The 54306-nt window shown below is 69.2% G+C and carries 54 protein-coding genes and 3 tRNA genes (2 of these 57 only partly in view); 29 read left to right on the top strand and 28 right to left on the bottom strand.

Annotation, left to right across the window (positions count from 1 at the left end; genetic code table 11):
• A protein-coding gene (locus AC07PU_RS33800; protein WP_495322599.1) for a sensor histidine kinase crosses the window boundary here: on the top strand, positions 1-1692 show its 3' portion. 99 nt of this gene lie to the left of the window's left edge; 1692 of the gene's 1791 nt are visible here — the last part of the coding sequence; its start codon lies off the left edge, out of view; its stop codon occupies positions 1690-1692.
• Positions 1693-1707: 15 nt separating this feature from the next.
• Here the strand turns inward: AC07PU_RS33800 and ftsY are convergent, their stop codons facing one another.
• Positions 1708-2988, bottom strand: a complete 1281-nt coding sequence (ftsY, locus tag AC07PU_RS33795; RefSeq protein ID WP_495322598.1) for a signal recognition particle-docking protein FtsY — start codon at positions 2986-2988, stop codon at positions 1708-1710.
• A gap of 29 nt (positions 2989-3017) precedes the next feature.
• On the opposite strand from ftsY, the gene AC07PU_RS33790 reads away from it, so the two are divergent.
• Positions 3018-4460 carry a M16 family metallopeptidase gene (locus AC07PU_RS33790; protein ID WP_495322597.1) on the top strand — a complete coding sequence of 481 codons (1443 nt, stop codon included), beginning with the start codon at positions 3018-3020 and terminating at the stop codon, positions 4458-4460.
• Between the two features lie 95 nt (positions 4461-4555).
• A complete protein-coding gene (locus tag AC07PU_RS33785; protein ID WP_495322688.1) occupies positions 4556-5881 on the top strand; it encodes a M16 family metallopeptidase in 1326 nt (441 codons plus the stop codon).
• Between the two features lie 6 nt (positions 5882-5887).
• Here the strand turns inward: AC07PU_RS33785 and AC07PU_RS33780 are convergent, their stop codons facing one another.
• Positions 5888-6790: a LysR family transcriptional regulator ArgP gene (locus tag AC07PU_RS33780; protein WP_495322596.1), complete on the bottom strand. Its 903-nt coding sequence runs from the start codon at positions 6788-6790 to the stop codon at positions 5888-5890.
• 75 nt (positions 6791-6865) lie between these two features.
• Between AC07PU_RS33780 and AC07PU_RS33775 the strand changes: the two genes are divergently transcribed.
• Genes AC07PU_RS33775 through pxpA form a run of 6 tightly spaced genes read left to right on the top strand, consistent with a single transcriptional unit; the run spans position 6866 to position 11191 of the window.
• Positions 6866-7501: a LysE/ArgO family amino acid transporter gene (locus AC07PU_RS33775; protein WP_093347394.1), complete on the top strand. Its 636-nt coding sequence runs from the start codon at positions 6866-6868 to the stop codon at positions 7499-7501.
• Positions 7502-7529: 28 nt separating this feature from the next.
• Positions 7530-8186 (top strand): RsmD family RNA methyltransferase, encoded by a 657-nt coding sequence (locus tag AC07PU_RS33770; RefSeq protein ID WP_495322595.1) that lies wholly within the window; start codon positions 7530-7532, stop codon positions 8184-8186.
• 44 nt (positions 8187-8230) lie between these two features.
• The gene (gene coaD / locus AC07PU_RS33765; RefSeq protein WP_057596071.1) at positions 8231-8734 is read left to right on the top strand and encodes a pantetheine-phosphate adenylyltransferase; all 504 of its coding nucleotides are present in this window, start codon (positions 8231-8233) and stop codon (positions 8732-8734) included.
• A 9-nt stretch (positions 8735-8743) separates the two neighbouring features.
• Positions 8744-9406 carry a 5-oxoprolinase subunit PxpB gene (gene pxpB / locus AC07PU_RS33760; RefSeq protein WP_093347389.1) on the top strand — a complete coding sequence of 221 codons (663 nt, stop codon included), beginning with the start codon at positions 8744-8746 and terminating at the stop codon, positions 9404-9406.
• The gene (locus tag AC07PU_RS33755) at positions 9406-10410 is read left to right on the top strand and encodes a 5-oxoprolinase subunit C family protein (RefSeq protein WP_495322687.1); all 1005 of its coding nucleotides are present in this window, start codon (positions 9406-9408) and stop codon (positions 10408-10410) included. The genes pxpB and AC07PU_RS33755 overlap by 1 nt, the downstream gene beginning before the upstream one ends.
• A gap of 43 nt (positions 10411-10453) precedes the next feature.
• Entirely contained in the window at positions 10454-11191 is a 738-nt protein-coding gene (pxpA, locus tag AC07PU_RS33750) for a 5-oxoprolinase subunit PxpA (RefSeq protein WP_398497831.1), read from the top strand.
• Between the two features lie 28 nt (positions 11192-11219).
• On the opposite strand, the gene AC07PU_RS33745 is transcribed toward pxpA, so the two are convergent.
• On the bottom strand, positions 11220-12164 hold the full coding sequence (locus AC07PU_RS33745) for a LysR family transcriptional regulator (RefSeq protein ID WP_093347381.1): 945 nt from the start codon (positions 12162-12164) through the stop codon (positions 11220-11222).
• Between the two features lie 234 nt (positions 12165-12398).
• On the opposite strand from AC07PU_RS33745, the gene AC07PU_RS33740 reads away from it, so the two are divergent.
• From AC07PU_RS33740 to pcp, 3 genes are read left to right on the top strand one after another with little or no spacing between them, the layout of a single operon-like run.
• A complete protein-coding gene (locus AC07PU_RS33740) occupies positions 12399-13919 on the top strand; it encodes a PA0049 C-terminal domain-containing protein (RefSeq protein WP_495322594.1) in 1521 nt (506 codons plus the stop codon).
• Positions 13920-13938: 19 nt separating this feature from the next.
• On the top strand, positions 13939-14199 hold the full coding sequence (locus AC07PU_RS33735; protein ID WP_495322593.1) for a hypothetical protein: 261 nt from the start codon (positions 13939-13941) through the stop codon (positions 14197-14199).
• 35 nt (positions 14200-14234) lie between these two features.
• Positions 14235-14927, top strand: coding sequence for a pyroglutamyl-peptidase I (gene pcp / locus AC07PU_RS33730; RefSeq protein WP_495322592.1), 693 nt, complete (start codon positions 14235-14237; stop codon positions 14925-14927).
• 33 nt (positions 14928-14960) lie between these two features.
• Here the strand turns inward: pcp and AC07PU_RS33725 are convergent, their stop codons facing one another.
• Positions 14961-15671, bottom strand: a complete 711-nt coding sequence (locus AC07PU_RS33725; protein WP_495322591.1) for an alpha/beta fold hydrolase — start codon at positions 15669-15671, stop codon at positions 14961-14963.
• 122 nt (positions 15672-15793) lie between these two features.
• Between AC07PU_RS33725 and AC07PU_RS33720 the strand changes: the two genes are divergently transcribed.
• Positions 15794-16402, top strand: coding sequence for a Yip1 family protein (locus AC07PU_RS33720; protein WP_495322590.1), 609 nt, complete (start codon positions 15794-15796; stop codon positions 16400-16402).
• A 44-nt stretch (positions 16403-16446) separates the two neighbouring features.
• The gene (locus AC07PU_RS33715; protein ID WP_093347366.1) at positions 16447-17145 is read left to right on the top strand and encodes a histidine phosphatase family protein; all 699 of its coding nucleotides are present in this window, start codon (positions 16447-16449) and stop codon (positions 17143-17145) included.
• A 6-nt stretch (positions 17146-17151) separates the two neighbouring features.
• Here AC07PU_RS33715 and AC07PU_RS33710 read toward each other — a convergent pair whose 3' ends face one another.
• The 3 genes from AC07PU_RS33710 to AC07PU_RS33700 all read right to left on the bottom strand — a co-directional run bounded on the left by AC07PU_RS33710 (position 17152) and on the right by AC07PU_RS33700 (position 20653).
• The gene (locus AC07PU_RS33710; RefSeq protein ID WP_495322589.1) at positions 17152-18741 is read right to left on the bottom strand and encodes an N-acyl-D-amino-acid deacylase family protein; all 1590 of its coding nucleotides are present in this window, start codon (positions 18739-18741) and stop codon (positions 17152-17154) included.
• A 93-nt stretch (positions 18742-18834) separates the two neighbouring features.
• Positions 18835-20211 carry a tetratricopeptide repeat protein gene (locus tag AC07PU_RS33705; protein ID WP_495322588.1) on the bottom strand — a complete coding sequence of 459 codons (1377 nt, stop codon included), beginning with the start codon at positions 20209-20211 and terminating at the stop codon, positions 18835-18837.
• A gap of 43 nt (positions 20212-20254) precedes the next feature.
• On the bottom strand, positions 20255-20653 hold the full coding sequence (locus tag AC07PU_RS33700; RefSeq protein WP_495322587.1) for a tautomerase family protein: 399 nt from the start codon (positions 20651-20653) through the stop codon (positions 20255-20257).
• Positions 20654-20764: 111 nt separating this feature from the next.
• Here AC07PU_RS33700 and AC07PU_RS33695 point away from each other — a divergent pair, with 111 nt between their 5' ends.
• A complete protein-coding gene (locus AC07PU_RS33695; protein WP_495322585.1) occupies positions 20765-21628 on the top strand; it encodes a LysR substrate-binding domain-containing protein in 864 nt (287 codons plus the stop codon).
• Positions 21629-21810: 182 nt separating this feature from the next.
• Here AC07PU_RS33695 and AC07PU_RS33690 read toward each other — a convergent pair whose 3' ends face one another.
• From AC07PU_RS33690 to AC07PU_RS33665, 6 genes are all read right to left on the bottom strand, one after another.
• Entirely contained in the window at positions 21811-23298 is a 1488-nt protein-coding gene (locus AC07PU_RS33690) for an ABC transporter substrate-binding protein (protein ID WP_479670774.1), read from the bottom strand.
• Positions 23299-23537: 239 nt separating this feature from the next.
• Positions 23538-25034, bottom strand: a complete 1497-nt coding sequence (locus AC07PU_RS33685) for an ABC transporter substrate-binding protein (RefSeq protein WP_495322584.1) — start codon at positions 25032-25034, stop codon at positions 23538-23540.
• A gap of 120 nt (positions 25035-25154) precedes the next feature.
• Positions 25155-25967, bottom strand: coding sequence for an ATP-binding cassette domain-containing protein (locus tag AC07PU_RS33680; RefSeq protein ID WP_495322583.1), 813 nt, complete (start codon positions 25965-25967; stop codon positions 25155-25157).
• Positions 25964-26947, bottom strand: coding sequence for an ABC transporter ATP-binding protein (locus tag AC07PU_RS33675; protein ID WP_479671714.1), 984 nt, complete (start codon positions 26945-26947; stop codon positions 25964-25966). The genes AC07PU_RS33680 and AC07PU_RS33675 overlap by 4 nt, the downstream gene beginning before the upstream one ends.
• Before the next feature lie 23 nt (positions 26948-26970).
• Entirely contained in the window at positions 26971-27858 is an 888-nt protein-coding gene (locus AC07PU_RS33670) for an ABC transporter permease (RefSeq protein ID WP_413764433.1), read from the bottom strand.
• The gene (locus AC07PU_RS33665; protein ID WP_057596054.1) at positions 27855-28805 is read right to left on the bottom strand and encodes an ABC transporter permease; all 951 of its coding nucleotides are present in this window, start codon (positions 28803-28805) and stop codon (positions 27855-27857) included. The genes AC07PU_RS33670 and AC07PU_RS33665 overlap by 4 nt, the downstream gene beginning before the upstream one ends.
• Positions 28806-28922: 117 nt before the next feature.
• Between AC07PU_RS33665 and AC07PU_RS33660 the strand changes: the two genes are divergently transcribed.
• Entirely contained in the window at positions 28923-29216 is a 294-nt protein-coding gene (locus AC07PU_RS33660) for a YfhL family 4Fe-4S dicluster ferredoxin (protein WP_495322582.1), read from the top strand.
• Here AC07PU_RS33660 and AC07PU_RS33655 read toward each other — a convergent pair.
• On the bottom strand, positions 29202-29633 hold the full coding sequence (locus tag AC07PU_RS33655; protein ID WP_490878641.1) for a hypothetical protein: 432 nt from the start codon (positions 29631-29633) through the stop codon (positions 29202-29204). The genes AC07PU_RS33660 and AC07PU_RS33655 overlap by 15 nt on opposite strands.
• Positions 29634-29777: 144 nt before the next feature.
• Positions 29778-30410: an aminoacyl-tRNA hydrolase gene (pth, locus tag AC07PU_RS33650; protein WP_057595144.1), complete on the bottom strand. Its 633-nt coding sequence runs from the start codon at positions 30408-30410 to the stop codon at positions 29778-29780.
• Positions 30411-30552: 142 nt separating this feature from the next.
• Here pth and AC07PU_RS33645 point away from each other — a divergent pair, with 142 nt between their 5' ends.
• A complete protein-coding gene (locus AC07PU_RS33645) occupies positions 30553-31179 on the top strand; it encodes a hypothetical protein (RefSeq protein WP_495322581.1) in 627 nt (208 codons plus the stop codon).
• A gap of 19 nt (positions 31180-31198) precedes the next feature.
• On the top strand, positions 31199-31789 hold the full coding sequence (locus AC07PU_RS33640) for a hypothetical protein (protein ID WP_495322580.1): 591 nt from the start codon (positions 31199-31201) through the stop codon (positions 31787-31789).
• 53 nt (positions 31790-31842) lie between these two features.
• Here AC07PU_RS33640 and AC07PU_RS33635 read toward each other — a convergent pair whose 3' ends face one another.
• The 6 genes from AC07PU_RS33635 to AC07PU_RS33610 form a co-directional block, all read right to left on the bottom strand.
• Positions 31843-32487, bottom strand: a complete 645-nt coding sequence (locus AC07PU_RS33635; RefSeq protein WP_296785289.1) for a 50S ribosomal protein L25/general stress protein Ctc — start codon at positions 32485-32487, stop codon at positions 31843-31845.
• A gap of 135 nt (positions 32488-32622) precedes the next feature.
• Positions 32623-33597 (bottom strand): ribose-phosphate pyrophosphokinase, encoded by a 975-nt coding sequence (locus tag AC07PU_RS33630; RefSeq protein WP_093341162.1) that lies wholly within the window; start codon positions 33595-33597, stop codon positions 32623-32625.
• A 174-nt stretch (positions 33598-33771) separates the two neighbouring features.
• Positions 33772-33848: transfer RNA gene (locus AC07PU_RS33625), tRNA-Gln, on the bottom strand.
• 72 nt (positions 33849-33920) lie between these two features.
• Complete coding sequence (gene ispE / locus AC07PU_RS33620) at positions 33921-34811, bottom strand: 4-(cytidine 5'-diphospho)-2-C-methyl-D-erythritol kinase (RefSeq protein WP_495322579.1); 891 nt, start codon at positions 34809-34811, stop codon at positions 33921-33923.
• Positions 34808-35350 carry a lipoprotein insertase outer membrane protein LolB gene (locus AC07PU_RS33615; RefSeq protein ID WP_093341159.1) on the bottom strand — a complete coding sequence of 181 codons (543 nt, stop codon included), beginning with the start codon at positions 35348-35350 and terminating at the stop codon, positions 34808-34810. The genes ispE and AC07PU_RS33615 overlap by 4 nt, the downstream gene beginning before the upstream one ends.
• 1 nt (position 35351) lies before the next feature.
• Entirely contained in the window at positions 35352-37253 is a 1902-nt protein-coding gene (locus AC07PU_RS33610) for a tetratricopeptide repeat protein (RefSeq protein WP_431510334.1), read from the bottom strand.
• 71 nt (positions 37254-37324) lie between these two features.
• On the opposite strand from AC07PU_RS33610, the gene mutM reads away from it, so the two are divergent.
• The 3 genes from mutM to mutY all read left to right on the top strand — a co-directional run bounded on the left by mutM (position 37325) and on the right by mutY (position 41322).
• Positions 37325-38134 carry a bifunctional DNA-formamidopyrimidine glycosylase/DNA-(apurinic or apyrimidinic site) lyase gene (gene mutM / locus AC07PU_RS33605; RefSeq protein WP_093341156.1) on the top strand — a complete coding sequence of 270 codons (810 nt, stop codon included), beginning with the start codon at positions 37325-37327 and terminating at the stop codon, positions 38132-38134.
• 109 nt (positions 38135-38243) lie between these two features.
• Positions 38244-40211 carry a dynamin family protein gene (locus AC07PU_RS33600; RefSeq protein ID WP_495322578.1) on the top strand — a complete coding sequence of 656 codons (1968 nt, stop codon included), beginning with the start codon at positions 38244-38246 and terminating at the stop codon, positions 40209-40211.
• Positions 40212-40287: 76 nt separating this feature from the next.
• On the top strand, positions 40288-41322 hold the full coding sequence (gene mutY / locus AC07PU_RS33595) for an A/G-specific adenine glycosylase (protein WP_495322685.1): 1035 nt from the start codon (positions 40288-40290) through the stop codon (positions 41320-41322).
• 28 nt (positions 41323-41350) lie between these two features.
• Here the strand turns inward: mutY and rapZ are convergent, their stop codons facing one another.
• The 3 genes from rapZ to AC07PU_RS33580 are packed head-to-tail and all read right to left on the bottom strand — an operon-like array spanning position 41351 to position 44853.
• The gene (gene rapZ, locus AC07PU_RS33590) at positions 41351-42226 is read right to left on the bottom strand and encodes an RNase adapter RapZ (protein WP_057595151.1); all 876 of its coding nucleotides are present in this window, start codon (positions 42224-42226) and stop codon (positions 41351-41353) included.
• Positions 42227-42257: 31 nt separating this feature from the next.
• Positions 42258-43943 (bottom strand): DNA repair protein RecN, encoded by a 1686-nt coding sequence (gene recN, locus AC07PU_RS33585; protein WP_495322577.1) that lies wholly within the window; start codon positions 43941-43943, stop codon positions 42258-42260.
• Between the two features lies 1 nt (position 43944).
• A complete protein-coding gene (locus AC07PU_RS33580) occupies positions 43945-44853 on the bottom strand; it encodes an NAD kinase (protein WP_093341151.1) in 909 nt (302 codons plus the stop codon).
• Positions 44854-44883: 30 nt separating this feature from the next.
• Between AC07PU_RS33580 and hrcA the strand changes: the two genes are divergently transcribed.
• The 4 genes from hrcA (at position 44884) to greB (ending at position 46837) form a co-directional block, all read left to right on the top strand.
• A complete protein-coding gene (gene hrcA, locus AC07PU_RS33575; RefSeq protein WP_093341149.1) occupies positions 44884-45891 on the top strand; it encodes a heat-inducible transcriptional repressor HrcA in 1008 nt (335 codons plus the stop codon).
• 39 nt (positions 45892-45930) lie between these two features.
• Positions 45931-46007: transfer RNA gene (locus AC07PU_RS33570), tRNA-Ile, on the top strand.
• A 71-nt stretch (positions 46008-46078) separates the two neighbouring features.
• Positions 46079-46155 (top strand) — tRNA-Arg (locus tag AC07PU_RS33565).
• 106 nt (positions 46156-46261) lie between these two features.
• The gene (gene greB / locus AC07PU_RS33560) at positions 46262-46837 is read left to right on the top strand and encodes a transcription elongation factor GreB (RefSeq protein ID WP_495322575.1); all 576 of its coding nucleotides are present in this window, start codon (positions 46262-46264) and stop codon (positions 46835-46837) included.
• Between the two features lie 27 nt (positions 46838-46864).
• Here the strand turns inward: greB and AC07PU_RS33555 are convergent, their stop codons facing one another.
• The 4 genes from AC07PU_RS33555 to AC07PU_RS33540 all read right to left on the bottom strand — a co-directional run bounded on the left by AC07PU_RS33555 (position 46865) and on the right by AC07PU_RS33540 (position 51014).
• Complete coding sequence (locus tag AC07PU_RS33555; protein ID WP_495322574.1) at positions 46865-49120, bottom strand: RelA/SpoT family protein; 2256 nt, start codon at positions 49118-49120, stop codon at positions 46865-46867.
• Between the two features lie 95 nt (positions 49121-49215).
• Positions 49216-49419 carry a DNA-directed RNA polymerase subunit omega gene (gene rpoZ / locus AC07PU_RS33550; RefSeq protein WP_057595157.1) on the bottom strand — a complete coding sequence of 68 codons (204 nt, stop codon included), beginning with the start codon at positions 49417-49419 and terminating at the stop codon, positions 49216-49218.
• Between the two features lie 30 nt (positions 49420-49449).
• On the bottom strand, positions 49450-50070 hold the full coding sequence (gene gmk / locus AC07PU_RS33545) for a guanylate kinase (RefSeq protein ID WP_057595158.1): 621 nt from the start codon (positions 50068-50070) through the stop codon (positions 49450-49452).
• A 20-nt stretch (positions 50071-50090) separates the two neighbouring features.
• Positions 50091-51014: a YicC/YloC family endoribonuclease gene (locus AC07PU_RS33540; RefSeq protein WP_093341143.1), complete on the bottom strand. Its 924-nt coding sequence runs from the start codon at positions 51012-51014 to the stop codon at positions 50091-50093.
• 91 nt (positions 51015-51105) lie between these two features.
• Between AC07PU_RS33540 and AC07PU_RS33535 the strand changes: the two genes are divergently transcribed.
• The 4 genes from AC07PU_RS33535 to rdgB form a co-directional block, all read left to right on the top strand.
• Positions 51106-52113 (top strand): serine/threonine protein kinase, encoded by a 1008-nt coding sequence (locus AC07PU_RS33535; protein WP_495322573.1) that lies wholly within the window; start codon positions 51106-51108, stop codon positions 52111-52113.
• Between the two features lie 49 nt (positions 52114-52162).
• Positions 52163-53074: a PP2C family protein-serine/threonine phosphatase gene (locus AC07PU_RS33530; RefSeq protein ID WP_093341139.1), complete on the top strand. Its 912-nt coding sequence runs from the start codon at positions 52163-52165 to the stop codon at positions 53072-53074.
• A gap of 66 nt (positions 53075-53140) precedes the next feature.
• Positions 53141-53872, top strand: coding sequence for a ribonuclease PH (rph, locus tag AC07PU_RS33525; RefSeq protein ID WP_057595162.1), 732 nt, complete (start codon positions 53141-53143; stop codon positions 53870-53872).
• Between the two features lie 52 nt (positions 53873-53924).
• Positions 53925-54306, top strand: the 5' portion of a protein-coding gene (rdgB, locus tag AC07PU_RS33520; RefSeq protein ID WP_495322572.1) for an RdgB/HAM1 family non-canonical purine NTP pyrophosphatase. Its footprint extends 218 nt past the window's final position; the window shows 382 of its 600 coding nt (coding positions 1-382); the start codon lies at positions 53925-53927; its stop codon lies beyond the right edge, outside the window.

The raw sequence follows: 54306 nt of genomic DNA, 5'->3' as shown, positions 1-54306 counted from the left end.
CACCTCTGCTTCGTGGCGGTGTTCGGCGCCATCCTCTACGCGCAGCTGCACGACCCGCGGCTGCTGTTCTGGATGGCCGGCATGGTGCTGGCCGACATCTACGTCTTCTTCACGCCGCGCTGGTACCCGGCGCGGCCGGCCGTCGAGAGCCCGTACTGGGCGCGCAAGATTTCGCGCCTGGTCACGCTGGTCAGCATGGTCACGGCCGTCGTGCCCTGGCTGGTCGTGCCGGCCGGCAACCTGCCGATGACCTCGCTGCTGATGGCGGTCATCGTCGGCAGCTGCGCGCGTGCCTCGCAGTCGCTGTGGCCGCTGAAGCCGGCGCTGTTCGGCTACACGCTGCCGATGTCGCTGGGCATGATCACCGCGCTGGCCTGGCAGGGCGACGGGCTGCACCTGTTCCTGGCCGCGGCGGGCGCGGCCTACCTGATGCTGACCCTGCACGCGGGCATCCGCCAGCACAGGTTGCTCACCGATTCGCTCATGCTGCGCTTCGAGAACGAGGCGCTGGCCGCGCGCCTGGGCGAGCAGATCGCAGCCACCGAGCGCGCCAGCCTCGAGAAGACCCGCTTCCTCGGCACCGCCAGCCACGACCTGCGCCAGCCGCTGCATGCCATCGCGCTGTTCGGCGCGGCGCTCGAGAACGAACTGCGCAACCGCCCCGAAGGCCGCAATGCCGAACGGCTGATGCGCGCCGTGAACGCACTCGGCGCCTCGCTCGACACCATGCTCGACGTCTCGCGGCTCGACGCCGGCGTGGTCGTGCCCGAGGTGCAGGCGGTGCAGCTCGATGCGCTGTTCCTGCCGCTCAACCACACCTTCTCGGCGCGCGCCGAGCAGAAGTCGCTGCAACTGCGCGTGCGCGCCAGCGGCCTGTGGGTGCGCAGCGATCCGCAACTGCTGCACCGCATGCTGTCGAACCTGATGGACAACGCGCTCAAGTACACCGCCAGCGGCGGCGTGACGGTGATGGCGCGCGACCGCGGCGAGACGGTCTGGATCGAGGTGCGCGACACCGGCATCGGCATCGCGCCCGAGCAGTCGGGCCGGATCTTCGAGGAGTTCTACCAGGTCGACAACCCGGGCCGCGACCGCTCGCACGGGCTGGGCATCGGGCTGTCGATCGTGCAGCGTCTCTCGCGCCTGCTCGGCCATCCGGTGCAGATGCATTCGCGCCTGGGCCGCGGCACGCATTTCCGGCTGGTGGTGCAGGCCGCGAACGCGCAGGCCAGCGCGCTGGCCGGGCCGTTTCCGCCGCAGGCCGCGGCGGCCGATGCCGAGGAACAGCGCCGCCGCGGCGCGGCGCGGCTGCCCGCGCGCGTGCTGCTGCTCGACGACGAGCAGGAGATCCGCGAGGCCATGACCGGCCTGCTGCGCTCGCATGCGGTCGAGGCGCAGGCCGTGGGCGACGAGGCGTCGGCCGCGCGGGCGCTGGCGCAGGCGCGCGGCGAGGGCCGTCCCTTTGAGCTGCTGCTGTGCGACTACCGGCTGGCCGATGGCGCCGACGGCCTCGATGCCGGCCTGCGCCTGAGCCGGGCCGGCGACGTCGCCACGCCGCTCTTGCTGATCACCGGCGAGACCTCGCCCGACCGGCTGCTGCGCGTGCGCGAGTCGCGCGTGCCGGTGCTGTTCAAGCCGGTGGTGGCGAACCGGCTGCTCGAGGCGATGAGCGAGGCGGTGCTCGCTCGTTGAGGGAGCGGGCGCCCCTCAGTTCCCCAGCAGCGCCTGCGCGAACTCGCGCGCGTCGAAGGTCTCGAGGTCCTCGAGCTTCTCGCCCACGCCGATGAAATAGACCGGGATCGGCCGCTCGCGCGCGATCGCGCACAGCACGCCGCCCTTGGCCGTGCCGTCGAGCTTGGTCACGACCAGCCCGGTCAGGCCCAGCGTCTCGTCGAAGGCCTTGACCTGCGCCAGCGCGTTCTGGCCGGTGTTACCGTCGATCACCAGCAGCACCTCGTGCGGCGCGGTGGCGTCGGCCTTGTTGACCACGCGCTTGATCTTCTTGAGCTCGTCCATCAGGTGCAGCTGGGTCGGCAGCCGGCCCGCGGTGTCGACCAGCACCACGTCCTTGCCGCGAGCCTTGCCGGCGTTCACCGCGTCGAAGCTCACGGCGGAAGGGTCGCCGCCTTCCTGGCTCACGATCTCGACCGTGTTGCGGTCGGCCCAGACCAGCAGCTGCTCGCGCGCCGCGGCACGGAAGGTGTCGGCCGCGGCCAGCAGCACCGAGGCGCCTTCGTTGGCCAGGTGCTTGGTGAGCTTGCCGATGGAGGTGGTCTTGCCCGCGCCGTTCACGCCCGCGACCATGATCACGGTGGGCGTGTGGCGGCCGATCTCCAGCGGCTTCTCGAGCGGGCGCAGCAGGTCGGCGATGGCCTCGGCCAGCAGGCGCTTGACCTGCGATGCATCGGTGGCCATCTGGCTCTTCACGCGGCGGCGCAGGTCGTCGAGCAGGTATTCGGTGGCCTTCACGCCGGCATCGGCCATCAGCAGCGCGGATTCGAGCTCTTCGTAGAGCGCGTCGTCGATCTGGGCATTGACGAACACCGCCTGGATGCCGGTGCCGGTCTTGCGCAGGCCGGTCTTGAGCTTGTCGAGCCAGCCCCGGCGCTCGGGCGCGGGCGGCGGAGCGACCTCGAGCACCGGTGCCGGCACGGGCGCGGGGGCCGGCGCGAGGATCGGGAGGTCGACGGCGGGCGGCGGCGGTGCGACAGGTGGCGGTGCGACGGGCGCCGGCGCCGCGGGCTGGACCGTGGGCACGGCGGGCGCAGCGACCGGTGCCGGCGTGGCCGCGGGTGGCGCCACCGGTGCCGCAGCCGGCACTTCCTTCGCCGCCGGTTTCGCGCCGAACCAGCTCGAGGGCGAGAACACCGAGCGTGAGGGCGCGCTCTCCGCGGCGGGGGCAGGTTCGGCCGGCGGGATCGCTGGCGCCTGCGGGGCCGGTGCTTCGGGCGTTTCCGCGGGTGGTTTTTTCTTGAAGAAACTGAACATCGGGCGCTTTTTAGAATCGGAGCCATTCTATGAAACACCCCTCGCCACGCCGCGCTGCGTCTGGTGCGGTGCTGGCCCTGGCGTTCGCGGCGCCCTGGGGCTTGCCCGCGCAGGCGCAACAGCCATCGCCCCCGGCCACCGCAGTCACTGCCTCCGCCCCCGGTCCCCAGCAGTTCACCCTCTCCAACGGCATGACCCTGATCGTGCAGCCCGACCGGCGTTCGCCGACCGCGGTGCAGATGGTCTGGGTGCGCGTGGGCTCGATCGACGAAGTCGACGGCACCTCGGGCGTGGCCCATGCGCTCGAGCACATGATGTTCAAGGGCACCAAGTCGATCAAGCCCGGCGAGTTCTCGCGCCGCGTGGCGGCGCTGGGCGGGCAGGAGAACGCCTTCACCACGCGCGACTACACCGGCTACTACCAGCAGATCCCGGTCGGCAGCCTCGAGCAGGTGATGAAGCTCGAATCCGACCGTTTCGCCAACAACCAGTGGCCCGACGACGAGTTCAAGCGCGAGATCGAGGTGGTCAAGGAAGAGCGCCGCATGCGCACCGAGGACCAGCCGCGCGCCCTGCTCGGCGAGCAGCAGAGCGCGGCCGTCTTCATCGCCTCGCCCTATCACCGGCCGGTGGTGGGCTGGATGAGCGACCTCGACGCGATGACGCCCGAGGACGTGCGCGAGTTCCATCGCCGCTGGTACGTGCCCGCCAATGCCGCGATCGTGATCGCCGGCGATGTCGACGTCGACAAGGTGCGCGCGCTGGCCGAGAAGTACTACGGCGGCATCCCCGCGCGCGCGGTGCCGGTGCGCAAGCCGCGCATCGAGCCGCCGCAGCGCGGCATCCGCCGCATCGAGTTCAAGGCGCCGGCCGAGCAGGCCTACGTCTCGCTGGCCTTCCGCATCCCGCAGCTCGAGAGCATCGATGCCGAGAGCGACGCCTGGGCGCTCGAGGTGCTGTCGGCCGTGCTCGACGGCTACACCGGCTCGCGGCTCGACCGCGCGCTCACGCAGGGACCGGAGCGCGTGGCCGATTCGGCCGGTGCCTATTCGGGGCTGATGGGACGCGGTCCGCAGCTGTTCGGCCTGGCGGGCGTGCCCGCGGCCGGCAAGACCGCCGCGCAGGTCGAGGCCGCGCTGCGCGCGCAGGTCGCGCGCATCGCCAAGGAAGGCGTGGGCGAGGCCGAGCTCGCGCGCGTCAAGACGCAGTGGGTGGCGAGCGAGACCTACAAGCGCGATTCGGTGATGGCGCAGGCGCGCGAACTCGGCAGCAACTGGGTGCAGGGCCTGCCGCTCGATGCCGACCCGCGCATGATCGCGAAGCTGCAGGCCGTGACCGCCGCGCAGGTGCAGGCGGTGGCCGCCAAGTACTTCGGCGACGATCAGCTCACCGTGGCCACCTTGGTCCCGCTGCCGCCCGATGCACGGCCCCGTGCCCGCGGCTTCGCCGCTCCCGCGGGAGAACTGCGTTGAACGCCGCCGCATCGCTCGAAGGTCAGATCCCCATGTCCCTCTCCCATTCCAAGCCGGCCATCGCCGGCCGCCTGCTGCGCACCGGCGTGCTGGCCATGCTCGGCTTCGCCGGCCTGGCCGCGCAGGCCGCGTTGCCGATCGAACACTGGACGCTCGCCAACGGCGCCAAGATCTACCTCGTGTCCTCGCAGGCGCTGCCGATCGTCGATGTCGAGGTCGACTTCGATGCCGGCAGCCGGCGCGATCCCGCCGACCAGGCCGGCCTCGCGAGCGTGAGCTCGACCATGGTCGAGAAGGGCGTGCGCGCCGGCCGCGACGGCGAGCCCGCGCTCGACCAGAACGCGCTGGGCGAGGCCTGGGCCGATCTGGGCGCCGAGTTCGACGTCAGCGCCAGCAACGACCGCACCAGCTACACGCTGCGCAGCCTCGCCGACCCCAAGCTGCTCGACAAGGCGGTGGCGCTGGCCGCGCGCGTGATCGGCGAACCCACTTTCCCCGACGACATCTGGCAGCGCGAACGCGAGCGCCTTTCCGCCTCGATCCGCGAGGGCAACACCAAGCCCGCGACCGTCGCGGCGCGTGCCTTCTCGACCGCGGTCTACAGCGGCCATCCCTACGGCCAGCAGACCACCGAGGCCACGCTCGCGCGCATCGACACCGCGGCCATGCGCCAGCGCTACCAGCAACTGATCGTGCCGTGCCGCGCCAAGCTCAGCATCGTGGGCGCGGTGACGCGCGCGCAGGCCGAGGACATCGCCAACGCGATGCTGTCGCGGCTGCCCGGCCCCGAGGCCTGCACGCCGCTGCCCGCGATCGCACCGGTGCCGGCGTTGGCCGAATCGAAGGAGGTGCGCATTCCCTTCGAGTCGGCGCAGACCCATGTCTACATCGGCCAGCCCGGCTATCCGCGCAAGGACCCCGACCACTTCGCGCTCAACCTCGGCAACTACATCCTCGGCGGCGGCGGCTTCGTCTCGCGCCTGACCGACGAGGTGCGCGAGAAGCGCGGCCTGACCTACAGCGTCTACAGCGGCTTCGCGCCGGGGCTCGACGCGGGCGCGTTCCGCGTCGGCTTCCAGACCCGGCCCGACCAGGCGGCCGAGGCGGTGAAGGTGGCGCGCGAGGTGCTCGCGAAGTTCGTCGCCGAAGGACCCACGCAGAACGAGCTCAAGGCCGCGAAGGACAACCTGATCGGCGGCTTCCCGCTGCTGCTCGACAGCAACCGCAAGCTGATCGGCAACGTCGCCAACATCGCCTGGAACGATCTGCCGCTCGACTACCTCGACACCTGGACCGCGCGCATGAATGCCGTGACCGCCGCCGACATCAAGGCCGCGTTCGCGCGCAAGCTGCAGCCCGATCGCATGGTGACGGTGGTGGTGGGCAGCGACCCGCAGGCCAAGCCGCAGGACAGCAAGTAGGCCGCTTCAGGCCAGCGCGTGCGGCCCCGTGCGCGAGGCGGCGCGCACGCAGTCGCCGAGCCGTGCGAGCAGCCGCGGCGCCGCGCGCGCCTGCTGCCAGTACAGCGGCACCGGCAGCCGCGAGCCCGCCACCAGCTCCACCAGCGAGCCGTCGCGCAAGGCCTGCGCCACCATGCTCAGCGGATGCATGCCCCAGCCCATGCCCGCGCGCGCGGCCTCGACGAAGGCCTGCGGCGAGGGCAGCCAGTGGCGCGGCGTCTCGACCTCGCGATGGCAGATGCGCCGCACCCAGCGCGCCTGCAGCGCGTCCTTGCGGTCGAACACCAGGCTCGGCGCCTGCGCCAGCGTGCGCGCGCCCACGCCCTTGGCGAAGTGCGACCGTACGAAGGCCGGGCTGGCGGCCGCCACGTAGTGCATGGTGCCCAGCGCCTCGCTGTTGCAGCCGGCCACAGGCTGCGCCAGCGCGGTGACCGCCGCCAGCACCGCGCCGCTGCGCAGGCGCTCGGCCGTGTGGTCCTGGTCGTCGACCGTGAGGTCGAGCAGCGCGCCGTGCTGCTGCGAGAAGGCGGCGGCCGCGCCGACGAACCAGGTCGCGAGGCTGTCGGCATTGACCGCCACCCGCACCGTGACCCGCTCGCCGGCCTCGCCGGCGCCCAGCACCGGCAGCGCATCGCGCAGCTCGTGCTCGAGCATGCCCACGCGCTCGACGTGCCGGCACAGCTGCAGCCCGGCCTCGGTCGCCACGCAGGGCTGGCCGCGCACCAGCAGCGCGCCGCCGATGCGCTCCTCGAGCAGCTTCACGCGCTGCGACACCGCCGAGGGCGTGACGTTGAGCGCGCGGGCCGCGCGCTCGAAGCTGCCTTCGCGCACCACGGTGGCCAAGGCGTTGAGGGCGGCGTAGTCGAGCATGTGGATGAAGCAAAGCTGAATTGGATTAAGAAAGTTTAGTTTGAGTTAATTCGTGCGCCACGGCAAGCTCGCACCATGTCTGCCGAACTCGTCACCACCGCCTTCCTCAACGGGCTCTTCATGAGCCTGGTGCTCATCGTCGCCATCGGCGCGCAGAACGCCTACGTGTTGCGCCAGGGCTTGCGCCGCGAGCACGTGAGCGCGGTCGTGCTGTTCTGCGCCGTGAGCGACGCGGTGCTGATCTCGGCCGGCGTGGCCGGCATGGCGCAGGCGCTCCAGGGCCGGCCGATGCTGGCCACCGCGCTCGCCGGCTTCGGCGCGCTGTTCCTCGCCGGCTACGGGCTGCGCGCGCTGTGGCGTTCGCGCGCGGCCGGTGCGCTGCGCACGGTCACGCAGGGCAGTTCGCTGTCGCGCACCGCGGTGCTGGCCCAGGCCGCGGGCTTCACGCTGCTCAACCCGCACGTCTACCTCGACACCGTGCTGCTCGTGGGCAGCACCGGCGCGCAGTACGCGGGCTCGCTCAAGGGATGGTTCGTGGCCGGCTCGGCGCTCGCGAGCGCGCTGTGGTTCTCGGCCCTCGGCTATGGCGCGCGGCTGCTGGCGCCGGTGTTCGCGCGGCCGCGCGCCTGGCAGATGCTCGATGCATTGATCGGCGGCACGATGCTGGTGCTGGCGGCGCTGCTCGCGCGGCGTGCCATCGCGGGCTTCTGAGCCCCGGCGGGCGCGTTAAGCTCGCCGCATGCCCCGCAAGCCCGCCGCCGCGCCCTCGCGCACCCCAACGACTTCTTCCCCCGCGCGTCCGGCGCGCGCGCACGAGGTGCGCATCATCGGCGGCCAGTGGAAACGCACCCGCCTCGCCGTCGCCGACAAGCCCGGCCTGCGCCCCACGCCCGACCGCGTGCGCGAGACGCTGTTCAACTGGCTCGCGAGCCTGGCCGGCGCCGGTGGCGGCGAGCTGCCGGGCTGGCAGTGCATCGATGCCTTCGCGGGCACCGGCGCGCTCGGCCTCGAGGCCGCGTCGCGCGGCGCAGCCGGCGTGCTGCTGTGCGAGCAGGACGCCGCGCTGGTCGCGCAGATCCAGGCCGCCAAGACCAAGCTCGCTGCCGAGGCGGTGCGTGTGGAGCGCGGCAACGGCGTCACGGCGCTCGAGCGCACGCCGGCCGCGAGCCTCAACGTGGTCTTCCTCGACCCGCCCTTCGACAGCACCACGCTCTACGAACCCGCGCTGCGCGCCGCCGCGCGCGCGGTCCGCGCGGGCGGTGCCATCTACCTCGAGGCACCGCGCCGCTGGAGCGACGAGGAAGCGGCCGCGCTCGGCCTGGTCGTGTTCCGTCACTTGAAGGCCGGCGCGGTGCATGCACACCTTTTGATGCATGCCGCACACGGCACTGCATAATCCGCCGACCCAAGCCGCATCGGCTGCATGAGGAGGTAGCAACCATGGCCAGCAACGTGATCGCGGTTTATCCCGGCACTTTCGACCCCATCACCCTCGGGCACGAGGACGTGGTGCGGCGTGCGACCCAACTGTTCTCGAAGGTGATCGTCGCCGTGGCGGCCGGTCACCACAAGAAGGCGCTCTTCACGCTGCAGGAACGCATCGAGATGGCGCGCGAAGCCGTCAAGCCCTACAGCGACCAGGTCTCGGTCGAGAGCTTCTCGGGCCTGCTGCGCGACTTCGTCGTGGCGCGCGGCGGCAAGGCCATGGTGCGTGGCCTGCGCGCCGTCACCGACTTCGACTACGAGTTCCAGCTCGCGGGCATGAACCGCTCGCTGATGCCCGACGTCGAGACCGTGTTCCTCACGCCCAGCGACAAGTACCAGTTCATTTCCAGCACTTTCGTGCGCGAGATCGCGATGCTCGGCGGCGAGGTGCACAAGTTCGTCTCGCCCAACGTCGAACAGCAGCTCGCGGCCAAGGTCCGAAGCCTCGGCAGAGAGTAGGCGCCGCCGATGAGCGGCGCGCTGGCGCCCCGTTTGCACCTGTTGGGCGACGCGGCGCTGCTGTGCGACCTGCCCGGTCCCGCCACGTTCGTCCAGCAGCAGAAGATCTGGGCGCTGGCGCGCGAGGCCGGCCGCTGGAGCGGCGTCGGCGAAGTGCTGCCGGGCATGAACAACCTCACGCTGACCTTCGATCCGACCGCGGTCGACCTCGAGGCGCTCAGCGCGCGCGTGCTCGAGGCCTGGCCGCGGCTCGAGGCCGGCGGCATCGAGGGCCGCGACATCGAGATTCCCGTGGCCTATGGCGGCGAGCACGGTCCCGACCTCGCGGACGTGGCGGCCCACACCGGCCTGTCGACCACCGAGGTGGTGCGCCGCCATGCCGCGGCCGAGTACGTGGTCTACCTGCTGGGCTTCCTGCCGGGCTTCGCCTTCCTCGGCGGACTGCCGGCCGCGCTCGCCACGCCGCGCCGCGCCGAACCGCGCACGGCCGTGCCCCCGGGCTCGGTCGGCATCGGCGGCGAGCAGACCGGCATCTATCCGCTGCGCTCGCCGGGCGGCTGGCAACTGATCGGGCGCACCGAGGTCGCGCTCTTCGATCCGCTGGCCGCGTCGCCGACCCTGCTGCGGCCGGGCGATCGCGTGCGCTTCGTCGTCGAAAGCCTGCGGCCATGATGCTCCTGATCGAGAAGCCCGGCCCGCTGGCGTCGGTGCAGGACCTCGGGCGCCACGGCCATCGCCAGCTCGGCATCTGCCCGGGCGGCGCGCTCGACACGCTGGCGCTGGCGATCGCCAACCGGCTGGTGGGCAACGCCACTGGCGCGGCCGGGCTCGAGCTGACGCTGGGCGGCAGCGTGCTGCGCTTCGAGACCGACACGCGCATCGCGCTGGTGGGCGACGACTTCGGCGCCAAGCTCGACGGCCAGCCGCTGTGGCCGTGCTGGAGCGTGCCGGTCGCGGCCGGGCAGACGCTGCGGCTCGCGAGCGCCAACGCGGGCGGCAAGGCCGGCCTGCGCAGCTGGCTCGCGGTGGCGGGCGGCATCGACGTGCCGCCCGTGCTCGGCTCGCGCAGCACCGACCTCAAGGCCGGCTTCGGTGGCCACGAAGGCCGTGCGCTGCGCAAGGGCGACCGGCTGCCATTGGGCGAGTCGGCGCTGGCCGAGGCGCAGCGCGCGCGGCGCGCCTTCGGGGTGCGCGGTCCCGACTGGGAGCGCGATGCCGCGGCCGACGGTGCGATCGCCTTGCGCGTGCTGCCCGGCCCCGAGTTCGAGCAGTTCACGGTCGCCTCGCGCGACCAGCTCTGGGGCGAGCGCTGGCGCATCACGCCGCAGAGCAACCGCATGGGCAGCCGGCTCGCGAGCGCGAGCGGCGCCGAGCTGCGGCGCAAGCGCGGCACCGACATGCTGTCCTCGGGCGTGATCCCCGGCACGATCCAGGTGCCGCCCTCGGGCCAGCCGATCATCCTGATGGGCGACGCCCAGACCACAGGCGGCTATCCGCGCATCGGCGTGGTGATCCGCGCCGACCTCTGGAAGCTCGCGCAGGCGCCGCTCGACGGCAACCTGCGGCTGGTGCCGGTCGATGCCGCCACCGCGCTCGAGGCCTGGGCCGCGCAGCAGCGCTACGTCGCGCAGGTGGTGCAAGGCCTCGCGGCGGCGGGCTGGCCGACCCCGGCATAGACTGCGGCCTTTCCATCCGCCGCATCGCTCCAGGAGCCCTCCCATGCACATCGACCTCAACGCGGACCTCGGCGAAGGCGCCGGCAGCGACGAAGCGCTGCTCGGGCTCGTGAGCTCGGCCAACATCGCCTGCGGCTGGCATGCGGGCGACCCGAAGACCATGCACCAGTGCGTGCGCTGGGCCGTCGCGCAGGGTGTGTCGATCGGGGCGCATCCCAGCTTTCCCGACCGCGAGAACTTCGGCCGCAGCACCATGCACCTGCCGCCCGACGAGATCGTCTCCAACGTGCTCTACCAGGTCGGCGCGCTCGCGGCCATCGTCAAGGCCGAGGGCGGCCGGCTCGCGCACGTGAAGGCGCACGGCCAGCTCTACAACCAGGCGGTGAAGGAGCCCGAACTCGCCGATGCGCTGTGCGAGGCCGTGCGCCGCTTCGATCCTTCGCTGAAGTTCTTCGGCCTCGCGGGCAGCGGCATGATCGACGCCGCGCGCCGCGCCGGCCTCGTGCCGGTGGAGGAGGTGTTCGCCGACCGCGGCTACATGCCCGACGGCAGCCTGGTGCCGCGCAGCCAGCCCGGCGCGCTGATCGAGGACGACGCGCAGGCCATCGCCCAGACCCTGGCCTTCGTGCGCGAACGCCAGGTGAAGGCCATCGACGGCAGCATCGTGCCGGTCAATGCGCAGACCGTCTGCCTGCATGGCGACGGCGCGCATGCGCTGGCCTTCGCGCGCCGCATCCGCGAGCGGCTGCTGTCCGAAGGCATCGAGGTGCGCGCGGACTGACGAAGCCGCGCGACGGCGCATCCGCCGCTCAGGCGGGCAGTGCTTCCTCGCAGGCCAGCGCACTCACCCAGCGCGGCCCGATCTCCTCGCAGTAGTCGGCCACCACGGTGCGCGTGAGCCGCGCCACCGCCTGGACCGCGGGCGCCGTGCCCTCGGCATGCGCGAGGCTGATCGCCATCGGCGGCAGCGCGGGGCCGTCGCGCACCTCGAGTTCGCCGGCCGCCAGTTCCTGGCGCACGAACACCGGCGGGATCGCGGCCACGCCGAAGCCGCCCTTGGTTAGCTGGATGATCGATTGCACCGACGGAAAGCTGCACACGCGCGGCTCCGCGGCACGCCCCGCGAACAGCGCCTTCACGTGCGCGCGCGGGCCCGAGGTGCGCGAGAAGGTCAGAAGCGGCACCCGCTCGAGGTCCTCGAGCCGCAAGGTGCGCGCATGCGGCAACAGCGTCGGGCGCGCCACCCAGCGCATCGGGAAGCTGCACAGCGGCAGCAGCACCGACTCGCCGCTGCGCGCGAGCTCGGAGACGTCGTCGTTCTGGATCAGCAGGTCGAACTTGCGCTGCCGGAACTGCTCGCGCAGGTTGTGCGCCGTGTCGACCGTGATGTCGGGCTCGACCGCGGGCAGCCGCGCGCTCAGCAGGTGGATCAGCGGCGTGAGCCAGGTGTGGACCACCGTCTCGATCACGCCGATGCGCACGCGCCCCGAGGGCGGCGCATCGGGCTGCACCGAGCGCTTGAGCTGTTTCTCGAGCGCGAGGATCTGCTCGGCCTGCGCCACCACCTGCTCGCCGATGCGCGTGAGCCGCAGCGAGCGCTGGGAGCGGTCGACCAGCTGCACGCCGAGCTCTTCTTCCAGCGCCTCGATGCGCTTGGACACCGCGGCCTGGGTGGCGCAGAGCATCTGCGCCGTCTCTCGGAAGCTCTTGAGCCGGTCGAGCATGACCAGCGTTTCGAGGAAACGGGTGTTCATCTTCTGCCTCTCCCTGGTCCGAGCATCGTTGAACTTTTGTTATCGGGTTGTTTAACAAAAACTCGTTCGACTCGATCAATTGCTCATGTTTTCATCAACTTGTCGCACACGTAAGCGGTGCAACCCGCCCCCCGGCGGCAGCTTCGGTCTCTGACCGAACGCTGCAGGAGCCGTGCCAGCGGGTTGCTGGTTTGTTTTTCGTTGCTGTCAGGTACTGGATCAGGGAGAGATCGAATGAAGAAAGCGAAGGCAAGGCGCGCCAGGATCGGTGCCGCCCTGGGGATTTGTGCGCTGGCGGTCGCCGGCTGCGGTGGCGGAGGTGGGGGCGGGGGTGTCGACCCGGCGGTGCTGGCGGCGATCGCCGCCGCCGGTGGCACGCAGCCGCCCGCCCCACCGGCACCGCCGCCGCCCGCGCCGCCACCACCACCGGCCGTGCGCGCCAAGTGCGCGATGGACAGCGCCGTGGAGGCCTCCTACGAGGAGCGGCGCCTGCCGAACAAGATCGCCGCCAGCGATGCACTGAGCTATTCGCAGCAACTGCTGCAGGCCAGCGGATTCGATCGCTTCGGCCCCGATTTCGCCGCGAAGCTCTGCAGCGACGGGCTGGCCGGCGCCTCGAGCTACGACGAGGCGGTGGCGCTGCTGCACGCCGAGGGCCGCAAGCTCTGGCAGGCGGCGCTCGACCGCGTGCAGGGCCGGTCGGTCCAGGGCACGCTGGCCAAGAGCGATGACCGCATGCTCTATTGGGCACGGCTGACGATGACGCTCGCGCTGCGCCAGTGGAAGCCCGAGTTCGCGTTGACGGACGCGCAGCGCGCCGCGCTGCAGAACGAGTTCGAGCGTGCATCGCGCGGGCAGCTGTCGATCGATTTTCCCGAAGGCGCGGGCCACAGGCGGATCCTGGTGAGCGGCTTCGATCCGTTCTCGCTCGGCGAGCCGAGTTCGGATGCCGGGGTCGAGTCCGGCGACATCGGACTGCTCAGAGGCAACCCCTCGGGCGCGACCATCCTCTCGCTCGATGGCCAGACCGTGGCGCTGGCCGACGGCACGACCGCGGTGATCCGCACCTTCATCCTGCCCGTCAACTACGGTCCGTTCCTCGCCGGCATGCAGGAGGACACGCTGGGGCCCTGGTTCAAGCCCGGCGGCAAGCGCGTCGATGCGTCGATCACCATGAGCCAGGGGCGCAACAGCTTCGACCTGGAGCACTACAACGGGCGCTATCACTTCTCCGCCGCCGGCAACGACAACCTGAGGCCTCCGTGCACCGGCCTTCCCTCGAACCAGGATTGCGAGATCAACCCGCCGGAACGCTGGTTGGGGTATTCGCCCACGCCATGGTCGAAGGATGCGCCGTCGCAGTTCACCGTCGCAAGCCTGCCGTTCCAGAGAATGATCGATGCGGCCACGGGCGACTGGAAAGTGGCTCGGAACGACGATTACGATGTCATAGAGTGCACCCTCGACGCTCTTTTTCCGCCCGAGGGAACGAAGCCGAATCCGCAAGAGCTGAACTGCGCGCTGCAGGGCGGGGGCGGCAACTACCTGTCCAACGCCAGCGCGTATCGCAACACCTTGCTGCGCGACGTCTTCCGGCTCGACATTCCTGCAGGCCACATTCACACGCCGACCATGAAGATTCCAAGGGGCGTCACCGATCCGGAATTCGAGACCCACCGTGACAAGATCGTTGCGCAGTCCCGCAACCTGGTCATCGAGGTGGCCAAGAGCCTGGCCTCACCGCCCGCTCTGTGATTTCCCGGGAGAACCGACCATGAAATTCATCGCAGCCTTCGCATTCGCTCTCGGCACGGCCCTGAGCTGCGGTCCGGCGCTGTCCCAACCCACCGGCGGGTTCTATCTGTTCAAGCACAAGGACAACGGCAAGATCGTGTGCTTCCAGCAGGTCATCAACTCCGATTGGGACCGGCTGTCGGGCCCGTTCCTCGACGCCACATGCAAGACCGAGCAGAAGCCCAAGCCCGCGCGCAATGACCTGCCCGCCAATCCGCTCGACCTCGCGCCCAGGAAGTAGCGACGCCAGGGGGCGCTTGCGGTAACGTCGGTCCCATGACCTCGCCGAAGACGCCCCGAACCTCTCCACCATCGCGCGTGCTGCTGACCGGCTTCGAGCCCTTCGGCGGCGAGGCCATCAATCCTTCATGGGAAGCAGTGCGCGCGCTCGATGGCTGGAAGCACGCCGGCGCGGTGGTGCATGCGCGCCAGATGCCCTGCGTCTTCGGCGCGGCCATCGAATCGCTGGCCGAGGCGATGGACGAACTCAAGCCGCGGCTGGTGCTGTGCATCGGCCAGGCCGGCGGCCGTGCCGAGGTCACGCCCGAGCGCGTGGCGATCAACATCGACGATGGTCGCATCGCCGACAACGCGGGACAGCAGCCGGTCGACGTGCCGGTGGCGCCCGAGGGCCCCGCGGCCTATTTCTCGACGCTGCCGATCAAGGCCATGGTGCGCGACCTGCGCGCCGCGGGCGTGCCGGCCTCGGTGTCGAACACGGCTGGCACCTTCGTCTGCAACCACATCTTCTATGGCCTGATGCACCAGCTCGCGCAGCGTGCGCAGCGGGGCGTGCAGGGCGTACGCGGTGGCTTCATCCACATCCCCTACCTGCCCGAGCAGGCGGCGAACTTTCCGGGCGCGCCGAGCATGGCGCTCGCGACCCTGGTCGAGGCGCTGCGCATCGCGGTGCGCACCGCGCTCGAGGTCGAGCGCGATATCGCCGAGACCGGCGGCCTGCTTCACTGAGTTCACTGAGGCTGGCCGGGCTCGGCTCGGCGCTCAGGCCGCGAACAGCTTCGCGAGCCAGCCGTTGAGCGCGTCGTTGACCAGAGCCGGCTTTTCCATCGTCAGCATGTGGCCGCAATGCGGCACCCACACCACTTCCGCCTGCGGCAGCAGCGCCGCCAGTTCGCGCGTGCATTCGGGCGGCGCGAGGCGGTCGTCGTCGCCGCACATCAGCAGCACGGGCGCGCGCAGCGACGCGAGGTGCGTGCGCGCATCGGGCCGGGCCATCACGGCGCGGTTCTGGCGCGTGAGCTGCTCGGCGCCGGCGCCCAGCACCATGTCGAGGTAGCGCTGCACCAGCACCGGGTCGGCGGCCTGGGCCGGATGGAAGGCGAAGAACACGTTGGGCTCGATCACCTCGCGCAGCTCGCCGCGCGCGAAGTACTCGATCGCGCCTTCGCGCAGCGCGCGCATGTCGGGCGTCTCGGGCCGCGCGCTGGTGCCCAGCAGGGCCAGGCCCGCGATGCGACCGGGAGCCTGGCGCGCGGCCTCCATCGCGACCATGCCGCCCATCGAGGCGCCGCACAGCACCAGCGGGCCGGGGTTCTCGGCCAGCACGGCCGCGGCCATGCCCTCGATGGTGGCGTGGCGCAGCTGGACGTCGCTCACGCGCGGCGAGAGCGAGGAGGGGAGGGCGGGGAGCTGGGCGTCCCACAGGCGCGCGTCGCACGCGAGGCCGGGAAGAAGTACGAGGGTGGCAGGCATGCCGGGATTCTGCGCGAGGAGGCCATCCCGGCGCATCGGCATAGGCTTCCTGGCCAGCAGCCAGACGCGCCGCGGCTCGACATACTCGCGCCGCCACCCCTTCTCCTTTTCCTTCGACTTCCATGAACCTGGTTCAACGCGTGCAGGACATCCTGCTCAAGCCCAAGGCCACCTGGCCGATGATCGATGCCGAGCCCGAGGACGCCGCCTCGCTCTACAAGAACTACCTGATGATCCTCGCGCTGATCCCGGCCGTGGCCGGCTTCATCGGCCTGTCGGTGATCGGCATGGGCGCCTTCGGCGTCAGCTTCCGCGTGCCGCTGCTCGCGGGGCTGGTCAACATGGTGGTGGGCTACGTGCTGTCGCTCGTGGTGGTGTTCGTGATCGGCCTCATCGTCGATGCGCTCGCGCCCACTTTCGACGGCGTGCAGAGCCCGGTCGCCGCGCTCAAGCTTGCGGTCTATGCCTCCACCGCCTCGCTGGTCGGCGGCGTCTTCAGCCTGCTGCCCTCGCTGTCGGTGCTGGGCGCGCTGTGCGGGCTCTACGGCATCTACCTGATCTACCTCGGCCTGCCGGTGCTGATGAAGTGCCCGGCCGATCGCGCGCTGCCCTACACCGCGGTGGTGGTGGTCTGCGCCATCGTCGGCGGCTTCACGATCGCGTGGGTGCTCTCGCTGCTCACGCCTTCGCCGGCGCTGCGACTGGGCGCGCTGCCGCTGGCCTTGGCCTGAAAGCGCACCCTGCGCGGGTGCCGGTGGTGGGACAATGGCGGTCGATGCCCACGCCCAAACCCGACACCACCACCGACATCATCCTCATCCGCCACGGCGAGACTGCCTGGAACCGCGAACTGCGCTTCCAGGGCCATGCCGACGTGCCGCTCAACGACATGGGCCACGAGCAGGCGCGCCGCATCGGGCTGCGGCTGGCGCAGGAAACCGCGGTGCAGCACGTGATCAGCAGTGACCTGCTGCGGGCCCAGCAGACGGCGGCGCCCGGCGCCTCGCAGCTCTCGCTGCCGATCGCCACCACGGCCTCGCTGCGCGAGCAGTTCTTCGGCATCGTCGAGGGCATGCGCTCCGACGAGATCCAGGCCCTGCATCCGCGCGCCTGGGAAGAGTGGCTCGAGTTCCGCGAAGACCACGCCATGCCCGAGGGCGAGACGCCGCGCGAGTTCCATGCGCGCATCGTCGCGGCGCTCGGCACCATCGCCAGCGCGCACCGCGGGCAGCACCTGATCGTGGTCACGCACGGCGGCGTGCTCGACATGGTGTGGCGCACCGCGCACGGCCTGAGTCTCAGCGGTCCGCGCCGCAGCGAGATTCCCAACGCCGGCTTCAACCGCATCCGCATCGCCGATCCCGCGGCGCCCGAGGCGATCGAGATCGTCGAGTGGGCCGACACGCGGCACCTGGCCGACCTGCCGCCGCAGCCGACCTACGACCAGACGCGGCACCTCCAGCGCAAGGACTGAAGCGGCTCAGCCGCAGCTGCCGGCCTTCGGCGTGCGCAGCAGCGGCCGGCCCGCGCCGACGCCCGTCGGCTGACCCTGGTCCACCGCGAGCTGGCCGTTCACCAGCACCGTGCGCACGCCCTCGGACAGCAGCGTCGGTTGCGTGTAGGTGGCACGCGCGGCGAAGCGCGCGGGATCGAACACCACCACGTCGGCGTAGTAGCCGGGCCGCAGATGGCCGCGTTGCACCAGCCCCAGCGTGTCGGCCGTGAGCGAGGAACTGCTGTGGACGAACTGCGCGAGCGAGATCGCGTGCTCCTTCACCACGTACTGCTCGTACTTGCGCGCGAAGGTGCCGTAGGCGCGCGGATGGCCCTGCGAGGAATCCGACGAGGTCATGACCCAGGGCCGCTTCATGAAGGCGCGCACGTCGTCGTCGCTCTGGTTGAACGAGGCGATCATCAGGTCGCCGTCGCGCAGCACCGCGATGGCTGCGTCGACCGGGTCGGCGTTCGTGTCCTTCGCGACCTGCGCGAGCGTCTTGCCCACGTACTTCGTGCTGCCGGCCGAGAACAGGATCGCGTCGGGCCCGCCGCGCAGCCGCAGGTTCTCGCGCATGCCGCCGCGCAGCCGCTCCTGCACCGCGGCATCGTCGAAGCGCTGCAGCAGCGCGGCGCGGCCGCCATCGATGGCCCAGGGCGGAATCAGCGCGGCCGAGAAGCGGGTGCTCGAGGCGGTCCATGGGTAGTGGTCGGCCGTGATGTCCAGGCCCTTGGCGCGCTCGCGTTCGATGCGCTCGATGATGTCGCCGCTCTGGCCCTGCACGTCGACGCCGAGCGCCTTGATGTGCGCCACGTGCACCGGCAGCTTCGCCTCGTGGCCGATGCGGATCACCTCGTCGATCGAGCCCTTGAGCCCGATGTTGTACATGGACTCGTCGCGGATGTGGCTGTCGTAGAGCCCGCCATGGCGCGCCGCCACCTTCGCGAGCGCGATCACCTCCTCGGTCTTCGAGAAGTTCTGCGGCGGATAGAACAGCCCCGTCGACAGGCCCAGCGCGCCCTCGCACATGGCCTGGCTCACGTGGCGGCCCATGGCCTCGAGCTGCTCGGGCGTGGGCTGGCGGTTGGCCTCGCCGAGCTGGCTGGTGCGCACCGGCCCGAAGCCGACGTACATCGCGACGTTGGTGCCCACCGGCACGGCGCGCAGCCGCTGCGCCTGGGCCGCGATGTCCCAGCCGCCGAAGCCGTCGTTGCCGATCACGGCCGTGGTCACGCCCTGGGTCAGGAACGGGATGTTGAGGCGCTTGCGCGCGTCGTTCGAATGCAGGTCGGTGTCGGCATGCGTGTGGGCGTCGATGAAGCCCGGCGCCACCACCATGCCGGTGGCGTCGATGGTGCGCTTCGCCTTGAACTGCGCGGGCATCGCGCGGCCCGCGAACACGATGCGGTCGCCCGCGATGCCGACGTCGCCGACCACGGGCCGGTCATCGTCGCCGGTGTAGACGGTGCCGCCGCGCAGCAGCAGGTCGAGTTCGACCGGTGCGTCGGCCGGCTGGGCGTGGAGCGAGGGTGCGAGGAAGGCTAGCGCGGCCAGGGCGATGAGCGAGGTCTGCATGGGCGATGTGGGCACGGGTGGAAACGCCGGCCAGTGTGGAGTCGCCCCGCGCGTGCCGCCAATTCCTTTTGCGGCACGCCCCATGTCCTGAACTCATGAGCGCGCGGCGACCTCCGGCAGGCCCAGTCGTCGGTAGACCTCGGCCGCCTGCCGGCGCAGCCGCAGCGATTCGGGCTGGCCGTTGACCTGCTGCTGCAGGATGCCCTGCGCGCCGGTCAGCGTGGCCTCGGTGCCGCTGCGCACCAGCGCGTCGAGGTAGACCTGCTCGAACAGGTCGCGCTGTGCATGGCTGCCGCCGATCTCGATCATGCGCGGCAGCGCGGTGCCGAGCCCGTCGATCGCCGCGGCCAGGTCGCCGCGCGCATGGGCGCGCAGGCCATGCGCGGCCGGCACGCACACGCGCTGCCAGGCCGCGCGCGTCGAGGCCGGCGCATGCGGCGCGAAGGCCTCGATGTTGGCCAGCAGCATGTCGGCCTCGGGCCGGCCCGCGCGCGCCAGGCCGTAGAGGTACTGCAGGTCGAGAAAGGGCAGCACGTGGTCGGCCTGGCGCTGCAGCAGGTGCGTTGCCACGTCGTTCCAGCGATCGCCGACGTCGACGCCCGCGAGCTCGAGCCGCGCGAGCAGCGAGACGGCGCCGATCTGGTCCTGCGAATATTCCTTGACCACGCCCCAGGCACGGCGGTCGTAGACCGCGAGCGCCTCGTCGCCGCGGCCCAGGTCGATGAGGAACAGCGCCACGTGCCACCAGTTGTGCGTGACCATGAAGGAGTTGAGGCCGACCCAGGTGTCGCTCACGCTCTCCATGAAGGCCAGGCCCTCGGCGAGCCGGCCCTCGGTGAGCATCACGTGCGCGAGCGCATGGTGGGCCCAGGGCTCCTTGCGGCACAGGGCGATCGCATGGCGCGCGCTGGCCTCGGCCTCGCGCATCAGGTGGCACTGCTCGTAGCCGAAGGCGGCCATGCCGTGCACGTAGGGCACCTCGGCCGCATGCGGCAGCACCGCGAGCGCGAGCCGCAGCATGCCGGGGCAGTCGCCGGTGTTGAAGCAGTGGTACTGGCCGAGCTTGAGCGACACCAGGTCGCGCGGATGCTCGCGCGCCTGTTCGGCATGCAGCGCGATGGCGCGCGCGATGTCGCCGTCGGCCCAGGCCTCGATGGCGGCGATGTAGCGCTGCTCGCGCGGCGTGGCGCGCGCGGCCTGCTCGCGTGCCTTGTCGAGGAAGGGGCGTGCATTGGCCACGGCCTCGCGCGATTCGGCGAACAGGTGCAGCGTGGCGCCGTAGGCCTGCACGATGGGGCTCGTGTCGTCCTCGGTGGCGGCGAGCAGGTTGACGGCGCGGGCCTCGCTCGAGATGAAGCCCATGACGAAATCGTCGACCAGCGGCAGGCTGGTGGCGTCGTCGAGGGTGAGGGGATTGCCGAGGCTGTCGGCGTGGCGGACGGTGTTCGACGTGGGGCTGGCGGAGGGCATGGCGCATCGTGCCATGCCCCCGCGGCGGCTTCAACGCGCGGCCTCAGACCCCGGCCTGTTGATGCCGGTACTCCTGGGTCTTGCCGCCGTAGCCGTAGGCCGCGCCGCGCGCGTCGATCACGTGGATGTACGAGACCTCGTGCAGGTTCGGCCGCAGCTTGGCCATGGCCGCATGGACCTCGCGCAGGTAGCGCGCCTTCTCGGCCTTGGTGTTGGTCTCGTCGGTGATGCTGATGTCGAGGTGGAAGGCCGACTTCCCGAGCGCGGCCATCGACTGGCCGCCGATGAACCAGGTCTCGGCGGCGATGTACTGCACGGTGATGGCGATCACCGGCAGCTGCTTGCCGAGCACGCTCTGGGTGAGCTCGGCGACGGCGTCGACGGTCTGGCGCGTGAGGTCGGCATCGGGTTGGCCGGAGAGGTGGACGACGATGTGGGGCATGGCGGACTCCTTGGTGGATGGGTGGTCGATGGGGTGATTGTGGGCAGCGCCTCGTCATCGGAAAAGCGGGAAGATATGATGAAACCCATCGGAATAACGGATGGATGAGCCATGCAGGGATTCGATCTGGAACAGCTGCGCACGCTGGTGGCGGTGGTCGATGCGGGCAGCCTCACGGCCGCGGCGCCGCGGGTCTTCCTCTCGCAGTCCTCGGTCAGCGAGCAGATGCGCAAGCTCGAGGAGCGCGCGGGCCAGTCGCTGCTCACGCGCAGCAAGGCCGGGGTGTCGCCGACCGAGGCCGGCGCGCGGCTGCTGGTCCATGCGCGGCGCATCCTGGCGCTCAGCGACGAGGCCTTCCGCGACCTGCATGGCGAGACGCTGGCGGGCGAGCTGCGGCTCGCGGTCACTGACTACTTCCGTCCGGGCGACCTGACGCAGCTGCTGGCGCGGCTCGCGCAGGGCCATCCGCGCGTGCGGCTGCACGTGAGCATCCTCAAGAGCGACGAGCTGCGCGCGGCCTATGCGCACGGCGATTTCGACGTGGCGCTGGCGATGCACATCGCGGGCGTGTCGACGCCGCCGCCGGGCAGCCCGGCGGTGCTGCGGCGCGAATCACTGGCCTGGCTGGGCGCGGCCGGCATGCGGGTGGTGCGCGGCGAGCCGGTGCGGCTGCTGGTGCTGCCCGACACCTGCTCGCTGCACCAGTTCACGGTGGCGTTGCTGCGGCGCCGGCATGTGCCCTACGTGCTTGCGCATGTGGCTTCGGGCGTGGCGGGGCTGCAGTCGGCATTGGCGGCGGGGCTCGGGGTGGCCTGCCTCAACGAGTCGGCGATCGGCGAAGGGGTGGCGCGGCTCGCGGCGCCGCATGGCTTGCCGGCGTTGCCGCGCGTGGCTTTCCAGTTCCTGCCGGGGCGCAGGGGGGAGACAGAATTCGTGGCGCGGGCGCGGGAGATGCTGGCTGTGCAGTTGGGGTGAGTTCTTTGTTGGCGTCGCGGGCGCGTGCACAGGACGCCGGGTACTCCCCTCCGCGAATGTCCCCCGGCCTTCGGCCTCCTCCTTAATTTCGCTGCGGGGAGTACCCGGCATCCTGTGCACGAGGGGCGCTGCGTTGTGCGGCGTCTCTCGTGTTCAGATGGCTGTGCGAAGGAGGCTTGTGTTCAACCCCAGGACAGGGCCGACAGGTCGTTCACGAAGATCGGGTTTTCCTTCCAGATGCCCTTGACGTTCTTCTTCGCCACGGTCGGGAACTGCGGCTGGTAGAGGAAGCCGTTGGCCGCGTCGGTGGCCAGCATCTTCTGCGCGTCGCCCAGCAGCTTGTTGCGCTCGGCGGTGTTGGCGGTGGTCTTGATCTTGTCGAACAGCGTGTCGAAGGCCTTCGACTGGTAGCCCCAGTAGTAGTCCGACTTGGCGTAGTTGCCGAGGTCGAAGGGCTCGACGTGCGAGACGATCGACAGGTCGTAGTCCTTGTTGCCGTAGGTGCCGCTGAGCCATTGCGCCCACTCGACGTTCTGCACCTTCGCCACGATGCCGATCTTGGCGAGCTGGGCCACGATCACCTCGCCGCCCTGGCGCGCATACGGCGGCGGGGGCAGGGTCAGCTTGAGCTCGAGCGGGGTCTTCACGCCGGCCTCGGCCAAGAGCTTCTTGGCCTTCTCGATGTCGAAGGGGTTGATGCCGGTGGTGTCGACATAGCCGGCAGCGCCGGGCACGTAGTGGCTGCCGATCGGCACACCGAAGCCGTCGGCCGCGCCCTCGATGACGGCCTTGCGGTCGATGGCCGCGAGGATCGCGCGGCGCACGCGCACGTCGTCGAGCGGCTTCTTGCGGTTGTTGATCGCGAGGATGGTCTTGGCGCGCGAGCCGGCCAGGATGGTCTGGAACTGCGGGTTGGCCTTGAACTGCGGCACCACGCGCGTGCCGATGCGCGGGAACATGTCGACGTCGCCCGAGAGCATGGCCGCGGCCTGGGCCGCGGTGTCGGAGATGAAGCGGAAGGTCGCCTTGTTGATCTTCGCGTTGCCGGGATTGCGGAAGCCGTCCCACTTGCTCAGCGTGATCGAGGAACCCTTGACCCAGTTGTCGAGCTTGTAGGGGCCGGTGCCCACGGGCTTGGTGGCGTTGCCGTCGGCGCTCTTGGGCTCGACGATCACCGCGGTGGCCTGGCCCAGCACGAAGGGCAGGTCGGGGTCGATCTCCTTGTTGATGACGACCACCGTGTAGTCGTCGGTCGCCTGCGTGCTGAGGTTGGCGAAGGTGCGCTTGTCCTTGTTCGTGCTCTTGTCCGAACCGGCGCGGTCGAACGAGAACTTGACCGTGGCCGCGTTGAAGGGCTCGCCGTTCTGGAACTTCACGCCGCGGCGCAGCTTGAAGGTGTAGGTCTTGAGGTCGGGCGAGACTTCCCAGCTCTCGGCCAGCAGCGGCGTGACGCTGCCGTCGGCGTTGATCTTGGTGAGCGTCTCGAGGATGTTGTACTGCACCACCTCGGCGATCGCGGCCGCGGCGCCCGCGGTCGGATCGAGGCCCGGCGGCTCGAGCGCCATGCCGATCACGATGGCGTCCTTCCGTCCCTGGGCCAGGCCGGCCAGCGGTGTGGCCAGGGCCACGGTGGCGCCAGCGGTGGTGAGGAGGGTGCGACGGTTCAACATACGTGGTGATCTCCGGAAAAACGTCTGGAAAGGCAAAGGGCTGCCTCGAGGGGATGAGGAGGCGGCGCGCCCCGAATCAAGGCGCTGCGCCGCGAGAGATCCTCGGCGCAGCAGGAAAGATGCCACGCCGTGCAGCCAAAAGCATTCTCGCGCAGCGCGCTCGCCGGCGACGCCGTGGCGCGGCGCTTTTTCCTCGGGAGGTTCCCGGATGCGCGGCGCTGAGAAAGGTCAGCGGCCACTCACGCCCAGGACATCGCGGCGATGTCGTTGGCGAAGATCGGCGCGTCCTTCCACAGGCCGCGCAGGCCGCGCGCGGCAATGGTGATGAGCTGCGGCTGGTAGAGGAACACGTTGGCCGAGTCCTCGGCCAGGATGCGCTGCGCCTCGCCCAGCAGGCGCAGGCGGTCGGCCTCGCGCGGCGCGTTGCGCGACTTCTCGAACACCTCGTCGAACTTCGCCGACTGGTAGCCCCAGTAGTACTCGGGGCGCGTGTAGTTCACGAGGTCGAAGGGCTCGACATGCAGGATCACCGACAGGTCGTAGTTCTTGTTGCCGTAGGTGCCGCTGATCCACTGCGCCCACTCCACGTTCTGGATCTTCGCGACGATGCCGACCTGCGCGAGCTGTGCGGCGATCAGCTCGCCGCCCTGGCGCGCATAGGGCGGGGGCGGCAGCACCAGGTCGAGCTGCAGCGGCAGCTTCACGCCGGCCTCGGCCAGCAGGCGCTTGGCCTTCGCGGGGTCATAGGGGTTGATGCCGGTGGTGTCGACATAGCCCGGCGCGGTCGGCACGTAGTGGCTGCCGATCGGGATGCCGCGGCCGTCCATGGCTGCGTCGATCACGGCCTTGCGGTCGATCGCGGCCGCGATCGCGCGGCGCACGCGCACGTCGTCGAGCGGCTTGCGCTTGTTGTTGATCGCGAGGATGGACTTGCCGCGCGAGGCGTTGAAGAGGATCTGGAAGCGCTTGTCGTTCTGGAACTGCGAGAGGCTGCGCGAGACCGAGGCATGCGGGAACAGGTCGATGTCGTTCGACAGCAGCGCGGTGGTCTGCGCGGCCGGTTCCGAGACGAAGCGGAAGCTCGCGCGGCGGATCTGCACCGCGTCGGCATGGCGGTAGCCGTCCCACTTCGCGAGCACGATCGACGAGCCCTTGGCCCAGTTCTCGAGCCGATAGGGGCCGGTGCCCACGGGCTTGGTGGCATTGCCCTCGGCCGACTTGGGCTCGACCACGATCGCCGAGGCCTGGCCGAGCTGGAACAGCAGGTCGGGCTCGATCTCCTTGGCGATCAGCACCACCGTGTTCGCGTCGAGCGCCTGGGTCGTGAAGTTGGCGAAGAAGCGCTTGTCCTTGTTGGTGCTGTTGGCGGCCGAGGCGCGGTCGAACGAGAACTTGACCGTGTTCGCGTCGAAGGCCTCGCCGTTTTGGAACTTGACGCCGCGCCTGAGCTTGAAGGTGTAGGTGCGCAGGTCGGGCGAGACCTCCCAGCTCTCGGCCAGGAGCGGCGTGACGCTGCCGTCGGAGTTGATCTTGGTCAGCGTCTCGAAGACGTTGTAGAGCACCACCTCGGCGATCTCGGCGCCGGCCTTGGCCGTGGGATCGAGGCCGGTGGGTTCGAGCGTGAGGCCGAGCACCAGCGTGTCCTTGCGGCGTGCCTGTGCAAGGACGCCGGCCGGCAGCACGAGGGGCGCGAGCGCGGCGGCGCCGGTGGCGAGGAGGGTGCGTCTGTGAAGCATGGGCGGGCGGTCCTTTGAGCGGTGGCGGGGGCATGCGCCCTCCGGGCGCGCCGCATCATCCGCGAGGAGAGGCCCGGTGCGCAACCAGATGCTTATGCCCTGGTTGCATGACGGGCGCGCTCAGTGCCCCGGTGCCTGCAGCACGGCGCCCAGCAGCGTGCGCGTGTACGGATGCTGTGCGTTGGCGAACAGCTCCTGCGGCGTGCCTCGCTCGACGATCTGCCCCTTGAAGACCACGCAGACTTCGTCGCACAGGTGGTTGACGACGGCCAGGTCATGGCTGATGAGCAGGTAGCTGATGCCGAACTGCTGCTGCAGGTCCTGCATGAGGTTGAGCACCTGGGCCTGCACGGAGACGTCCAGGGCGCTCACGGGCTCGTCGGCGACGATGAGCTTGGGGCGGGTGATCAGCGCCCGTGCGATCGCGATGCGCTGGCGCTGGCCGCCCGAGAACTCGTGCGGGTACTTGTCGAGGTCGGTGGGGCGCAGGCCCACGGCGGCGAGGGATTCGGCGGCGCGCTCGCGCTGCTCCTTCTTCGAGATCTGGGCCAGTGCTTCGAGCGGCTCGGCCACGATGCGTGCGACCGTCTGGCGCGGGTCGAGGGAGCCGTAGGGGTCTTGGAAGACCATCTGGAAGTCGCGTCGGGCCGTGCGAAGTTCGTCTCTTGAGAGAGCATGCAACTCGCGCCCCTCGAGTTTCACGCTGCCCGAGGTGGGCTTGTCCAGGGCCATCACGAGCCGAGCGATGGTCGACTTGCCCGACCCTGACTCGCCCACGATCCCCACGCTGCGCCCGGCCTGCACCTCGAAGCTCACGCCATTGAGGGCCTTGACCGTGGGCGGCGGGCCCAGCAGCTTCTCGCGCGGCAGCGCGTAGTGGCGAACGAGGTCGGTCACTTGCAGCAGCGGTGTGTTGGTGGTGGTCGTGCTCATGCCACGGCCTCCGCTTCGATCTCGTCGAGTCGGATGCAGCGCACCGCATGGTCATCGGGCAGCATCACCGCAGGCGGTCGCGTCGACTGGCAGGCATCGACCGTGTAGCTGCAGCGCCCCGCGAACGGACAGCCCGCGGGCAGGTCCACCAGTTCAGGCACGCTGCCCCGGATGGTGGCCAGCCGCTGCCCCTTGGGCGCCCCGATCACCGGCCGTGCCGCGAACAGCCCCTTGGTGTACGGATGCGCCCGGTTCGCGAAGAGCGCCCGCGTCGGCCCGCTCTCCACCACGCTGCCGCCATACATCACGAGCATGCGCTGCACGCTGTTGGCGATCACGCCCAGGTCGTGCGAGATCAGGATCAGCGCCATGCCCATCTCGGCCACCAGGTTCTGGATCAGGTCGAGCACCTGCTTCTGGATCGTCACGTCCAGGGCCGTGGTGGGTTCGTCGGCGATCAGCAGGTCGGGCCCGCAGGCCAGCGCCATCGCGATGCCGATGCGCTGGCGCTGGCCGCCCGAGAACTGGTGCGGATAGGCATCCAGGCGCGAAGCCGCGTCGGGAATGCCCACGCGCTGCAGCAGGTTCAGCGCCTCGGCGCGGGCCTGCTTGGCGGTGAGCCCCCGGTGCAGCCGCAGCGGCTCGCCGACCTGGCGCGCGATGGTGTGGACCGGGTTCAGGGCCGTCATCGGCTCCTGGAAGATCATGCCGATGCGGTTGCCGCGGATCTGGCACAGGGCCGACTCGGGCTGCCCGATGAGCTCCTGGCCGTCCAGGCGGATGCTGCCGGTGACCTTGGCGGTGGCGGGCAGCAGGCCCATGAGGGACATGACCGTGATGGACTTGCCGCAGCCCGACTCGCCCACGATGCCGAGGGTCTGGCCGCGCTCGAGCGAGAAGGAGACGCCGCGCACGGCCTGGGCGGGGCCGCGCTGGGTCTGCAGGCCGATGTGGAGGTTGTCGACTTCGAGGAGGGGCATGGGGTTGTTGGTTGCCATGTCGCTCACCTCGCGCGCGCCAGGCGCGGATCGAGCAGGTCGCGCAGGCCATCGCCCAGCAGGTTCAGGCCCAGCACCGCCAGCGCGATCGCCATGCCCGGGAAGACGGCCAGCAGCGGCTGCTGGAACATCAGGGTCTGCGCCTCGCTGAGCATGCGGCCCCAGGACGGCTGCGGCGGCTGGGTGCCCAGGCCGAGGTAGGACAGGGCAGCCTCGGCCAGGATCGCGATGGCGAAGCGGATGGTGATCTGCACGATCAGCACCGCCGAGATGTTGGGCAGCACGTGCTGCATGGTGATGGCGAACGATCCCTTGCCGCAGGCACGCGCGGCCGCCACGTACTCGCGCGACCAGATGGCGTTGGCCGAGGCGCGCGTGATGCGCGCGAAGGTGGGGATGTTGTAGATGCCGATGGCGATGATGGCGTTGACGATGCCCGCGCCGAAGACGGCCGTCATCATGATGGCCGAGAGGATGGCGGGGAAGGCCAGCGAGAAGTCGGAGAAACGCATGATGGCTTCTTCCACCCACCCCCGGCGCGCGGCGGCCAGCAGGCCCAGGGCGGTGCCCACCACCAGGCCGATGCCGACCGCGATGACGCCCACGAGGATGGAGGCGCGGGCGCCCACCAGCAGCAGCGAGGCCACGTCGCGTCCGAAGGCGTCGGTGCCCAGCCAGTGGCTGGCCGAGGGCGCCTGCATCTTGTTGGCCATGTCCATGGCGTAGGGCGAGTAGGGCGTCCAGAGGTAGGAGACCAGGGCCGCGAGCAGCAGCAGGGCGGCGAGCACGCCGCCGATGACGAAGCTGCGGTGGTGGCGCGCGCGCTGCCAGAAGCCGGGGAGCTTGAGGGCGGCGGCCGAAGGCACGGCCAGGGAAGCGGGAGTGGCGCTCATATGTCGCTCGCCTTGATGCGCGGGTCGATGACGGCATAGAGCACGTCGACCACGAAGTTGACGATGACGACCATGGCTGCGAGCAGCATGACGCAGTTGCGCACGACGATGAGGTCGCGGTTGCTGATGGCCTGGAAGATCAGGCGGCCCAGGCCCGGGAGGTAGAACACGTTCTCCACCACGATGGTGCCGGCCAGCAGCTCGGAGAACTGCATGCCCATGACGGTGATGACGGGGATCAGGGCGTTGCGCAGGACGTGGGTCCAGAGCACGGCGCGCTGGGTCACGCCCTTGGCGCGCGCGGTGCGCACGAAGTCCTCGCGCATGACCTCCAGCACGGCCGAGCGGGTGATGCGCGCGAGGATGGCCGCCTGCACGACGGCCAGGGACAGGGCGGGCAGCAGGAGGGACTTGAGGCCGGCGAAGACACCCTCGCCCCAGCCGTCGAAGCCGCCGGCGGAGAACCACTGCAGCTGCACGGAGAAGACGAGGATCAGCAGGATGGCGAACCAGAAGTTGGGGATGGCGATGCCGACCTGGGTGAGGCCCATCAGGCCGACGTCGCCGAGCTTGTTGTGGCGCGCGGCGGCGGTGACGCCCACGAGCAGGGCGAGCACGGTGGTGAAGGCCATGGCCAGCAGGGCCAGGGGGACGGTGAGTGCGAGACGCTCGAGGATGAGGTCGAGCACGGGGGAGCTGTAGGCGTAGGAGTCGCCGAGGTCGCCGGTGAGGAGACCCGCGATCCAGTGCCAGTAGCGGGTCCAGGCGGGTTGGTCGAGGCCGAGCTTGGTGGCCAGGGCGGCGACGGCTTCGGGTGCGGCGTCCGGGCCCATGAGCATCTGCGCGGCGTTGCCGGGCAGGATCTCCAGGACCAGGAAGACGATGATGGAGGCGCCGATCAGCGTGCCGATCAGCGTGGCAAGGCGCTTGATTAAGAAGAGGCTCATGGGGCGGGGCGCAGCATAACCCGACAACTGCAACAAGCATGCCGTAGCACCGGATCCCCGAAGGGATCGCTCTCCCACGTTGCCGCCGGGGACTCCGCCGCCTGGGATAATCGCGGCATGGCCCTCATGATCACCGACGAATGCATCAACTGCGATGTCTGCGAGCCGGAGTGCCCGAACGATGCGATCTACATGGGCGAGGCGATCTACGAGATCGATCCGCACAAATGCACCGAATGCGTGGGCCACTTCGATGAGCCGCAGTGCGTGCAGATCTGCCCCGTGGCCTGCATCCCGATCCATCCGGACCACGTGGAAAGCCGCGAGACGCTGATGCAGAAGTACCAGCGTCTCACGGCAACGAAGGCCGCGTTGCCGCAGCCGCCGTCCCCACCCTCAACCGGCGTCTGAGGCCGCGGGCTTGCGGCGCTTCTTCTTCGCGCCGCCTTCCTCCCCGGGCTTCGATCCCGGTCTCTCCCCGTAGCTGGCCGTGGCCTTGCGCGGCTCGGCCGCGAGCTTCGTGGCCCTGGCCTTCTCCAGGCGCTCCTGGGCTTCGAGCCTGCGTTGCGCGAGTGCCGCGCGCTGGGCGTCCTGCGCGGCACGCTGGTCGCGCTGATGCGCCTGCTTCTCCTCGGACAGCCGCGTGCGTTCGAGCCGGTCGGCCAGCTTCGCGTTGCGCCGCGTGGCCTCGTCGGCGGCCTGGCGGTCGTCGTCGCTGCGCGCGTCGTCCACCTTCACCGTCGTTCCGCCTGCGCAGGGGCGGTCGCTGTAGCTGTTGCCGCAGCGCCAGGTCGACGTGCCTGGCTGCTGCGCGAATGCGCTCGTCACTGCACAGACGCCGATGGCCATCGCTCTGGCGACGATGGATCGGTGCAGGCGGTGCGTTCTTCTCGTTCTCTCCCTCGTTGTCGACATCGTTCTTCTCTCCCTCTTGCTTCGCGCTCTGTCGGCGCTTCCCGCGATGAACGCTGGCTAGGGTGCGGCGGGCGCGCTGCCGTCGCCAGGCTCGCGCCGCGGCGGTTTGGGCCGGGGCGGTTTGCTCGTGTGGATGGTGGCCGTGGCCTTTTCCATTTCGCCCGCGAGCAGCGCGGGCAGGGCATGCAGGCTGCGCACGATCGCATCGTCGATCGCGTCGCGTTGTTCCTTCAGCGGCTTCTTGAGCACCCAGTTGATCACCTCCGACTTCACGCCGGGATGACCGATGCCCAGGCGCAGCCGCCAGTAGTCGCCGGTGCCGAGCTGCGCATGGATGTCGCGCAAGCCGTTGTGGCCCGCATGGCTGCCGCCGAACTTGAGCTTGGCCTGGCCGGGCACCACGTCGAGCTCGTCGTGGGCCACGAGGATTTCTTCGGGCGCGATCTTGAAGAAGCGCGCGAGCGCGGCGACCGACTTGCCCGAGAGGTTCATGAAGGTCTGCGGCTCGAGCAGCCAGATGCTCTGGCCGCCGATGTTCGCGCGCGCCGCGAGGCCGTGGTAGCTGCGCTCGGGCACGAGGTTGAGCTTCCAGTCGCGCGCGAGGGCGTCGATCCACCAGAAGCCGGCGTTGTGCCGCGTGGCTTCGTATTCAGGCCCGGGGTTACCTAGGCCGACGAACAGTTTGATCATGGGGCGAATTATCGAGGGCCGGCATCGGGCGTCCGGATGTTGCTTCGAAGAGTCAGATGCTGTCTCTTGGTGATTATTTTGTAACTTCAAGAATCCTCTCTCACTACGATGGCAACTCCATTCAACAAAAAGAGGAGAAGTCTTGAGTTATTCATTCATAGAAAGCCTGCGCCGTGTCTCGCATGTGGTGTGCGTGGCGGCCGCGGTCGTCCTGACCGGTTGCGCGTCGCACTATGTCGATGGCGCGACCAAGGAAATCAACGCGAGCGAGTACCGCAAGCCCGCTACGCCGAAGCCCGTGCAGGTGGCGTTCGAGTTCCAGACCAAGGGCGTTGCGAATGCCCAGGCAACGAAGGTGCTGCAGCCGAAGGTCATCGAGAAGGTCAAGGCCAGTGGCCTGTTCTCCTCCGTCGAGGAAAAGCCCGTTCAGGGTGGTGCGCTGCTGAGCGTCAAGCTCAACAACGTTCCGCTGACCGACGACGTTTTTCAGAAGGGTTTCGTGACGGGACTGACCTTCGGCCTCGCTGGCTCGCAGGCCTCCGACGGCTATATCTGCACCGTGAGCTATATGGGCGAGGGGCAATCCAGTCCCATCGTGAAGACGGCCCGGCATGCGATTCACACGACGGTGGGCGCCACCGCGGAACCGGGCAACGCCAAGAAGGCCGCATCGATCGAAGAGGCCGTGTTCTCGATGATCAGTCAGATCATGAGCAATGCGCTGAACGATCTCTCGAAGGATCCAGCCTTCGCCGCCAACAACAACTGATTCGAGGGAGAAGGACATCATGAACAAGTTCGCCATTTCATTCCGTCGCATCGCCGCGGTACTCTTCTGCACTGCGGCCATGGGTCTGGTCGGCTGCGCGCAGGTCAAGCTCGCCGAGCCGGTGGCCAGCGCCGACAACATCCAGAAGGCCAAGGCCGGCGGCATCGGTCCGGTGTCCGTCGGCGAGTTCAAGCTCGCGGAGGGCAAGGACCGTTCGCTCGATCTGAAGGTCAGCATTCGCAGCAACACCTTCTTCTCGCCTTACGACAGTTCGCTCTCGAAGTACTTGGCCGAATCGCTGAAGGCCGACCTGAACGCCGCGGGCGTGCTCGAGCCGGGAGCGTCGCGCTCCATTCGCGGTGAACTCACGCAGAGCACGGTCGAGGCGCCGATGGGACGCGGCACCGCATCCCTGGCTGCGCGATTCATCGTGGAGGATCAGGGGCGCAAGACCTACGACAAGGAACTCAGCACCAAGGCGGATTGGGAGTCTTCGTTCGTGGGCGCGATCGCCATTCCCGATGCGATCAACCAGTACGTCGCGCTGTACAAGAAGCTCGTGGGCGAACTGCTGGACGATCCGAACTTCCGCAAGGCGGTTGCACGCTGAGCCATGAAAAAAGCCCACCGATCGGTGGGCTTTCTTCTTGAAGAGGGCGGGAATTACTTCTTGCCGGTCTTCTTGGCGGGAGCCGCTGCGGGTGCAGCTTCGGCAGCGCCTTCGGCAGCGGGTGCCGGCTCTTCGGCGACCAGCGGCGGCACGGCCGAGACCACGACCGGGTTGGTCTTGCCGTGGCTCACGAACTTCACGCCCTTGGGCAGCTTGATGTCGTTGACGTGCAGCGTGGCGTTCTTCTTCAGCGTCGAGAGGTCGACTTCGATGAACTCGGGCAGGTCGCTGGGCAGGCAGCTCACTTCGAGTTCGGTCAGCACGTGGTTCACGAGGTTGTGGTCGAGCTTGACGGCATCGGACTCTTCCTCGCCCTTGAAGTGCAGCGGCACCTTCATGTGCAGGCGGGTCTTGGCATCGACGCGTTGGAAGTCGATGTGCTGGACCAGCTGGCGGAACGGGTGGTACTGCACGTCGCGCAGCAGCACCTTGCTCACGCTGCCGCCGAGTTCCATCTCGAGGACGGAGGCGTGGAAGGCTTCCTTCTTGAGGGCGTGCCACAGTGCGTTGTGATCGAGCTCGATCAGTTGCGGCTGGCCTTCGCCACCGTAGACGATGCCGGGCGTCTTGCCCGAGATGCGGAGACGGCGGCTCGCACCCGTGCCCTGCTTGGCGCGCTCGAAAGCGACGAATTTCATAGTTAACTCCTTGGAGCGAAGGCACGACGGCCATTTCGCTTCTTGAGCGCCGACCGCGACCAGTGCGGCGCCGGTTTCAAAATGACTTCCCGATCAGGGAAGCCGGCTTTTTGCCCGAACGGCAGGAGCGCAATCTCAGAAGAGATTGTCCTGGTCCGAGAACAAACTCATCACCGACTCGCCCTTGGCAATGCGCTGGATCGTCTCGGCGATCAGCGGTGCCACGGAGAGCTGGCGGATCTTTCCGCAGCCGTTGGCGCTGTCGGAAAGGGGAATGGTGTTGGTCACGACCACTTCGTCGAGGGCCGTGCCCTTGCTGAGGCGCTCGATCGCGGGGCCCGAGAAGATCGGGTGCGTGCAGTAGGCGTAGACGCTCTTGGCGCCGCGTTCCTTCAGCACTTCGGCCGCTTTGACCAGCGTACCCGCGGTGTCGATCATGTCGTCCATGATCACGCAGTTGCGGCCGTCGATCTCGCCGATCACGTTCATGACTTCGCTGACGTTGGCCTTGGGGCGGCGCTTGTCGATGATGGCGAGGTCGCAGTTCAGTTGCTTGGCCAGCGCGCGGGCACGGACCACGCCGCCGACGTCGGGCGAGACCACGATCAGGTCTTCGTAGTTCTTGGCGCGCAGGTCGCCCAGCAGCACCGGCGAGGCGTAGATGTTGTCGACCGGGATGTCGAAGAAGCCCTGGATCTGGTCGGCGTGCAGGTCCATCGTGAGCACGCGCTCGACGCCCACGGTTTCCAGCAGGTTGGCCACGACCTTGGCCGAGATCGGCACGCGGCTCGAGCGCGGGCGGCGGTCCTGGCGGGCATAGCCGAAATAGGGAATCACGGCGCTGATGCGTTCGGCCGAGGCGCGCTTGAGCGCGTCGACCATGATCAGCAGTTCCATCAGGTTCTCGTTGGTCGGGGCGCAGGTGGACTGCACCACGAACACATCGCGTGCCCGCACGTTCTGGTTGATCTCGACGGTGACTTCACCGTCGGAGAAGCGACCGACGCGGGCGGCACCGAGGGTGGTGCCCAGGTTGCTCGCGATTTCTGCAGCAAGGCCCGGATTGGCATTGCCGGTGAAAACCATGAAATCAGGATGGTGAGCCTGCATGAGCGCGTCCCGGCTGAGCGATTTGGCTTGGGAAAGCCGCCAAAGAGTTACGAGTCTTGGCGACCCTGGGGCCGCCGATTATTGCAGCGGGTCGGCCGCAAACGAAGTGCCGGGTCCAGGGACCGCGGCTTCAAAAAGAAACTACGGCCCGCGGGCCGTAGTGTCTGAAAGGTTTGGCAGGGGAGAAAGGATTCGAACCTTTGCATGCTGGAATCAAAATCCAGTGCCTTAACCAGCTTGGCGACTCCCCTACACAGGTCGACGGTTTGCACCGCCTACCGATATATGTCGCATCGAAACGCCTGGGCGCTCCGATCAGTTTTTCAGGCTGCCCAACCTCGAAGTGGATGAGCGGCCAGATTGTCGCATTGGCGAACCTGCCAGCCCGTGGGGCCCGAAAGCAGTTCCGCGTTCTGCGGTTCCTGCTGCATTCTGGCGAACACCGAACTTCCAGAGCCGGTCATCCTGGCATCGAATCCCTGGGCGCCGAGCCAATCGATGGCGTCGGTGATCGCGGGACAGAGCCGTTGGGCAACCGGCTGCAGGTCGTTGTGGCCGAAATCGAAAACTTCCTCGCCGAGGCTTAAGAGGTTTTGATCTGCGTGCTGTTCGCGTACTGCAGCAAAGCCCGTGATTATAGCAACAGGACTTGCCCGTTGCAGATCATCCGCAGAAAAAATTAAACGGGTATCGAGTCCCTCGGGTGGTTTGACCACAACGAAGCGTGCCGACGGCAGTTCGATCGGGCGGATTTTCTCGCCGATGCCTTCGACCCAGGCGTTGCGGCCCGAGAGGAAGAACGGCACGTCGGCGCCCAGCGACAGGCCGATGCGCGAGAGCTCCGCGAGCGGCAGCCGCAGATTCCAGAGCCGGTTGAGCGCCAGCAGGCAGGTCGCGGCATCGGAAGAGCCGCCACCCATGCCGGCCTGCGAGGGCACGTGTTTCGCGACGCCGATGTGCGCACCCTGGCCCGGCGCCGCATGGGCCTGCAGCGCGCGCGCGGCGCGCAGCACGAGGTCGTCGGCCGGCAGCGGCACGGTCAGGTCCTCGCGGCTCAGCTGGCCGTCGCCGCGCAGTTCGACGTGGAGCGTGTCGCACCAGTCGATCAGCATGAAGACCGACTGCAGCAGGTGGTAGCCGTCGTCGCGCCGGCCGGTGACGTGGAGGAAGAGGTTGAGCTTGGCCGGCGCGGGAAGGTCGTAGATCGCCTTCATGACGCCGGCATGCGCTCGAACACGATGCGCAGGTCGGCCCGCGGTGCCGGTGTCTCGCGCAGCGCCTGCAGCCGGCCGCTCGCGAGCTGGCCGAGGTCGGCTCGCCAGCCGGGCACGGGGTCATTGCGGCCCTCGAGCCAGCCGAACAGCGCGGCGACCGGGATCGCGGCGCCGGTGGCGGCCTCGATCAGCGCGTCGAGCGAGGCGTAGCGCCGCGTGTCGCTGCCGTTCTTCAGCAGGGCTTCGCCGGGCGACCAGTGCAACTGGGCCAGCGTGCTGCCGATCGGCGTGGTGAGCGAGAGCTCGCCGGTCTCGGGCGAGCCGCGCAGCTCGAACAGCGCCGAGAAGGTCTGCACCGGTTCGCTGTCCACGCGCAGCGACATGCGGCCGCTCCAGGCATTCGTCGCGCGCGGCACGGAGGCCTTCGAGCCGCCCGTGAGCTGCGCGCATCCCGCTATGGAAAAAGTAGCGATTGCCGTCAGCAGCAGACGCCGGCCGCCATCGGGCCGCGCGCCGCCGGAAGCCACGAGCGCCGCCATCTCAGGGCTTGACCCGCAGGCGCTTGAGCGTTTCCTGCAGGGTTTCGTTGTCGGCGTCGCTCAGCAGCGCTTCCTTCCAGATCGTGACCGCGCGGTCCTTCTGGCCGATGGACCACAGCACTTCGCCGAAGTGGGCGCCGATCTCCGGATCGGGGCGCGTCTTGTAGGCGGCCTCGAGGATGCGGATGGCCTCGGCCGTGTTGCCGAGTCTGAACTCGACCCAGCCCAGGCTGTCGGCGATGAACGGGTCTTCCGGCGCGAGCTGCACGGCCTTCTGGATCAGCGTGCGGGCTTCCTCGAGCCGGATCTTGCGATCGGCGAACGAGTAGCCGAGGGCGTTGTAGGCGTTCTGGTTCTCGGGCTTGAGCTGCATCAGCCGGCGCAGCAGCCGCTCCATCTCGTCGAGGCGGTCGAGCTTCTCGGCCATCATGGCCTGGTCGTAGACGAGGTCGGTGTCGTCGGGCGCGGCGGCCGAGGCCTGGGCCAGCATGTCGTAGGCGGCCTGGAACTGCTTGGCGTCGCGCAGCAGTTGCACCTCGGCCAGGAACTTCTGCTTCTTGTCCTCGGGCGTGCGCTCGGGCAGGCCGCGCACGAGCTCGCGTGCCTGCGGCAGCTTGCCCTGGCGCGCCAGCAGGCCGGCACGGCGCGTCTGCGCGATCACCAGATCGTCGGTGTTGTCGATGCGCGCGAGCCAGCGCTCGGCGCCGGTGAAGTCCTTGCGCCGCTCGGCCAGTTGCGACAGCAGCAGGTAGGCCTGCGTCACGCCGCGGTTGCGGTCGCCGGCCTCGGCCTGCGCGGCGGCGGCCGGCTGGCTGCTGGCCAGCTCGAGGTAGCGCTTGAGCGAGGTTTCGGCCGCGGCGTCCTGGCGTGCCTGGGCCTGCAGGCTGCCGAGCAGCAGCCAGGGTTCGGCGAGTTCGGGGCGCGCGACGGTCAGCGATTGCAGCTGGCTCGAGGCTTCGGCGTAGCGGCGGTTCTCGACCAGCACGCGCGAATAGGCCACGCGCAGCTCGGGCGAAGCCTTCGGATTGCCGGCCAGGTAGCGCGTGACGATCGGTTCGGCCAGTGGCTGGCCCGGATCGATGAGTTCGAGTGCGAGCGCCGGGGGCGCATCGGAGGCCGGGTCGGCCTGCTGGCCCTTGCGCGCGGCCTCGAGCGCACCCGAGTTGTCGCCGGCATTGAGGCGCAGCCGGCCCACCGTGGCCCAGGCCATGCCCGCCGTCGCGGGATTCTTGAATTCGTCGACCAGCGCCTGCTCGACCACCGAGGCGGCGAGCTTCTTGTCGGTGGCGCGCGAGTAGTTGCGCGCGATCACGGCCATCAGCAGCGGTCGTTCGACCTGCGGGCTGGCCGCGATCTCGGCGCGCAGCAGTTCGGTCGTGTCGCCGATGCGGTTGAGCAGGATCAGGATCTGCAGCTCGAAACGGCGCGCGTCGCGCGAGTTGGGCACCGTGTCCTGCCAGGCGCGTGCCGCGGCGAGGGCGGCGTCGCCCGAGCGCGACTGCAGCGCGATCTCGATCGCGCGCTGGAACAGCTTGCCGTCGCGCAGCCTGCGCGCTGCATCGAGCACGTACTGGTAGCCCGAACCGGGATCGCCCGAGCGCGCGCTGAGCTCGCCCATGAGGATCTCGTAGAACATGTCGGCGCTCAGGGCCGAAGGCTGCGGCGCGGGATCGGCCGCGGCGGCCGCTGCAGCGGGCTTTGCGGGCGCCGTGCGCGCGGGCGGCTTGGCGGGCTGCGGGCTCGCGGGCGTCGCCGGCTTGGGCGGCGCGCTGCGTTCGATGATGGGAGCCGGGCTGTCCGGCGCGGCGGGGTCGGAGGACTGCGCGTGGACGTGGGCGGCGCAGGCCAGGAGCACGAGTGACGCGGCCGCCGCAAGGCGGTGTCGGCGGGGCGATGGAATCATCGAACCATAATAATCCATGCATTTGAACGAGCACCGCGTGGGGCTTCGTGTCCTGCAGTTGTTGGAGCCCCATGCCTGAGCTACCCGAAGTCGAAGTCACGCGGCGCGGAATCGCGGACCGCATCGCCGGCGCGCGCATCGATGCGGTGCGCATCGGCAAGCCGCTGCGCTGGGCGCTGATGGTGGCGCCCGAGCTGCTGGTGGGTCGCCGCGTGCGCGAGGTGCGCCGGCGCGGCAAATACCTCCTGATCGATCTCGACGTGGGCCTGCTGCTGCTGCACCTGGGCATGTCGGGCAGCCTGCGCTTCGATGCCGCCTTGCCCGAGCCCGGCGTGCACGATCACTTCGACCTGGTCACCGACCGCGGCACGCTGCGGCTCAACGATCCGCGCCGCTTCGGCGCCGTGGTCTACGTCGACGACGAGGCCGCGCCCTGGGCGATCAAGCTGCTCGGCGGGCTCGGCATGGAGCCGCTGGGCGAGGCCTTCGACCTCGATGCCTTCCATGCCGGCCTGCGCAAGCGCCGCACCGCGATCAAGCAGGTGCTGCTCGCGGGCGACGTGGTGGTGGGCGTGGGCAACATCTATGCTTCGGAAGCGCTGTTCCAGGCCGGCATCCGTCCCACGTTGTCGGCCGCGCGCATCAGCCGGCCGCGCGCCGCGCGGCTGCATGCCGCGGTCAAGGAGATCCTGGCGCGGGCGGTCGAGAAGGGCGGCAGCACCCTGCGCGACTTTTCCATCGACGGCCAGAACGGCTACTTCCAGCTCGAGGCCACGGTCTATGGCCGTGCCGGCGAACCGTGCAGGGTCTGCGGCACGCCGATCCGGCTGTTGCGCCAGGGGCAGCGCTCGACCTATTTCTGTCCGGTGTGCCAGAAGTAGTCCGATGAACGGTCGCAGTGCCGCAGTCCGGCCGGAGGTCAATGCGTACCGGTCACCCGGTTTTCAGATTGCGATGTTATATTTGTAAGAAAGTTTTTACATTTCCACCTTGAGCCGCTCCTTCAACCAACAACTCGACCAGCACGGTGCGTGGCGGAGCAATTTCGCCCACCGCTTGCAGTGGCTGTCCCGCTGGCTGACCGAGAACGAGCTGCTCGACCAGGCGGTGGCCGAGCGGCTGCGCGGGCTCGAATCGCAGATCCGCACCAGCAAGGTCATGGTGGCCTTCGTCGCCGAGTTCTCGCGCGGCAAGTCGGAGCTGATCAACGCGATCTTCTTCGCCGGCTACGGGCGGCGCATCATGCCGGCGAGCGCGGGCCGCACCACCATGTGCCCGACCGAGCTCGGCTACGACGCCATGCTGGCGCCCAAGCTGCGCCTGCTGCCGATCGAGACCCGCCTGGAGCCGCATTCGCTCGCCTACTGGCGCGACCAGCCCGCGCGCTGGACCGAGATCGCGATCGACGTCGGCGATGCCGAACGGCTGGCCCAGGCCATGGCCAAGGTGGCCGAGGTGCGCTGGGTCTCGCAGGACGAGGCGCGCGCGCTGGGCTTCTGGAACGAGGAAACGCCCGACGACAACCCGGTGCAGGACGCCGAGGGCCGGGTCGAGATCCCGCGCTGGCGCCATGCCGTGCTGAACATGCCGCATCCGCTGCTCGAGCAGGGGCTGGTGATCCTCGACACCCCGGGCCTCAACGCGATCGGCGCCGAACCCGAACTGACGGTGAGCCTGATCCCGCAGGCGCACGCGGTGGTCTTCATCCTCGGCGCCGAAACCGGCGTCACCCGCTCCGACCTGTCGATCTGGCGCGAGCACCTGGTGACCGAGAACGAGGGCAGCGACACGCGCTTCGTGGTGCTCAACAAGATCGACACCCTGTGGGACACGCTGAGCACCCACGCGCAGATCGAGCAGCAGATCGAGCAGCAGCGCCAGGTCGCCGCCAAGCACCTCGACGTGCCGCTCGCGCAGGTGCTGCCGGTGTCGGCGCAGAAGGGCCTGCAGGCCAAGGTGCACCGCGATGCGCGGCTGCTCGAGGCCAGCCGCCTGCCCGCGCTCGAGGCCCTGCTGGGCCAGGGCGTGCTCGGCAAGCGCGAGACCATGCTGCGGCTGGCCGTCGATGCCGGCATGGCCGCGCTGCGGACCGAGGCCGAGCGCATCCTCAAGGTGCGCCAGCGCGACCTGGCCGAGCAGGCGCTCGAGCTGCAGGGGCTGCGCGGCAAGAACGTGTCGGTGATCCGGCACATGCGCGCGCGCATCGACCAGGAACAGAACGAGTTCGAGGGCAGCAACGCGCGCATCCTGGCGCTGCGCTCGGTGCAGGGCAAGCTGCTGCGCGAGGTCTACGCGGTGCTGGGCCGCACGGCGCTCAAGGCCGACATGGTGCGGCTGTCGGCCGCGCTCAAGCGCCCCGGCGTCAAGTTCAACGTGCGCAAGGTGTACGGCGAGACTTTCGACTCGCTGCGCAACAACCTGCGCGAGGTGCAGGCGACCACGGCCGAGATCCAGTCGATGCTGCATGCCACCTTCCGCCAGCTCAATGCCGAGCAGGGCTTCACCCTGCAGGCGCCGGCCGAGCCCGACCTCAGCGGCTTCGAGCAGGAGCTCAGCCAGATCGAGCGCAGCCACATCCACTACCTGGGCGTGGGCAACATGCTCAAGCTCGCGCAGGCCGACTTCTGCGACAAGCTGGTGCGCGCGCTCGCGAGCCGGCTGCGGCTGGTGAACGAGGCCGCCATGACCGAGGTCGAGCGCTGGAGCAAGGGCGCCAGCGCGCAGATCGATGCGCAGCTCAAGGAGCGCCGCCGCAACTTCAGCAAGCGCATCGAGGCGATCGAGCGCATCCAGAACGCGGCCGGCAGCCTCGACGAGCGGCTGCTCGAACTGGCGGCGCAGGAGAGCGCGCTGGCCGGGCTGCAGCAGCGCCTGAGCGAATTCACCGCGCTGATCGCGCAGCATGGCAAGCCGTCCGCCACGGCGGCCGCGGCCGGCGAGCTGCGTGCCGCGGCCTGAGCACGGCGTGCCGGCGTCCGCTGCCGCGCGCACGCGCAAGCGCAGCCCCGAGGCTGCCGCGTCCGCAACCTTGAAAATTCCCGCGGGCTTCGCCGAGCGCGTGGTCGCGTGGCAGCGCAGCCATGGCCGCAGCGAGCTGCCGTGGCAGAACACGCGCGATCCCTACCGCGTGTGGCTGTCCGAGGTGATGCTGCAGCAGACGCAGGTCACGACCGTGCTCGGCTACTTCGCGCGCTTCCTCGAGCGCTTTCCCGACGTGCGGGCGCTGGCCGAAGGCACCGAGGACGAGGTCTTCGGGCTCTGGAGTGGCCTCGGCTACTACAGCCGCGCCCGCAACATGCACCGCTGCGCGCAGGAGGTGATGGCGCGCTTCGGCGGCAGCTTCCCGCAGACGGCCGCCGAACTGGCGACCTTGCCGGGCATCGGCCGTTCCACCGCCGCGGCCGTCGCGGCCTTCTGCTTCGGTGAGCGCGTCGCCATCCTCGACGGCAACGTGAAGCGCGTGCTGACGCGCGTGCTGGGCTTCGGCGAGGACCTGTCCTCCTCGGCCAGCGAGCGCCTGCTCTGGGAGCATGCGACGCGGCTGCTGCCGCCGGCCGACGACCGCGAGGCGATCGCGAGCTACACGCAGGGCCAGATGGACCTCGGCGCCACCGTCTGCCTGCCGCGCAAGCCGAGCTGCATGCTGTGCCCGGTCAACGACAGCTGCGTGGCGCGGCGCGAAGGTTCGCCCGAGCGCTATCCGGTCAAGACGCGCAAGCTGCGGCGCACGGCGCAGTCGCTGTGGGTGCTGCTGGCGCGCGATGCGAGCGGGCGCGTATGGCTCGAGAAGCGGCCCGCCAAGGGCATCTGGGCCGGCCTGCACTGCCTGCCGGTGTTCGATTCGCGCGACGAACTGCTGGCCGCGCTGCCCGCGGCCGAGCGCGATCGCTGCGAGGACCTCGCGCCCTTCGTGCACGTGCTGACCCACAAGGACCTGCACCTGCATCCGGTGCGCATCGATGGCGGAACGCCGCAGGGCGATGCGGCGCGCTGGGTCGAGGCCTCGGAATGGCTGGGCCTGGGACTGCCCGCGCCGGTGCGCAAGCTGCTCGAGAACACCGGGGGCTGAGGCTCTCGGCCCCTCGTCCTTTTTTTCTTCAGCTCGCGTCGAGTTCGCGGTGCCGCTTGAGCGCGCCCCAGCGCGCGCCGAAGCTGCGCGCCAGCTGTTCGACCAGGAACACCGAGCGGTGCTGGCCGCCGGTGCAGCCGATCGCCACCGTCACGTAGCTGCGGTGGTCTCGTGCGAGCGCATCGAGCCAGCGCGTGAGGAACTGCTCGATGTCCTCGTACATGCGCGCCACGTCGTCGTGCTCGCGCAGCCAGTCGGCCACCGGCGCGTCGCGGCCGGTCAGCGGCCGCAGCGTGGGCACGTAGTGCGGGTTGGGCAGCATGCGCACGTCGAACACGAAATCGGCATCGAGCGGCACGCCGCGCTTGAATGCGAAGGACTCGAAGACCAGCGTCAGGCGGCTCTGCGGCGCCGAGATCAGCGACTTGACGTAGCTCTGCAGCTGCGCCGGCCGGATCAGGCTGGTGTCGATCACGTCGGCGCCTTCGCGCAGGTCGGCCAGCAGTTCGCGCTCGAGCTCGATGGCCTGCACCAGCACGCGCTGCTGGTCGGGCACGTCGGTGCGGCCTTCCTGGCTCGATAGCGGATGGCGGCGCCGGGTTTCCGAATAGCGGCGCAGCAGCGCGTCGGTGGTCGCGTCGAGGAACAGCGAGCGCAGCGACACGCCGTCGTTGCGCAGCGCCTCGAGCTGCTGCGGAACGATCGGCAGCGAGACGCCGCTGCGCACGTCCATCGCGATCGCCACGCGCTGCGCGTTCTGCGCGTGCTGCAGCGCGATGAAGGGCGTGAGCAGCTCGGGCGGCAGGTTGTCGACGCAGTAGTAGCCCGCATCCTCGAGCGCATGCAGCGCGACCGACTTGCCGGAGCCCGACATGCCGGTGATGAGCACCAGGTCGAGGCTCATCGCGCAGCCCCGTGGTCGTGGCGCACCGCCTTCATGAGGTGGCCGCCGGCGTCTTGTGGCCCAGCATCTCGCGCGCGTGGGCGAGCGAGGTCTGCGAGACCTTCTCGCCGCCCAGCATGCGGGCGATCTCGTTCGCGCGGCTGTCGTCGTCGAGCAGCGACACGCCGCTCTCGGTGCGCGGACCGTCCTTGCCGGTGGTTCCCGCGGTCTGCCGCTTAGCGACCACGAGGTGGTGGTCGGCGCAGGCCGCCACCTGGGGCAGGTGGGTGACCGCGAGCACCTGACGGTCGCGGCCCAGCTGCTTCATGAGCCGGCCCACGGTCTCGGCGACCGCGCCGCCGACGCCCGAATCGACCTCGTCGAAGATCAGCGTCTGGGCGGCGCCGAGCTGGCTGGTGGTGACCGCGATCGCGAGCGCGATGCGCGAGAGCTCGCCGCCCGAGGCCACCTTGCCGATCGGCCGCGGCGTGCTGCCGGTGTGGCCGGCGACCAGGAAGGCGATCTCCTCGAGACCGGCCTTGCCCGGCTGGGCCAGCAGCTGCAGATCGACCTCGAAGCGGCCGCCCTGCATGCCCAGGCCCTGCATCGCCTGCGTGACCGCCTGGGCCAGCTTGGGCGCGGCCTGCTTGCGCAGCTTGCCGAGCGCGCGGGCCTCCTTCAGGTAGGCCTGCTGCGCCGTCTGCTCGGCGCGTTCCAGGCCTTCGAGGTCGCTCTGCGCGTCGAGGGCCTGCAGCTCGGCCTGCCAGCCGGCCAGCAGCGCCGGCAGTTCGGCCGGCGGGCGCTTGTAGCGGCGCGCCAGCGACATCCACAGGCTCATGCGTTCGTCGAGTTCGGCCAGCCGCTGGGGGTCGGTGTCGGCGTCGCGCAGGTAGCCGTGCAGCGAGTGCGCGGCATCGGCGGCCTGCGCGATGCTGGAGGACAGCACCTCGCCGAGCGCGCGGAACTCGGGCTCGATGTGTTCGCAGTTCTGCAGCAGCGTGACCGCGCGCGAGAGCGCGGCCAGCGCGCCGTTGTCCTCGTCCTCGAGCGCGTGGCTGGCGCCCTGGGCGGCGTCGATCAGCGCCTGCGCGTTCGAGATGCGCGTGTGGCTCCCCGACAGTTCTTCCCATTCGTCGGCGCCCGGCGCGAGCTTCGCGACCTCCGAGATCTGCCACTGCAGCCGTTCGCGTTCGCGCTGCAGCGAATCCTGCGTGCCGCGCGCACGCTCGAGCGCGGACAGCGCCTGGCGCCAGCCCTGCCAGGCGGCGTCGAGCGCATCGGTGCGCACGCCGGCGTAGGCATCGAGCAGGCCGCGCACCGCGTCGGGCCGCGTGAGGCTCTGCCAGGCGTGCTGGCCATGGATGTCGAGCAGCCGGTCGCCGATGTCGCGCAGCTGCGTCGCGGTGGCGGGGCTGCCGTTGATCCAGCCGCGGCTGCGGCCCTGCAGGTCGACGGTGCGGCGCAGCAGCAGGGCATCGCCCGCCTCGAAGCCGCCTTCGTCGAGCCAGGCCACGAAGGCCGGGTCGTGGTCGAACTCCGCGCTCACGTCGAGCCGCTCGGCGCCTTCGCGCACCGCGCCCGCATCGGCGCGGTTGCCGAGCGCGAGCTGCAGCGCGTCGATCAGGATGGATTTGCCCGCGCCGGTTTCGCCGGTCAGCACCGTGAAGCCGTCGGACAGGTCGATCTCCAGGGATCGCACGATCACGAAATCGCGCAGTGCGATGCGTCTGAGCGCCATCTCAGGAACCTCCTTCGTTCCAATGCAGTTTCTTGCGCAGGGTGTCGAAATAGCTCCAGCCGCGCGGATGCAGGAAGCGCACCCGGAAATCGGAGCGGCGCACCACCACGCGGTCGCCGATCGCGAGCGAGGCCAGCGATTGCATGTCGAAATTCGCGCTGGCATCGCGCCCGCCCACGAGCTCGATCACGATCTCGTCGGCATCGGGCAGCAGCACCGGGCGGTTCGACAGCGTGTGCGGCGCGATCGGCACCAGCACCCAGCCCGGCACCGCCGGATGCAGCAGCGGCCCGCCGGCCGACAGCGCATAGGCCGTCGAACCCGTGGGCGACGCGATGATCAGGCCGTCGGCGCGCTGGTTGGCCACGAAATGCTTGCCCACCGAGACCCGCAGCTCGACCATGCCCGAGGTCGCGCCGCGGTTGACCACCACGTCGTTCATCGCGAGCGCATCGAACACCACGGCGCCGTCGCGCATCACCTGCGCGTGCATCAGGCTGCGGTGGTCTTCCTCGTATTCGCCGGCCAGCATCGGGATCAGCGTGGCCTGGAAGTTGTCGAGCGGGATGTCGGTGATGAAGCCGAGCCGGCCCCGGTTGATGCCGATCAGCGGGATGCCGAAGGCCGCGAGTTGCCGGCCGATGCCGAGCATGGTGCCGTCGCCGCCGACCACCAGGCCGAGGTCGCACTGCTGGCCGATCTGCTCGACCGTGAGGGCCTCGTAGCGGTCGCCGGTGGGCAGGGCCTGGGCCGGTTCGTCGTCGCCGCGCGGCTGTTCGACGTAGACCTTGCAGCCCTGGGATTCGAGAAAACTCGCGATGCCTTCCATCACGCTGTCGCGCTCGCCGCACCGGGCTCCGGAAGCCTGGTATTTGCCGATCAGCGCGACGTGACGAAAGGGAGAGGTCATGGCTACAAATTACAACACTAAAATCTTGCAATGCTGGACGACCGCGCCAAGTTGCTGCTCAAGACGCTCGTCGAGCGCTACATCGCCGAAGGCCAGCCTGTCGGCTCGCGAACGCTCTCGCGTTCCTCGGGCCTGGACCTCTCGCCCGCGACCATCCGCAACGTGATGTCGGACCTCGAGTCGCTCGGGCTGATCGCCAGTCCGCACACCTCGGCCGGCCGCGTGCCCACGGCGCGCGGCTACAGGCTTTTCGTCGACACCATGCTCACCGCGCAGCGCGAGCACCTGGCCGCGCCGAGCCTCGCGCCCGACCAGCCGCAACGCGTGATCGCCAACGCGGCGCACCTGCTGTCGAACCTCTCGCAGTTCGTCGGCGTGGTGATGGCGCCACGGCGTTCGTCGGTGTTCAAGCAGATCGAGTTCCTGCGCCTGTCGGACCGCCGGCTGCTGGTGATCATCGTCTCGCCCGAAGGCGACGTGCAGAACCGCGTGATCTTTCCCGAGGCCGACTACTCGCAGTCGCAGCTGGTCGAGGCCGCGAACTACATCAACGCCCACTACGCGGGCCTGACGATCGAGCAGGTGCGCGACCGGCTGCAGTCCGAGGTCGACACGCTGCGCGGCGAGATCGCGGCGCTGATGCAGGCGGCCGTGAAGGTCAGCTCGGACGTGTTGAGCGAATCGCAGGAGGACGACGTCGTGATCTCGGGCGAGCGCAACCTGCTCGCGGTCAGCGACTTCTCGAGCGACATGGGGCAGTTGCGCCGCGCCTTCGAGCTCTTCGAGCAGAAGGCGCAGCTGATGCGGCTGCTCGACGTGTCGAGCAAGGCCGAGGGCGTGCGCATCTTCATCGGCGGCGAGAGCCAGGTGGTGCCGGTCGAGGAACTGTCCATCGTCAGCGCCAACTACGAGGTCGACGGCCAGGTCGTGGGCACGCTCGGCGTGATCGGCCCGACGCGCATGCCCTACGAGCGCATGATCCAGATCGTCGACATCACTTCCAAGCTGGTCAGCAACGCGCTGAGCCACCGCAAGTAGCAAGGCGCCTTTTCGGCGCGAATAGAATCGAGCCCACGTGGGCCGTTAGCTCAGTTGGTTAGAGCAGCGGACTCATAATCCGTTGGTCGATGGTTCAAGCCCATCACGGCCTACCACCCGTATTTTTGAGATTTGTTTCGACGGATCGAAAAGGCCTCAAAAAATACATGCTATGATAGCAAGCTGTGCGGCTGTAGCTCAGTTGGATAGAGTACTTGGCTACGAACCAAGGGGTCGTGGGTTCAATTCCTGCCAGCCGCACCACTCTTCAAGGGTCAACTCGGAAACGAGTTGACCCTTTTCTTTTTGGTACGAGGCTCGTCCGCGCAGGGCGGACGCCACGCTTCTCTTCGATCTCCGGAGGCGTCGCTTGAACAAGGCATTCACCAAGGAAACCGATTCCGACGCGGACGACGATGGCGCCGACGGCGCCATGCCGCCACTGCCCGCGGGCGGCAAGAACTACATCACCCCCGCCGGCTACGCGCGTCTGCGCACCGAGCTGCTGCAGCTGATGGACGAGGAGCGGCCCAAGGTGGTCGAGGCCGTGCACTGGGCCGCCAAGAACGGCGATCGCTCGGAGAACGGCGACTACCTCTACGGCAAGAAGCGGCTGCGCGAGATCGACCGCCGCATCCGCTTCCTCACCAAGCGCCTCGAGATCGCCGAGGTGACCGATCCCTCGGTGCACCACGGCAGCGACCAGGTCTTCTTCGGCGCCACGGTGCGCTATGCGGACGAGAGCGGCGACGAGCGCAGCGTGACGATCCTCGGCATCGACGAGGCCGACAGCGCGCAATCGCAGGTCAGCTGGATCTCGCCGATCGCGCGGGCGTTGCTGAAGGCGCGGGAGGGCGATGTGGTCAAGCTCGTCACGCCGGGCGGCACGCACGAGGTCGAGCTGCTGTCGGTCGTCTATCCGGCGCCGGCGCCGGGCGCCGCATAGAGGCTGCGCCGCAGGCGCGACGCGGACTCAGGACGCGGGAACGGTGCGCGCCGCGGACAGCACCGAGGTGGTCCGGCGCACCGAGCGCAGCACCGCGTCCAGATGCGAGCGGTCGCGCACCGCGATCACGAAGCGCAGATCGGTCGAATCCTGCGGCGTCTCGTCGGCCATCTCGACGTGGGTGATGTCGGCTTCGGCATCGGCCAGCGTCGCGGCCACGCGCGCCAGCACGCCCTTGTCGTTGCGCACGGTGATGATCACGCCGGTTTCGAAGGCGCGCGTCGGTTCGTCGGCCCACTCGACCGCGAAGAAGCGTTCGCTGTCCTTGTGACGCAGGCGCTGGCCCACGCCGCAGGCCTCGGTGTGCACCACCAGGCCTTCGCCGTGGCCGAGGTAGCCCACGATCGGGTCGCCCGGGATCGGGCGGCAGCACAGCGCGAAGCGCACCGAGGAGTTCTCGCTGCCGTCGAGCGTGACGGCGCCCTGAGAGATGGTTTCGTGCGAGATGAAGCGCTCGCGGCTCAGCAGCAGAGCGTCGGGGCGTTCGCCGAGCTCGGCCATGAGCGCCATCAGCCGCTTGGCCACGATGCTCGCGATGCGCTTGCCCAGGCCGATGTCAGTCAGCAGCTCGGCGCGCGTGCGGTTGCCGGTGAAGCGCAGCAGCTTTTCCCACAGCGGCTGGTGCTCCGTATCGTCCTCGGGCAGCTTGCTCAGGCCTTCGGCGCGCAGGGCCTGCGCCAGCAGCTTCTCGCCCAGGCCTTCGGATTCGGCATGGGCCAGGGTCTTGAGGTAGTGGCGGATCTTCGAGCGCGCACGGCCGGTCCGCACGAAGCCGAGCCAGGCCGGGTTGGGCGTGGACACCGGCGCGGTGATCACCTCGACCACGTCGCCGTTCTTGAGCTCGGTGCGCAGCGGCACCTGGTCGCCGTTGATGCGCGCGGCCGAGGTGTGGTCGCCGATGTTGCTGTGGATCGCGTAGGCGAAGTCGACCACGGTCGCGCCGCGCGGCAGCGCCATGATCTGGCTCTTGGGCGTGAAGACGTAGACCGCGTCGGGGAACAGGTCGACCTTGACGTGGTCCCAGAACTCCGCGGCGTCACGCGTCTCGTCCTGGATGTCGAGCAGCGACTGCAGCCACTTGGTGCCCAGGCGGTCGTTGCTGGCCGTGCTCGGGTCCGCGGCCTTGTAGAGCCAGTGCGCCGCCACGCCCGATTCGGCCACCACGTGCATGGCGTCGGTGCGCAGCTGGAATTCGACGCTGACGCCCGCCGGGCCCACCAGCGTGGTGTGCAGCGACTGGTAGCCGTTGAGCTTGGCGATCGCGATGTGGTCCTTGAACTTGCCCGGCAGCGGCTTGTACATCTGGTGCAGGATGCCCAGGCCGGTGTAGCAGGCGATCACGTTCGGCACGATCAGCCGGAAGCCGTAGATGTCGGTCACCTGGGCGAAGCTCAGGTGCTTTTCCTCCATCTTGCGGTAGATCGAATAGAGCGTCTTCTCGCGCCCCGCGATCCGCAGCGTCATGTGGGCGGCGGCGAAGGCGGTCTCGACCTCGCGCTGCACCTTCTGGATCAGGTCGCGCCGACGGCCGCGCGCCTTGGCCACGGCCTTGGCCAGCGTGGCGTAGCGCCACGGTTTGAGGTGCCGGAACGACAGTTCCTGTAACTCGCGGTATGTCTGGTTGAGGCCGAGCCGGTGCGCGATGGGCGCGTAGATGTCGAGCGTTTCGCGCGAGATCCGGGCCCATTTCTCGCGCGGCGCGTCGGCCAGCGTGCGCATGTTGTGCGTGCGGTCGGCCAGCTTGACCAGGATGACGCGCACGTCGCGCGCCATCGCCAGCAGCATCTTGCGGAAGGACTCGGCCTGGTTCTCTTCGCGCGTGTTGAACTGCAGCTTGTCGAGCTTGGTGAGGCCGTCCACCAGTTCGGCCACCGGCGCGCCGAAGCGCTCGATCAACTCGGGCTTGGTGACGCCGCAGTCCTCGATGGCGTCGTGCAACAGGGCGGCCATCAGGGCCTGCGCGTCGAGCTTCCATTCGGCGCATTGCGCCGCCACGGCGATCGGGTGGGTGATGTAGGGCTCGCCGCTGTTGCGCAGCTGGCCCAGGTGGGCCTCGTCGGCGAAACGGTAAGCGCGGCGGACCAGTTCGGTGTCTTCGGGGCTCAGGTAGTCGAGCCGCGCCGTCAGGGCCGCGAAGCTGGCGGCGGCCGCATTCAGCGCCGCCGGGCTCGGCTTCGGCGTGCCCGCAGGGGCATGGGACTGAGATTTTGCGACCGCGCTCATGGCTATCACTTTAGCGTGACCGCTGTGTGGACGTGATCAGGCGTAAAAAAAGCACCGCGTCGCGGTGCTTTTCCGTTGCAAGCCTGCGTCAGCGATCAGCCGGGAACCTTCTTGAGCATTTCCAGGCCGATCTTGCCTTCGGCGATCTCGCGCAGCGCGGTCACGGCCGGCTTGTTCTTGCTTTCGATCTTCGGGGCATGGCCCTGGCTCAGCATGCGCGCGCGGTAGGTCGCGGCGAGCACGAGCTGGAAGCGGTTGGGGATCTGCTGCAGGCAGTCTTCGACGGTGATGCGGGCCATGATGGAATCTTTCGGTCGGTGAGCGTGGAATCAGGGGATGTTCAAGGCGGCGAAAGTGTCGGCACGCGCGCGTCGCTGCGCGGAATACCGGAGCCGCTGAGCGTGGACGATCGCCTTGAGATCGAACAGTGCGCGCTCAAATAACTCGTTGATTATAACGAAATCGAATTTCCCGGCCTGAGCCATCTCTTCGGCGGCGTTCTGCAGCCGCAGTTCGATGACCGCGGCGCTGTCCTCGCCCCGGCGTTCCAGCCGCGAGCGCAGCTCTTCCCAGCTCGGCGGCAGGATGAAGATCATCACCGCGTTCGCGAAGGCCTTGCGGATCTGCAGGGCACCCTGGAAGTCGATCTCGAGGATCACGTCGGCGCCCTGGGCGATGCGTTCCTCGATCGCCTTCTTGGAGGTGCCGTAGCGCTGCCCGTGCACGTGGGCCCATTCGACGAAGGCGTCCGAAGCCACCATGGCGTCGAATTCCGAGGTCGAGGCGAAGAAGTATTCGCGGCCGTGCTTTTCCTGCCCGCGCGGCGAGCGCGTCGTGTGCGACACGGAGGGCTGCACCGCCGAGTCGAGCTCCATCAGGGCCTTCACGAGGCTCGACTTGCCGGCCCCGCTCGGTGCCGCAACCACGAAGATGTTGCCGGGATAGTCCATGCTTTCCTTCACTCGCTCGCTCACTCGATGTTCTGGACCTGCTCGCGCATCTGCTCGATCAGCACCTTCATGTCCACGCCGATGCGCGTGAGTTCCAGCGCCGCCGACTTGGAGCCCAGCGTGTTGGCCTCGCGGTGCAGCTCCTGGATCAGGAAGTCGAGCCGCTTGCCGATCTCGCCGCCCTTCTTGAGCAGCCGCTCGATCTCGTCGAGGTGCGAGTTCAGCCGCGTCAGCTCCTCGGCCACGTCGATGCGGATCGCGAACGCGGTCGCCTCGGTCAGCGCGCGGTCCTGCGCCGCTTCGGGCAGCGTGCCGCCACCGTTGGCGCCCAGGCCCATGGCCTCCTGCCAGCGCTCGAGAAAACGGGTGCGCTGCTGTTCGACCAGTTGCGGCACCAGCGGGCCGGCCTGCGCGACCAGTTCGCGCAGCTGTCCCAGGTGCGCCTCGAGCATCTTGGCCAGCCGCGCGCCTTCGCGCTGGCGGGCCGACACCAGCGCCTCGAGCGCCTTCGCGCCCACCTCGAGCAGGTCGGCGCCCCAGTCGCCGCGCGGCGTACTGTCGCTGCCGGCCAGCCGCAGCACGTCGGCCACGCTGAGTTCGCGCGCGCCGGGCAGCCAGGCCTTGATGCCGTCCTGCACGCCGTTGAGCCGTTGCAGCAGCTTGACGGAAGGCTCCGCCACGCCGCCCTGGGCATTGGTTTCGATGGCCGCGCGCAGTTCGACCTTGCCGCGCTTGAGGCGGCCGGTCAGCAGTTCGCGCAGGGCGGTCTCGTGCTGGCGCAGCTCTTCGGGGAGCTTGAAGGTGAGGTCGAGAAAGCGGCTGTTGACCGAGCGGATTTCGACCCCGAGCCGGCCCGCGGCCAAGGGCCGCGCGTCGGTTTCGGCGTGGCTGCCCGAGGGGCCGTTCTGGCCGCTGGCATAGCCGGTCATGCTGTAAACTGGCATTGCGCCTCTCTGTGGTTCTGCTTGCATTCACCGAGGCACCGGCACGGCGTTCGCTTGCCGCACCATCGCCTTCGGGCGAAACTCCCGGATTATGTCAAAGGTCAAGCCGTCACCTCTGCTGCCCGATACGATCATCGGTGGCTACCGCATCGTTCGCAGGTTGTCGGCGGGCGGTTTCGGGGTGGTGTACCTGGCCATCGACCCCAGCGGCCAGCAGGTCGCGGTCAAGGAGTATCTCCCTTCTTCGCTCGCCACCCGCGGCCCCGGCGAACTCGCCCCGCAGGTGCCGGCCGAGAAGCTCTCGCTGTACCGCCTGGGCCTCAAGAGCTTCTTCGAGGAAGGCCGCTCGCTCGCGCAGATCTCGCATGCCTCGGTGGTCAGCGTGCTCAACTTCTTCCGCGAGAACGAGACCGTCTACATGGTCATGAACTACCTGGAGGGCGCGACCCTGCAGGACTTCGTGGTCACCGCGCGCGACCTCAAGCGGCAGAAGGTGTTCCGCGAATCGACCATCCGTTCGCTGTTCGACGAGATCCTGCGCGGCCTGCGCATCGTGCACCAGTACAAGATGCTGCACCTCGACATCAAGCCCGCCAACATCTTCGTCACCGACGACGACCGGGCCGTGCTGATCGACTTCGGCGCCGCGCGCGAAGTGCTCAGCAAGGAAGGCATCTTCATCCGCCCGATGTACACGCCCGGCTTCGCCGCGCCCGAGATGTACCGCCGCGATTCCTCGATGGGCCCCTGGACCGACATCTACGCGATCGGCGCCTGCATCTACGCCTGCATGCAGGGCTACCCGCCCAACGACGCGCCGCGCCGCATCGAGAAGGACCGCCTGAGCCTCTCGCTGTCGCGCCTGCGCGGCGTCTATTCCGACAACCTCATCGAGGTGGTCGAGTGGTGCATGTCGCTCGATCCGCTCTCGCGCCCGCAGTCCGTGTTCGCGCTGCAGAAGGAACTCAGCCGCGAGGGCGAGCGCCGCTACACCAAGCTCACGGTGAGCGAGAAGGTGCGCCTCTCCATCGACAACATCCGCTCCTTCGACAAGAAGAGCGCGCCCCGCGCGGCGGCACCGACGACCCGTCCGGCATGACGACGCAGCGCATCGCCTCCTCGATCCTTGCCCGCCTGGAGGCGCGGCCATGAAGTTCTCCGTCTTCCAGGTCAGCCGCAAGGGCGGCCGTCTCAAGAACGAAGACCGCATGGGCTACTGCTACACGCGCGAATCGGGCCTGTTCGTGCTGGCCGACGGCATGGGCGGCCATCCCGAGGGCGAGGTGGCCGCGCAGATCGCGCTGCAGACCGTGGCCGCGCTCTACCAGCGCGAGGCGCGCCCGATGGTGAAGGACCCCAAGGCCTTCCTCGCTGAATCGGCGATGGCCGCGCACCAGCAGATCATGCGCTACGCCAGCAGCAAGGCGATGCTCGACACGCCGCGCACCACCGTCGTTGCGGCCGTGCTGCAGGCCGGCATGGCCACCTGGATGCATTGCGGCGATTCGCGCCTGTACGTCGTGCGCGACGGCCGCCTGCTGGTGCGCACGCTCGACCATTCGCATGCCGAGCGCCCGCGCCACCGCGGCGTGTCCGAGTCCTCGCCCGCCAACCGCAACCTGCTGCTCACCTGTCTCGGCTCGCCCACCACGCCGCTGTTCGACGTGTCGGCCCCGCTCGCGCTGCAGCGCGGCGACCGCATCATGCTGTGCTCCGACGGCGTCTGGGGCGTGCTCGACGATGCGCTCATCGTGCACACCCTGTCGTCCGGCAAGCCGGTGTCCGATGCCGCGCCCGACCTCGCCGAGATGGCGCTGCGCAAGGGCGGCTCGCACAGCGACAACGTGACGCTGATCGCGCTCGAGTGGGAAATGCCCGACGCGCCCGGCGAGGAGCCCGGCATCTCCACCGACAGCATCAGCGACGGCGTGTTCGCCTCGACCATCCAGGCCGGCATGCTCGCCGACGACGAGATCGAGGACCTCGACGAGGACGCCATCGAGCGTTCCATCGCCGAGATCAACGAAGCCATCCGGCGTTCGGCGGCCCGCAAGACCTGAATCGTTCCGCGCCTTCCCGTTCGAGGGCGCGCCCGTGTTTTCCCTTCCTTTTTTCTTCATCAGACCATGACAGCTTTCACCCGTAGCGGCGGCCGCGCCGCCGACCAGTTGCGCCCCGTGCGCATCACGCGCGGCTTCACCATCCACGCCGAGGGCTCGGTGCTGATCGAGTTCGGCCAGACCCGCGTGCTGTGCACCGCCTCGGTCGAGGAGAAGGTGCCGCCGCACAAGAAGGGCAGCGGCGAAGGCTGGGTCACGGCCGAATACGGCATGCTGCCGCGCGCCACCCACACCCGCAGCAGCCGCGAGGCCGCCAAGGGCAAGCAGACCGGCCGCACGCAGGAAATCCAGCGCCTCATCGGCCGCTCGATGCGCGCCGTGTTCGACCTCGCCGCGCTCGGCGAACGCACCATCCACCTCGACTGCGACGTGCTGCAGGCCGACGGTGGCACTCGCACCGCCGCCATCACCGGCGCCTTCGTCGCCGCGCAGGATGCCGTCAGCAAGCTGATCGCCGCCGGCACGCTGGCCGCTTCGCCGATCAAGGGCCATGTCGCCGCCATCTCGGTGGGCATCGTCGGCGGCACGCCGCTGCTCGACCTCGAGTACACCGAGGACTCCGCCTGCGACACCGACATGAACGTCGTCATGACTGGCGCCGGCCACTTCGTCGAAGTGCAGGGCACCGCCGAGGGCGTGGCCTTCACGCGCGAGGAGATGAACCTGCTGCTGGGCCTGGCCGAAAAGGGCATCGGCGAACTCGTCGTCCTGCAGCAGCAGGCCCTGCAGTCGAAGTAGCAGCCATGAACCGCGGCCCGCAGAAGGCCGCCGCAGTTATTCCTTTCCACGTATGAAACTCGTCCTGGCTTCCAACAACGCCGGCAAACTGGCCGAACTGCAGCAGCTCTTCGCCGAACTCGACGTCACGCTCGTGCGGCAGTCGGAGCTCGGCGTGGGCGAGGCCGAGGAGCCGTTCCGCACCTTCGTCGAGAACGCGCTGACCAAGGCACGCCACGCCAGCGCCGCCACCGGCCTGCCCGCCATCGCCGACGACGCCGGCCTGTGCGTCGATGCCTTCGGCGGCCTGCCGGGCGTCGACACCGCCTACTACGCCACCCAGTTCGGCTACTCCAAGGGCGATGCCAACAACGTGAAAGCCCTGCTCGAGCAACTGGCCGGACAGGCCAACCGCCGCGCCGCGCTCGTCAGCACTCTGGTCGCGCTGCGCAGGC

This window comes from Variovorax sp. GW821-FHT10D07 (assembly GCF_059415325.1).
Note: the sequence above shows the minus strand (reverse complement) of the source record. Positions and strands in the feature narration are given on the sequence as shown.

Bases quoted from the DNA above. Each gene is read 5' to 3' on its own strand.
- ftsY (WP_495322598.1), bottom strand. From the start codon at position 2,988: ATGTTCAGTTTCTTCAAGAAAAAACCACCCGCGGAAACGCCCGAAGCA.
- AC07PU_RS33790 (WP_495322597.1), top strand. From the start codon at position 3,018: ATGAAACACCCCTCGCCACGCCGCGCTGCGTCTGGTGCGGTGCTGGCC.
- AC07PU_RS33785 (WP_495322688.1), top strand. From the start codon at position 4,556: ATGCTCGGCTTCGCCGGCCTGGCCGCGCAGGCCGCGTTGCCGATCGAA.
- AC07PU_RS33780 (WP_495322596.1), bottom strand. From the start codon at position 6,790: ATGCTCGACTACGCCGCCCTCAACGCCTTGGCCACCGTGGTGCGCGAA.
- AC07PU_RS33775 (WP_093347394.1), top strand. From the start codon at position 6,866: ATGTCTGCCGAACTCGTCACCACCGCCTTCCTCAACGGGCTCTTCATG.
- AC07PU_RS33770 (WP_495322595.1), top strand. From the start codon at position 7,530: ATGCCCCGCAAGCCCGCCGCCGCGCCCTCGCGCACCCCAACGACTTCT.
- coaD (WP_057596071.1), top strand. From the start codon at position 8,231: ATGGCCAGCAACGTGATCGCGGTTTATCCCGGCACTTTCGACCCCATC.
- pxpB (WP_093347389.1), top strand. From the start codon at position 8,744: ATGAGCGGCGCGCTGGCGCCCCGTTTGCACCTGTTGGGCGACGCGGCG.
- AC07PU_RS33755 (WP_495322687.1), top strand. From the start codon at position 9,406: ATGCTCCTGATCGAGAAGCCCGGCCCGCTGGCGTCGGTGCAGGACCTC.
- pxpA (WP_398497831.1), top strand. From the start codon at position 10,454: ATGCACATCGACCTCAACGCGGACCTCGGCGAAGGCGCCGGCAGCGAC.
- AC07PU_RS33745 (WP_093347381.1), bottom strand. From the start codon at position 12,164: ATGAACACCCGTTTCCTCGAAACGCTGGTCATGCTCGACCGGCTCAAG.
- AC07PU_RS33740 (WP_495322594.1), top strand. From the start codon at position 12,399: ATGAAGAAAGCGAAGGCAAGGCGCGCCAGGATCGGTGCCGCCCTGGGG.
- AC07PU_RS33735 (WP_495322593.1), top strand. From the start codon at position 13,939: ATGAAATTCATCGCAGCCTTCGCATTCGCTCTCGGCACGGCCCTGAGC.
- pcp (WP_495322592.1), top strand. From the start codon at position 14,235: ATGACCTCGCCGAAGACGCCCCGAACCTCTCCACCATCGCGCGTGCTG.
- AC07PU_RS33725 (WP_495322591.1), bottom strand. From the start codon at position 15,671: ATGCCTGCCACCCTCGTACTTCTTCCCGGCCTCGCGTGCGACGCGCGC.
- AC07PU_RS33720 (WP_495322590.1), top strand. From the start codon at position 15,794: ATGAACCTGGTTCAACGCGTGCAGGACATCCTGCTCAAGCCCAAGGCC.
- AC07PU_RS33715 (WP_093347366.1), top strand. From the start codon at position 16,447: ATGCCCACGCCCAAACCCGACACCACCACCGACATCATCCTCATCCGC.
- AC07PU_RS33710 (WP_495322589.1), bottom strand. From the start codon at position 18,741: ATGCAGACCTCGCTCATCGCCCTGGCCGCGCTAGCCTTCCTCGCACCC.
- AC07PU_RS33705 (WP_495322588.1), bottom strand. From the start codon at position 20,211: ATGCCCTCCGCCAGCCCCACGTCGAACACCGTCCGCCACGCCGACAGC.
- AC07PU_RS33700 (WP_495322587.1), bottom strand. From the start codon at position 20,653: ATGCCCCACATCGTCGTCCACCTCTCCGGCCAACCCGATGCCGACCTC.
- AC07PU_RS33695 (WP_495322585.1), top strand. From the start codon at position 20,765: ATGCAGGGATTCGATCTGGAACAGCTGCGCACGCTGGTGGCGGTGGTC.
- AC07PU_RS33690 (WP_479670774.1), bottom strand. From the start codon at position 23,298: ATGTTGAACCGTCGCACCCTCCTCACCACCGCTGGCGCCACCGTGGCC.
- AC07PU_RS33685 (WP_495322584.1), bottom strand. From the start codon at position 25,034: ATGCTTCACAGACGCACCCTCCTCGCCACCGGCGCCGCCGCGCTCGCG.
- AC07PU_RS33680 (WP_495322583.1), bottom strand. From the start codon at position 25,967: ATGAGCACGACCACCACCAACACACCGCTGCTGCAAGTGACCGACCTC.
- AC07PU_RS33675 (WP_479671714.1), bottom strand. From the start codon at position 26,947: ATGCCCCTCCTCGAAGTCGACAACCTCCACATCGGCCTGCAGACCCAG.
- AC07PU_RS33670 (WP_413764433.1), bottom strand. From the start codon at position 27,858: ATGAGCGCCACTCCCGCTTCCCTGGCCGTGCCTTCGGCCGCCGCCCTC.
- AC07PU_RS33665 (WP_057596054.1), bottom strand. From the start codon at position 28,805: ATGAGCCTCTTCTTAATCAAGCGCCTTGCCACGCTGATCGGCACGCTG.
- AC07PU_RS33660 (WP_495322582.1), top strand. From the start codon at position 28,923: ATGGCCCTCATGATCACCGACGAATGCATCAACTGCGATGTCTGCGAG.
- pth (WP_057595144.1), bottom strand. From the start codon at position 30,410: ATGATCAAACTGTTCGTCGGCCTAGGTAACCCCGGGCCTGAATACGAA.
- AC07PU_RS33640 (WP_495322580.1), top strand. From the start codon at position 31,199: ATGAACAAGTTCGCCATTTCATTCCGTCGCATCGCCGCGGTACTCTTC.
- AC07PU_RS33635 (WP_296785289.1), bottom strand. From the start codon at position 32,487: ATGAAATTCGTCGCTTTCGAGCGCGCCAAGCAGGGCACGGGTGCGAGC.
- AC07PU_RS33630 (WP_093341162.1), bottom strand. From the start codon at position 33,597: ATGCAGGCTCACCATCCTGATTTCATGGTTTTCACCGGCAATGCCAAT.
- ispE (WP_495322579.1), bottom strand. From the start codon at position 34,811: ATGAAGGCGATCTACGACCTTCCCGCGCCGGCCAAGCTCAACCTCTTC.
- AC07PU_RS33615 (WP_093341159.1), bottom strand. From the start codon at position 35,350: ATGGCGGCGCTCGTGGCTTCCGGCGGCGCGCGGCCCGATGGCGGCCGG.
- AC07PU_RS33610 (WP_431510334.1), bottom strand. From the start codon at position 37,253: ATGATTCCATCGCCCCGCCGACACCGCCTTGCGGCGGCCGCGTCACTC.
- mutM (WP_093341156.1), top strand. From the start codon at position 37,325: ATGCCTGAGCTACCCGAAGTCGAAGTCACGCGGCGCGGAATCGCGGAC.
- rapZ (WP_057595151.1), bottom strand. From the start codon at position 42,226: ATGAGCCTCGACCTGGTGCTCATCACCGGCATGTCGGGCTCCGGCAAG.
- recN (WP_495322577.1), bottom strand. From the start codon at position 43,943: ATGGCGCTCAGACGCATCGCACTGCGCGATTTCGTGATCGTGCGATCC.
- AC07PU_RS33580 (WP_093341151.1), bottom strand. From the start codon at position 44,853: ATGACCTCTCCCTTTCGTCACGTCGCGCTGATCGGCAAATACCAGGCT.
- hrcA (WP_093341149.1), top strand. From the start codon at position 44,884: ATGCTGGACGACCGCGCCAAGTTGCTGCTCAAGACGCTCGTCGAGCGC.
- AC07PU_RS33555 (WP_495322574.1), bottom strand. From the start codon at position 49,120: ATGAGCGCGGTCGCAAAATCTCAGTCCCATGCCCCTGCGGGCACGCCG.
- rpoZ (WP_057595157.1), bottom strand. From the start codon at position 49,419: ATGGCCCGCATCACCGTCGAAGACTGCCTGCAGCAGATCCCCAACCGC.
- gmk (WP_057595158.1), bottom strand. From the start codon at position 50,070: ATGGACTATCCCGGCAACATCTTCGTGGTTGCGGCACCGAGCGGGGCC.
- AC07PU_RS33540 (WP_093341143.1), bottom strand. From the start codon at position 51,014: ATGCCAGTTTACAGCATGACCGGCTATGCCAGCGGCCAGAACGGCCCC.
- AC07PU_RS33535 (WP_495322573.1), top strand. From the start codon at position 51,106: ATGTCAAAGGTCAAGCCGTCACCTCTGCTGCCCGATACGATCATCGGT.
- AC07PU_RS33530 (WP_093341139.1), top strand. From the start codon at position 52,163: ATGAAGTTCTCCGTCTTCCAGGTCAGCCGCAAGGGCGGCCGTCTCAAG.
- rph (WP_057595162.1), top strand. From the start codon at position 53,141: ATGACAGCTTTCACCCGTAGCGGCGGCCGCGCCGCCGACCAGTTGCGC.